This window comes from Candidatus Amarolinea aalborgensis (genome assembly GCF_900491745.1).
In the GTDB taxonomy this organism is placed as follows: Bacteria; Chloroflexota; Anaerolineae; order SSC4; family Amarolineaceae; genus Amarolinea; species Amarolinea aalborgensis.
The window spans coordinates 1-57,671 of record NZ_UETR01000020.1 but is presented as its reverse complement, the minus strand read 5'-3'; the positions used below and the strand labels follow the sequence as shown (position 1 = coordinate 57,671).

The following is a 57,671-nucleotide window of genomic DNA, read 5'->3' as shown; positions in this document are numbered from 1 at the left end:
GCTCTGTCCACACCGCTGCGGCGCGGCGCGCACGACCGGCCGCGGGGTGTGCCGCGTGGACACTCGCACCTTCATCGCCAGCGAGATGCTGCACCTGGGCGAGGAGGAGGCGATCCGGCCGGCCCATGCGGTGTTCTTCTCTGGCTGTACGGCGACGTGTACGTTTTGCACCGCGGCGCGGTTTGCTTTTCGGCCGCAGTATGGCGTAGAGGCAACGCCAGGCCAACTGGCTGCTGCTGTACGCCGACGGACGGCACAAGGGGCGCGTACGCTCGAATTCGTGGGCGGGGACCCGCTGCCGCACCTGCCCTTTGTGCTGGCAACGCTGGCGCTGCTGGGCGACGAGGCGCCGCCGGTGGTCTGGAATTCGAATTTCTACCATACGCCGGAGGCGTTGGCGCTGCTGGATGGGGTCATCGCGCTGTATCTGCCGGACCTGAAGTTCGGCAACGACCGCTGCGGCGTTGAGTTGGGCGGCATGCCTGACTATTGGGCCGTCGTGACAGGCGCGATCGCCTGGGCTGCGGCCCGCAGCCGGGTGATGGTTCGCCATCTGTTGATGCCAGGGCATTTCGACTGCTGCACCGAGCCGGCGCTGCGCTGGCTTGCGGACGTCGTCCCCCAGGTGACGGTCAGTCTGTTGACGCAGTACTTCCCGCCAGCCCACGCGCGCGGCCCCTTGGCGGCGCTGCTGAGCAACGCTGAAATCGAGCAGGCGCGGGACCTGGCGCAGAGATTGAACCTGACGCTGGCTGCTTGAAGACGCACGAGCTGGGCGGGTTCGTTGAGATGAATAGGTAACGAGTTTACGAACGGAGGTTATGATGTCCAAGTTCGTCAAAGTACGCACAGAGTTGCGCGACCTTACGATGATCAAGCGCGCGCTGGATGACCTGGAACTGAAGTACCAGGAAAATGCCGACTATCGCCATGGCTGGTCAGGCGCCAGCCATGCGGCCGAGATCGTGGTCAAGGCGGGGTTGTTCACCAGTTTTGGCTTGCGCCGCAATGATGAAGGGGTGTATGAAATCTTGGGCGACAGCATGGGGCTGTCGAGCCAACAAGACATCTTGCAGCAGTTGAACCAGCGCTATGCCTATCACAAGGTGCTGAACGAAGTGGGCAAGGCGGGCTTCAGCCTGGTTGAGGAAGCCACCGATCGCAATAAGGCCATTCGCCTCGTGGTGCGACGCTGGGCTTAAGGGCTGAGGCCAGGCCGCAGCTTTGGATTGCGGATGAGGGAACAACGTATGCCAAAGAAACAAGAAATTGCGATCACAATCCTGCCCGATGGACGGATTGAGTACACCATCCAGGGGATCAAAGGCGCGCAGTGCGAAAGCATTTCCCAACTACTGGAAATCCTGGGACGGGTAGATCAGGAGAAGAAAACCGGTGAGTACTACGAATCTGACCGCGCGCCCGGCATTGTCATTCAGCACTGAGACTGAAATCTACCTCACGGCCGATGGTCAGGTCATTGTGGCGGACCTACCCCTGGAGTTAGCCGACTTGATGCTGATGCTTGGAGAGGTGCAGCCCTGCGAGATCCTCAACGCTGCAACTTCGCCGGCGCTTGAGACACAAGGACATGAGTAACTGGTCGCCCGCAGGCGGAAGAAGGTAAGAGTTATGGCCAAAGAGAGCGAAAAGACGAACGACCTGGTGGTAGGTGTGGACTTGGGCGGCACCAAGATTTTGGCGGCTGTCGTGACCGCCGACGGCAAGATTTTGGGTCAGGCCAAGCGCAAGACAAAACCCGAAACGGGAACCGAGAGCGTCATCGAGCGCATCGTGAAGACGGTTGACGATGCGCTGGGCGTCGCCAAAGTGCTGCGCAGTGAGGTCCGCGCCGTGGGCATTGGCGCCCCAGGGCCGATTGACCCCGATACCGGCACGGTGCTGATGGCGCCCAACCTGAATGGGTGGGAGAATGTGCCGTTAGCCAAGACGCTGAGCGATCAACTCGGCGTACCAGTGTTCCTGGACAACGATGTCAACGTGGGCACCTTGGGAGAATTTGTCTATGGCGCTGGCCGTGGGGCCAAGGATGTCATTGGCGTCTTCGTCGGTACAGGCATCGGCGGCGGCCTCATCATCGGCGGTCAACTGCGCAGCGGCGCGCGCCACGCCGCGGGCGAAATCGGCCACATGATTGTGCTGGCGGAGGGGCCATATTGCGGCTGCGGCAACCGCGGCTGCATCGAGGCTCTGGCCAGCCGCACCGCGATCGTGAACAGTCTGCGCGCGGCTGTGCAGTCAGGCCGCAAAACCACACTGACGGAGGCGTTGGCTGGCGGCGGCGTCGAGCGGTTGAGCAGTGGTGTGTTGGCGCAGGCATGGAAAAGCAACGACACCTTGACTGTTGAGGTGCTGACGCGGGTGCAATACTACCTCGGTTTGCATCTTGCCGGTCTGGTCAATTTTCTCGATCCTGAGCTGATTGTCCTGGGCGGCGGCGTGATTGAGGCCCTGGGCGAGGACTTCCTGCAGCCCATTCGCCGGGTGGCCTATCAACATTTCACGCAGCGTCGCGATGCCAGCCAGGTCAAGATCGTTCTTTCGCAGCTCGGCGACAATGCCGGCATCCTGGGCGCGGCCGTTGCTGCCCGCTTACATCTTCCAAGCAAGGGTTGAGACCGCAAGCAAGCGGCCGCGACTTGGAGGCATACGTGCGTCGTTTTTCAATCTTGTTGGTATTTGTCCTGTTGGCTCTGGCGGCTTTGGCCTGCGGGCCGCTGCGCCTGCCCAGCCTGCCGCGCCTGGTCACTTCAACCCCGGCGCCTACGTCTACACCCGTGGTCATTGTGGTGACGGCGACCCCCGATCCACTGGCAGCTGCGGCCGGGGCCGACCTGGGCGAAGAGCGTATTATCAGTGTGTATGAGCACGCCAGCCCGGCTGTGGTCAATATCACCAGTCGCGTCATCGTGCAATCGTTCTTTTTTGGCGCCTATCCGGAAGAAGGCAGCGGCTCCGGTTTCGTATGGGACACTCAGGGGCACATTGTCACCAATTACCATGTGGTGCAAAATGCCGATTCGTTGGCCGTTAATTTTGGGGACGACAACGCCGTGAACGCGAAGGTAGTCGGCGCCGACCCGCGCAACGACCTGGCGGTCATCCAGGTGGATACGCTGCCGGCTGGCGTTGAGCCGTTGGTGACTGGCGACTCCAGCACGTTGCGCGTGGGGCAGACCGCGATCGCCATTGGCAACCCGTTTGGTCAATTTGAACGCACCCTGACGACGGGTGTGGTGAGCGCGCTGAATCGCACCATCGAGACCGACAACCAGGTTCTGCGGGGCGCCATCCAAACCGACGCTTCGATCAATCGCGGCAATTCAGGGGGTCCCTTGCTCGACAGCCTGGGCCGCCTGATTGGCGTGAACTCGGCCATTTTTAGCCCAAGCGGCACCAGCGCCGGCGTTGGTTTTGCCATCCCGGTCAACACGGTCAAGAAAGTGGTTCCTGTGCTGATCGAACGCGGCAGTTATCCTCACCCGTGGCTGGGCGCGATCGGTTATGACATCACCCCACGCCTGGCCCAGCAGCTCACGTTGCCCGTGACAGAGGGCCTGCTGGTGGCGCAGCTGTATGATGCAAGCCCGGCGCTGAAAGCCGGTATTCAGGGCGCTAAGCGTGAGGTTGTGATTGGCAATCGCCGCATGTACGTTGGCGGCGACATCATCACGGCGATTGATGAGCAACCGCTGCGCACCTGGAAAGACCTCGATGCCTACCTGGAAGGCAAAACCGACGTGGGCCAAGAGGTCGTCTTGCACCTGCTGCGTGACGGCAAAGAACAGACACTCACGCTGACGTTAGCGGAAGAGCCGGCCAACTTGCCTTGATGAGCATCACGGCGCAGGCCGGCGCGTTGGTAAGTCACGCTACGGCGCTGCTTGACGCGCCGTGCGATACTGATATTGATGATTTTGTTACGATTGAGGATTTTGGCAGTCCAAAGCATGAGAAAGTGAACGATTTGGCGGAGGAAATTCAATAGACATGGTTCCCAAAGTGTTCCGCAATGGATTAGTCTATTTGCTCCTGTTAACGGCGCTGGCTGCGTTTGTCTTCACGTCCTTCTCGCGCACGCGACCCAATGTGCCCGAGATTGCAATCGCCGATCTGGCGCGTGAAGTAACCGCGGGTGGGGTGCAGCGCATCGCCGTGAAGGGCAATGAACTGCAAATTACGTATAAACCAGAGTACAAGTCAACCAGTGCTATCTCGCGCAAAGAAGATGGCGTCGGCCTGGGCGATACGTTGAAGGATCTGGGTGTACCCGAAGACAAACGGCAGGCTGTTGCCGTGGAAGTGGTGGCGCCAAGCCGTTGGGAAAACTGGGGCGCCATTCTGGGCACCTTGCTGCCCCTGGTCTTGGTAGGCGCATTCTTCTTCTTTCTGATGCGCCAGGCGCAAGGCGCAGGCAATCAGGCCTTTGCTTTTGGCAAGAGTCGCGCGCGCATGTTCACCGGCGACAAACCGACCGTGACGTTTGCCGATGTGGCCGGCTGCGAAGAGGCGAAAGAAGAGCTGCAGGAAGTGGTGGAGTTCCTCAAAGAGCCGCAGAAATTCGCCGCGCTTGGCGCACGCATCCCCAAGGGCGTGCTCCTGATCGGCGCCCCGGGCACCGGCAAGACGCTGATGGCCAAGGCCGTGTCGGGAGAGGCAGGCGTGCCCTTCTTCTCCATCTCTGGCTCTGAGTTCGTTGAGATGTTCGTCGGCGTCGGCGCCAGCCGCGTGCGTGATCTATTCGAACAGGCGAAGCGCAACAGTCCCTGCATCGTTTTCATTGATGAAATTGACGCGGTCGGCCGCCATCGCGGCGCAGGCCTGGGCGGCAGCCACGACGAACGGGAGCAGACGCTCAACCAACTGCTGGTCGAGATGGATGGCTTCGATACCGACACGAATGTCATCATTATTGCGGCGACCAACCGGCCAGACATTCTGGACCCGGCGCTGCTGCGTCCCGGTCGCTTCGACCGCCAGGTGGTCATGGATCGTCCAGATATGAAGGGACGCAAGGCAATCTTGGAAGTGCACATCAAGGGCAAGCCCCTGCTGCCCGATGTGAATCTGGAGACGCTGGCCCGACAAACGCCCGGTTTTGCTGGGGCCGATTTGGAAAACATGGTCAATGAAGGCGCGATCTTGGCTGCACGTCGCAACAAACGCGGCATCGGCATGTCTGAGTTCCAGGAAGCGATCGAGCGGGTGATCGCAGGGCCAGAGCGCCGCAGCCGCCTGATTTCAGCGCACGAGAAGGAAGTCATTGCCTTCCATGAAGCGGGACACGCCGTGGTGATGCACATGCTGCCCAACTGCGACCCCGTGCACAAGATCAGCGTTATTTCCCGCGGCATGGCCCTGGGTTACACGATGCCGCTGCCGAAAGAAGACCGGGTTCTCTATTCGCGTGATAAATACCGCGACGAACTGGCCGGTTTGCTCGGAGGACGCGTGGCCGAGGAGATCATCTTCGGCGATGTAACCACCGGCGCCAGTAACGACTTGGAGCGCGTCACCAAGCTCGCCCGCCAGATGGTGACCCAATTCGGGATGAGCGACGCGATGGGGCCGCTGCAGTTTGGACAGCGCGAGGAGATGATTTTCCTGGGGCGCGAAATCAGCGAGCAGCGCAACTACAGTGAGCAAGTGGCGCGTGAGATTGACAAGGAAGTGCGTCGCTTTATTGACGAGGCCTACGAACGCACACACGCGATTCTGTCTACCTACAAGGACAAGCTCACGGCCGTGGCGCACCGGCTCATGGAAGTTGAGACTCTCGACATGACCGAGTTTGCCGCCATGTTGACGCCCGCGCCCGCCGCCGCGTGATCAAGGCGCGGTGAGGCCGCCAAGAAAGACAGTTCGTTTCTCTTCCCCCGCAAGCGGCAGGGTCGCAGACCCCCGTGAGCGGTTGAGTGCTAAGTCCTGCAAAGAAAGAAGGCCCTGGTTGCTGCGGCGACCGGGGCTTTTTGTTACTCCTTTGGTTCGGCCAGAAGCGCAGCCACCAACGCCGACAGGCCGCGCTGATGGCTGTGCGCTTCACAAGCCTGCACTGTTTCTGGCGCCAGCCTGTTCGTCAGCTCTGACAACAGGCTGGCTGCCCTGGTCCTTGTCGCAGGGGTGCTGGCTCGATGGTGTAGGGGAAACGTCACCCACTCCACGGCCTGTTCCAGCGCGCCGCGCTGCAAAGCCAGGTTTGCCAGGCCAGTCAGGATCGAAAGAATGTGAGGCATTGCCCGAATTTCAAGGCCAAGTCGCAGCGCCGTCTGCATGAAGGCGTGGGCTCGATCGAATTCTTGCTGCGCACAGGCGACCTCGCCCAGCCCAGACAACGCCAGCACCATCACAGCCCGTTGCCCAATCTGGCGCGCAACCGAGAGACTTTCACGATAGAAGGTTGCCGCAGCAGCATAGTCCCCCGACGATACCGCCAATGAGCCTAACTGATCAAGAGCGGTTGTGAGCTCATGCAGGTTGCCCAGCTCACGACTAACCAGCAGACTCTCGTTGAGGCGTTGACGCGCAGTGACAAAATCGCCCTGATCCGCGTGGAGACGACCGAGCGCGACCAGCGCCGCGGCAACGCCTTGCAAATCGCCAGCCTCTTGCCGGATTTTCAGGCAACGCCGCAGCATGTCCTCGGCCTTTATGTCGTCGCCTTCGACGTGCGCGGCAACGCCCCGATGATACAGGGCGGCGGCCACACAAGACTGATCGCCGAGGGTTGGGGCAAGGGCCAGGCTTTCATCCAGCAGATGAACGGCGGCCGCCAAATCGCCGCTGGCGCCCACCACCTGGCCGAGGTTAGCCAGGGCGAATGCAGCCTCACGTTTGTTGTTCGCCTGGCGGGCCACCTTCAGCCCAGATTCCAGCAGCGTCTGGGCGCGAGCATAGTGGGCGAGATGCCCCGCAAGAATTCCTAAGCGGATTTGCAGCCGACCCACGAGAAGGGCCACATCAGGTTGGGGCGCGGTTGCGGCGCTGCTGCTCCAGGCCTGAATGGCCTCTTCCAGCAGTTCACTGCCGCGTACAAACCAACCCCGCATTTCAAAAAAGCGAAATAGGCTCTCAAGGGCCTGGTCCACCATCTTGTGACGACGCCCTGCAACGGCCCAGCGCCACATGGCGCGTACATTGTCTAGTTCAGCGCTGATGTCGTCCACCGCCTGCTTTTGATGCGCTCCGTGGAGCAGTGGTTCTTGTTTGACCATGAAGCGCGCCACATAGCTGGCATATCGTTCGCGCATCATGTCTCGTTCGTCCACGGCTTCGTTGAACTTATCTTGGGCGTAGTAACGAATCAACTGATGCATCGCGTAGCGCTCGCGCCCCGTGATGTGAAGCAGCGATTTGGCGACGAGGCCTGTGAGCACAGCCGGCGTCGCGCCGGCCACGTACAAGGCGGCCGCTTCGCTCATCGTGCCGTCGAAAACGGCCAAACGGCGTAAGACGCGCTGTTCTTCAGGGGTGAGTAGTTTCCAGGCGTGGTCAAACACCGCGCGCAGGCTGCGGTGACGGATGGGGACATCGCGCATGGCGGTGTGCAGAAAATCAAGGCTGCGCTCGATGCGGTCGGCAATCTCGGCGCAGGAAAAATCGCGCGCCCAGGCCGCGGCCAGCTCAATGCCTAACGGAATCCCGTGCACGAGCCGGCAGATGCGCACGATCGGCGCTTTCAGTTGATCGGTGAGGGCAAAATCCGCACGAATCTGAGATGCCCGCGCCACGAACAGGCGCACCGCATCCGAATCCAGGGTGGAGCCATTCAAGTGACCGCTCGGAATGGACATCCCGCCCACGTCGAAAATCCATTCCGCTTGCAACTGCAAGCGCGCTTGCGAGGTGACGATCATGCGCAGCTCTGGCGCGGCGTGCAGCATTTCGATGACGAAACTGCCTGCATCCATCAGATGTTCGAAATTGTCGAGGATAAGAAGCATCTGCTTGTCGCTCAGGTAGTTGAGGAGTTGGGTTTCGGGGGCTTCGCGGCCGTAAAAGGCGAGCTGCAGCACATCGGCCAGGGCCATCGTCAGGTGTGCTGGCGACTGAAGCGTGGACAAGGAGGCGACAAAGACCCCATCTCGATAGTGCGAGGCTTGTTGGGATGCCAGCTCGATCGCCAGGCGCGTCTTGCCGACGCCGCCGGGCCCGACGAGGGTCAGCAAGCGGCAAGCCGGCTCTCGCATGCGCTCGCTCAGCAGGGCCAATTCATGCGCGCGGCCGACGAATGGTGTGAGCTGGGTGGGCACGGCGCGCCCACGCTGGATCAGCGATGGGATTGTGGAGATGGGCCACAAAGGGCCGGCCCCTGGTCGCTGACTGGAAGATTCCTCGGCGCGTATACGTTCATACAAGGCCACGGTGTCTCTGCTGGGAGCCACACCGAGTTCATCTTGAAGGACTTGGCGGCATCTTTCGAAGTGCGCCAGGGCCGCGTCGCGCTGTCCATTGCGGGCCAGTGTGTACATGATGTGACGGTGCGCTTCTTCGCGCCACGCCTCCATGCTCAGCTCACGCCAGGCCAGGGCAAGCGAGCGCTCATACTGCCCCTGTCGCTCATAGTGCACAGCCAACGCATGCAGCGCGCCCAGCATGCGCCGGTCATAATGGCGGCGCTTCTTTTCCATCCACTCCTCGAACGCGCTGCTGTCATCAAGAAAGAAGCCTTCGAGGAACTCGCCGCGATAGAGATCAACCGCTTGCTGCAAGCGGTCTACGCAGGTCGTGCATGTTTCAAGGCTCAGGTGGTCGTGATTACTACAGGCGTCAAGGAGCGAATCAAATAGGCGCACGTCGAGCCAGACCTGGCTGGAATCGGGGAATTGCACCGTCTCGCGCGTGACATCGAGCAAAGGCGTCGTGTGTGCATCTCCCTGCAGTAAACGGCGCAGATTGGACAGCGCCTGGCGCAGGCTGTGACGCGCGGCATCTTCCGGTCGTTCGGGCCATAACAAGCCGGCCAGCGCGTCGCGGCGCTGCGGCGCCTGCGCTTCCAAAGCGAGATAAGCCAGGAGCGCGCGCAATTTGTCATAGTCAAAGCGAACGAGAGGTTCTTGGTTGAGCTTGACCTCGAACGGTCCTAATAGGTGAAGTGCAAGATGAGGCATGGCATTAAAAAGGTTTAATCAAGACAGGCGCATTTTGCGGGTGTTTTATCGCATCTGAGCGCAGGTTTTGACGTTCTCTTGACGATGATTTGATACACTATTGTTACACGGCGGCAAACATAGTCTTGCACTGCAGATACTCTCCGTTAATCCAGTCCCCTGATTGGTTTTCTTCGGTGAAAAGTCCCCGTTTGATTGCGCAGCAACAAAGTATAACGCGCCTAACGTCTGGCGCATGTAGTTCATGTGACAGTTGCTTCTTGTGGAAAAACTCACTTGAAGCCAGCTGGGGTTATTCTTGCGTCTGCGATGCGCTTGGATTTGTCAAGAAATGGTCACTAGCCTGCGTCTGTGACCAGTCGCTCAAGGTAGATGATCGAAAACTACTAAGGAGATTCACACATGTCGAAGAAGATTTTGGTCGGTTTGTCTGAATGGGGTTATTGGGGTGAAGAGCTGGTTGGCCCTTACGATGTGCTGGCCGCACGCGGGTATCAGATGGACTTCATGACGGCAAAAGGCAGGAAGCCGCCTGCGTTGCCGCCCAGCATGGAAGTAGGGTATCTGGATCCGCCGCTGGATAAGGTCGTGACCGACGAGCACTACGCCACCAGGACGCGAGAGATTCACCAGTCGGACCTGTTGAACAACCCCATCAACCTGTCCGCGTGGTTTCCGCAGATGCCCTACTTCAACAGCCCCAACTTCGGGCACGCGCTCGAGGCGTACTACAACAAGCGCGCCGAATGTTGGAAAGACCTAGAGAAGTACGATGCGCTGCTGCTGCCGGGCGGCAGCGGCCCCATGGTGGACATGGTGAACAACGAACGCCTGCACGATGTGATCCTGGGGTTCCTCTCCCTGGGCAAGCTCATTGCCGTCGAGTGCTACTGCGTGACCTGCCTGGCCTTTGCCCGCGATTGGACTGACCGTAAGAGCATCATCTGGGGCAAGCACGTCACCGGCCATGCCCGCGAATACGACTATAAGGACTCGACCGGCTTTGCCCAGATGTACGACTTCAACGGCAAGCCCATGAATAAGTCTGCCAATTTCGGCCCACCCTTCTATCCGCTGGAGTACATCCTGCGCGATGCGGTTGGTCCGGATGGTCAGTACCACGGCGGCGTCGGCCACACCCTCTCTACGATCCTGGATTATCCTTTCCTGACCGGCCGCTCCACGCAGGACTCGCGCCTCGTTGGCGAGCTGATGATCGAGGTGTTAGAAAACGGCCTGCGCCGCTACGGCTGGTAAGCTGTCGCGCGCACTCTAAATCCTGCAAGGGATGGCCGCCGGACCCTGTATAGACTGAACGATCAGTTTTCTCAGGTCAGGTTTCGGCGGCTATTGCTTGCCTTTTCTAAGCACAATTCAGCGTTCAGCATCCCGCAGCGCAGGGCCACGCGTTAGCCAGCGACTTGCGATTGGGCGGCGCTGACACGTTTTATGAGGCAATGTATGACACAAAAGACAGGTCGCTTCGCCATCATCGAGCAGTTCCTGGCCGATGGGATGAACTTCATGTTTGGCAACCCAGGCACCGTGGAACAAGGCTTCCTCGATGCCCTGGCTGAATATCCAGCGATGAAGTATATCTTGACCTTGCAGGAGAGCGTCGCCGTGACCATGGCCGATGGCTACGCACGTGCGACGCAAAAGCCGACCCTGGTTCAGCTGCACAGCACACCAGGGGTTGGCAATGCCATTGGCGCCCTTTACCAGGCTAAACGGGGACATTCTCCCCTGGTCGTCATCGGCGGGGATGCCGGCATCCGGTATCAAAATCTCGATGCGCAGATGGCTGGCGATTTGGTGGCAATGGCTGAACCAGTTACGAAATGGGCCACGATGGTGGTTGACCCCTCCTCGCTGCTGCGCGTGCTCCGCCGCGCCATCAAAATTGCGGCGACGCCGCCCATGGGGCCAGTGTATGTCTGTATTCCGCAAGACATCATTGATGCGCCAGTGGTCGAGGATGTGGTGCCGACGTTCATCCCCTCCACGCGCTCAGCGCCCGATCCGGACTTGCTCAAGCAGGCCGCCGCGCAGTTGGCGGCAGCCGCCAAACCCATGATCTTCGTGGGCGATGGGGTAGCCTACTCTGGCGCGCAGGACGAGCTGACGCGCGTGGCTGAACTGCTTGGCGCCGAGGTGTGGGAGGCGGATGCCGGCGAGGTCAACATTGACTACCGCCATCCCCTGCACCAGGGCATGACCGGGCATATGTTTGGCTATGCCAGCCAGCCGATCATGGCTAAAGGCGACGCCAACCTGATTGTGGGCACCTACGTGCTGCCGGAAGTCTTTCCTGAACTAGGTGGCATTTTTGCCCCCGGCGCGGCCGTCATTCACATAGACCTGAACGCGTATGAAATTGCCAAGAGTCACCCGGTGACGCTGGGCATGGTGGCCGACCCCAAGCGCAGTCTCGCCATGCTGGCCGATATCTTGGCGGCGACGATGACGGCCGAGCAGAAGGCCCAAGCAGGCGCACGCACTGCCGTGATTGCCCAGGCCAAGGCCGCCAAAGAAGCCGCCAACCTGGCCCATGACCACGAGACGCGTGACAAGGTGCCGTTGACGATGGCGCGCTTTATGGCCGAGCTGGCGCCGCATCTGCCGGCCGACGCCATCATTTTTGATGAAGCGCTGACCAGTTCACCGGCCGTCGTGCGTTATTTCCCACCCTCGCGCACGGGTCAATACTTCCTGACGCGCGGCGGTTCCCTGGGCGTCGGCATTCCGGGCGCGCTAGGCGCAAAGCTCGCCAATCCTGACAAAACCGTCATCGGCTTCACTGGCGACGGCGGCTCGATGTATACGATCCAGGCCCTGTGGTCGGCGGCGCGGCACAACATCAATGCCAAGTTCATTATCTGCAACAACGGCTCGTACCGCTTATTGCAGCTGAACATTGCAGCCTACTGGAAAGAACGGGACATTCCCGCGCACGATTTCCCGCTGAGCTTCGACCTTTCCCATCCGCCGCTCGGTTTCGTAGACATGGCGCGCGGTATGGGCGTGGCCGGGGTGCGCGTGGAAAAGCCGTGGGAGATCGGCCCGGCCATAGCACAAATGCTGGCGCATCCCGGGCCTTTCCTGATTGACCTGGTGCTCGAAGGGGACACACACCCGGAGCGCGTGGGCAATACGTGTGGACAGTAAATCAAAAAGGAGATAAACAATTCGTTATGAGTACACCTTTGCAGCTAGATGAAATTAGGCGCTTTGTGGCCGCGTGGTACCGTGCGCTTGACAACCATGATCCCATCGAAGATGTCTATCCGCTGTTGAGCGAATCGGACTTGAACATTCAGTTCCCGGACGGCGACATTCATGACTACGCCTCGTTCAAGACATGGTACGACCGGGTAACCAACCTGTTCTTCGACGAGAATCACTATGTCCAGACCGTGGAAGCCCAGATCAATGGCGACGAGGCGGTGGTGGATATCGTGGTTGGTTGGCAGGCCAGCTGGTGGGAAGCGCCGGCCGCGAAGAGCAAACGCGTCTCCATGGATGCCACCCAACGCTGGACTGTGCGCCGGTCAGACAAGAACCGCTTCGGTCTGCAAATTGTGACCTATAACGCCACGGTGAAGCCGTTCGCGTACGCGCCAGGGTTTGCACGACTCTAGCCAGGCCCGCACCCATCCTGGCGGTTCGTGGACCGCCAGGATGAGCCTTGCCCGGTTCGTTGTTCATGATCTCTGTGAACGAGCTGTAAATGAGAGGAACCGAATCCATGCACGTGTCAATGACCATTAACCAGAAGCCCCACGAAGGAGATGTGGAGCCGCGAATGCTCCTCGTTGATTTTCTGCGCGACGACCTCGGGCTGACCGGGACGAAGATAGGCTGTGATACCGGCCAGTGCGGTAGTTGCACCATCATGCTCAACGGCGTTTCGGTGAAGAGCTGCACGATGCTTGCTGTGCAGGCTGAAGGCGCCGACATCAACACGATCGAAGGCGCTGCGCATGGCGGCACACTGACCACTCTGCAGGAGGGTTTCTGGGAGCGCCATGGCCTGCAATGTGGTTTCTGCACGCCAGGCATGGTCATGTCATTGACCGACCTGCTGCAGCATAATCCGCGCCCAACCGAAGCAGAAATCCGGCGCGGCCTGGAAGGCAATCTTTGCCGCTGCACCGGCTACCAGAATGTGATCAAAGCTGTGCAGTACGCGGTTGAGAAGTCGAACAGCCTGGTGCACATGATTATTGACACGCCCGGCAAGGCTTTCTATGAGCGCCAGGTGCGTTACCTCATCGGCGGCAACCCAGACGCTTTGGTCGAAGACAACTACCATGAGGACGCCGTCGTCGCCTCGTTCGACTGGACTGTGCGCGGCCATGCCGCCCTCAAAGAACACTTCCGCAACTACATGCGCTGGGTGCAGATCAAAGAAGTGGTCACGACTGATAAATTTACAGAGACCGAGACCTCGGTCTCGTTTGAGGCCACCGTACGCACCAATCGCGGCATTACGCGCATCTACGATGTCTTCATGTTGAAGGACGGTAAGGTCAGCTATCATTTCACCGGCGTCAAGTAGCGTTGCCCGGAAAACGAATCAAGCGGCAGAAGAGCAGTCAGTACGGAAGGCGGTAAAAGATACGATGCCCGGTTCATTTCAGCTATCAGTACAGCGCGGCCAGATGGTCGGCGAGTGCTTCGAGATTGAACAGGCCACAGTCATCATTGGGCGTGACCCGGCTTGTGATTTTGTGGTGGCCGACCCCCTCGTCTCGCGTCGGCATGCCCAGGTGACCAAGGCGAACGATACGTACACGATTCAGGATTTGGGCAGCACAAATCGCACCTTTGTCAATGGTGTTCAAGTGACGGCGCCGGTGGTTCTGAAACAAGGTGATTTGATTGACTTGGGCAAAAACGTGACCTTGTGCTTTGAACCAACCGATGGGGCCAATGTCACCCTGCTGGCCATTGATAAGGCCAGGAAAGCAGCTCATGTGGCCGAAATCACCAATGATGCCTATTTCCAGGATTTGCAAAAGATGGCCAGGCAGATTCGGCGCGGTAAGGGATCGAGCTGACGGGCGAAAGGGGATACACGACAATGAGTGATTCGTATCGGCTGGTTGTGCAAGAAGGCATTGCGGCCGGCAAGGTCTTTGAATTGAAGGACGACGTGGTTACCATCGGACGCGACCTGGCGAACGACATTGTGCTGATTGATACCGAAGTGTCACGTCGCCATGCGCGTCTGGCGCGCGCAGAGGATGGTTACACGATCGAAGATTTGAACAGCACCAACGGCACCAGCGTGAATCAGACCCGCGTCATCGGCATGGTTCACTTAAGCCCCGGCGACGCCATCTCCTTGGGCAAAACGGTCAAGATGGGCTACGAGAATGTTGCCGCGGTGGATGAGCATGCCACGGTGATCATTCAGACGGGCACTACTATGCTTTGGGAGTCGGGCATTCGGTCGCAAGAGGCGAAAGCAGCCGCTGCCGCGCAGGCCTCCCCCGCGGAACATACACCCGCGCCGATGCCCGCGATGCGGGAAACCGCGCCCGCGGTCGCGCCCGTCACCGCCCCGGCCAGGACAGGCGGCAGCAATGGCGCCAATGCGCCGGCAGCCAAGCCGGCCGACGCCGAAAAGGCCGCGCCGCGCACCGGCAAGACTTTGGGCGCACGCCTCAAACGCAAGGAAGATCCGGAGATGCTGCGCGGCGAAGCCAAATTCACTGCGGACCTCACGTTGCCCGGCATGCTCCATATGGCCATTCTGCGCAGCGAGTATGCGCATGCGCGCATCAAGAGTATTGACACCAGCGCCGCGCTGAAGATGCCCGGCGTGGTGCGCGTGTTGACCGGGGCTGACATCGAGAACAAGATGATGCCCCTCCCCTGCGTCTGGATTCCGGGCGGGGTGGAGAGCCATTTCCCCTCCCATCCCTTTGGCGTGCCCGGCGCCGGTAATGTTCTCGCCACCGATCGTGTGCGCTACACCGGCGATCCGGTGGCGGCTGTGGTGGCCGAAACACGCTACCAGGCGTATGATGCGCTGTCTGCCATCAAGGTGGACTACCACCCATTGCCAGTCGTGGTGGATGCTGAAGAAGCGTTGAAACCGGGCGCACCGCAACTGCATGACGAAGTGGCGAACAACCTGAACGCCTACATTCCATATGGCAACAAAGAGGCGGCTGAGCGCGCCATCGCTGAAGCGGAAGTCAAGGTTTCCCTTTCCATTCGCAACCAGCGCACCATCAACAGCCCCATTGAACCACGCGCCGCGATCGGCGAATACGATCCGGGGACCGGCGAATTCACGCTGCGCGCCTCGACGCAGTCGCCGCACGATCATCGTCTTTTGTTGGCGCTGATGATTCTGGGTGTGCCGTTCAACAAGGTGCGCGTCATTGCGCCGCAGATCGGCGGCAGCTTTGGTACCAAGGGCTATGTCTACGCGGATATGCCGCTGGTGCTCTACCTGGCGCGTGAACTGGGACGCCCCATCAAATGGGTTGATACGCGCAGCGGACTGATGCGCTCCACGGTGCAGGGCCGCGATCAGAAGATGTACGCCACGCTGGCCGGCACGCGTGATGGCAAGATCACAGGGCTGCGCTGCACCAGCTATGCCAACCTGGGCGCCTATCCGTCCACGATTGGCCCGGGCGTGGCTACGGCCATGGTTGGGCGCAATGTGACCAGCGTCTACGATATTCCCAATCCGTTCTGTGAAGTGTACGCCGTGTTCACCAACGTCGTTTCGCTCGGCGCGCAGCGTGGATCAGGCCGCGCAGAGACGACTTTCATGATCGAACGCCTGATTGACCGCTTTGCCCAGGAAATTGGCATGGATCCGGCCGAGGTGCGGCGCAAGAATCTCATCCAGGCCGATCAGCTGCCTTTCGACAACCGCATGGGCTGGATGTACGATTCGGGCGACTATCCCACGTCGCTGGAAAAGGTGCTGACGATGGCCAATTATGCGGACACGGCCGCGCGGCGCCAGGACGCCCGGCAGCGCGGCAAGCGCTACGGCATTGGCATGGCGCCTTTCATTGCGGTCAGCGGCGTCGGCCCCTCGTCCCGCATGGCAAAGGAAGGCATGTTGGGCGGAACCTGGGAAAGTGCAAACATCAAGGTGCACCCCACCGGCGAGGTGAGCGTCATCATCGGCTCCAAACCGCACGGGCAGGCGCATGAAACCACCTTTGCCCAGATCGTGGGCGAAGTGCTCGGCATTGACATCAGCCAGATCGAAATCCTGCATTCTGACACCAAGCGCGCCCCGTTCGGGCAGGGCAGTTACGGCAGCCGCTCCTTCAGCGTTGGCGGCGCGGCCACCATGAAGGCAGCCAAGGAGATCAGAGACAAGGTCATCAAGATGGCCGCGCATATGTTCAAGGTGCCCGAAGCCGAGGTTGTCTACGAGGACGGCAAGGCCTATCCCAAGGGCAACCCGGAGAAGAAGCAGACGCTGCAGGAAATTGCGCTGGCGTTGTGGTACGGTTGGGACATGCCGCCAGGTATGGATCCGAACCTGGAGGTTACCACCTTCCTTGATCCGCCCGGCTTCAACTTCCCCTATGGCGCGCAGGTGGCCGAGGTGGAAATTGACGAGCAGACCGGTCAGGTAGAGGTGACGCGCTTCTTCAGTGTGCATGACGTGGGTACGATGGGCAACGCCATGGTTCTCGACGGCCAGGTGCATGGCGGGATCACGCACGGCCTGGGACAGGCGCTGTTTGAGCAGGCCGTGTACACCAATGACGGCCAGTTGTTGACGTCGAACCTGACAGAATACCCGCTGCCGCGCGCAACGCAGCTGCCGAACTTCGAGGTTGGCAGCATGGTGACGCCAACGCCGCACACCGATTTGGGCGCCAAGGGCGCCGGCGAGATCGGCACCGTCGGCGCCGCTGCGGCCGTGGGCAATGCTGTGTGCAATGCCCTGGCCGACCTGGGGATTCAACATCTGGAAATGCCGTTCACACCGGAGAAAGTCTGGCGTGCGATGCGTGACGCCCAGGCCGCCGGCAGTCAGCGACGGGCATGAGCATTCCGCATCAAGGTCTAAAGACTGGGGAGAACGGCGTCGGACGCCCACTCTTACCCGTTGCAGCAGGAGCATAAACGTATGATTCCAGCTTCTTTTGATTACGCAGCTCCCTCCAACCTGGAGGAGGTCATCGCCTTACTGCAGGCGCACCGCGGCGCCAGGGTCCTCGCCGGTGGGCATGATTTGTTGACCCAGATGAAATTACGCCATGCAGCGCCGCCAATGCTGATTGACCTGCGTGCGGTGCGCGGCTTGCGCGGGATCACAACCGTCAGCAACCCCGATACCCTGCAGATTGGGGCCATGACCACATGCACCGATATGGCGCTGCATCCTGAGGTTCGTGCGCACGCCACGGCCCTGGCCGAGGCAGCGGACAGTATCGGCGACATGCAGGTGCGCAACGCTTCGACCATCGGCGGCAACCTGGCTTATGGCGATCCAGCCGCGGATTTGCCGGCCGCGCTGTTGGCGCTCGATGCGGCTATCTTGACTCAGGGCGCGCATGGGCCACGTAACATTCCGGCCGATCAGTTCTTTGTCGGTTCGTTCCGCACCGTTCTCGATAGCGATGAAGTGATCACCGCGGTGCACATTCCACTGCAGAAGATCGGGCACCGCAGCGCGTACGAGAAGTTCAAGAACCCCGCCAACGGCTATCCGATCGTGGGTGTGGCCGCCAGCCTGGTGCTGCGGGAAGGCGGCTCGATTGTGAGCTGCCGGCTGGGCGTTACCGGCAGCGAGGCGCATCCTCAGCGCTTGTATCAAGCCGAAGACGCGCTCAAAGGCAAGAGAGCCAGCGCGGCCGCGTTCGCAGCGGCGGTCAGCCAGGGCGTAGCCAGCTTGAAGGGCCGCACTGATCTGTACGCGTCGGGCGAGTATCGTGTTCACCTAGCGACGATCCTGGCCGAGCGCGCGTTGGCGCGCGCCCAGGCCGGTTGAACCGGAGCGTAATTCGCCAATTTCGTGACTGAAAACGATTCACACGTTCTTACATTTGATCAAAGGAGAAAGTATCATGTCTGATGCCGTTACGATTGGTCGCCGTTTCTTTGAGGAGTTGCTTGGCAAGGGCGACGCCAGCGTCGCTGATGAAATTCTTGCTGACGACGTGGTGATGTACCACCCCAGCAGCCCGACGCCGGTTACGCCGCGGGCGGCTGTGCAGGGTTTCCTGGGTGCGTTCCGCGCGGGATTCCCTGACATGCGCATGACGGTGGAAGATGCGTTTGGCTCTGGTGAGAAGGCTGCGGTGCGCTGGCATATGCAGGGCACGCACACCGAGAACCTGTTTGGCATTCCGCCCACGGGTAAGGCCGTCAGCGTCAAGGGCATCAGCGTCGTGCGCGTGGTCGGCGGCAAGATCGTCGAAGACTGGGTGAGCGAGGACACCATGGGCTTGATGCAGCAGTTGGGCATCATCCCGCCGATGGGGTGAACCACCCGCTGCGAGTCGCCGTTGTTTGGGCGCTGGTCACGGGATTGGCGCCCAGGCGAACCGTTCCAAGGAGTTATTGATACATGGCAACAGAAAAATACGATTATATCATTGTAGGCGCTGGGGCGAGCGGGTGCGTCATTGCCAATCGGCTGAGCGCCAATCCGGCCCTGAAGGTCTTGATCCTGGAAGCTGGCGCCGTGGATACTCATCCTGGCATCCACGAATTGGGCGGGTTTGTTCCGCTGTGGGGATCCGATTATGATTGGAAGTTCGCCACCGAGACGCAAAAGGGCATGGGCGGGCGCCAAATCATCATCAACCAGGGTCGTGTGATTGGCGGCGGCACCTCGATCAACGCCATGATGTACGTGCGTGGCAATCGCCGCAACTACGATCAGTGGAACGCGATGGGCGCGGACGGCTGGAGCTTCGAGGACGTGCTGCCCTATTACAAACGCATCGAGGATTACGAGGGCGGCGCATCTGAGTACCACGGCGTGGGCGGTCCGCTCAAGATTCGTGACTGCCCTGACCCGGCCATGCGCTCGGAACCCTTCCAGGTCGGCGCGACCGAACTGGGCTATGATGGCCCGAACTGGGACAACAACGGCGCGCGCCAGGAGAACGGGGCTGGTTACTTGCAGTTCCATGTGGACGAGCAGGGCAATCGCGCCAGCGCGGCCACCGCGTACCTGGCGCCTGCCATGAAGCGGCCCAACCTGACGGTGCGGACCGAAGCCGAAGTGACGCGCGTCCTCTTCAGCGGCACGCGCGCCACCGGCGTGGAGTATGTGAGCCAGGGGCAAACGGTGCAGGTGGAAGCGGAACGCGAGGTCATTCTGAGCGCCGGCGCTTTCCTATCGCCCAAGCTGCTGCTGCTCTCTGGCATCGGCCCGGCCGATCATCTACAATCGCTTGGCCTGGATGTGCTGGTTGATCTGCCCGGCGTCGGGCAGAATCTGCAGGATCACGTGCAGCTGCCGGTGGTTTTTCGATCGCTGGTTGATCTGCCTCAGCCCGACCTGCTGACCGGCAATGTGTTGTTTGTGCGCACGCGCGCGGGAATGGAAGCCGCGCCGCCCGATCTGCAGATGAACTACACCCCGGCGGTGCCCAAGGCGCTGGCGCCGGTGATGAACTTTGGCGGCCCGGCCAGCATCTTCCTGCCCATCCTGGTGCAGCCGTACAGCATTGGTGAGGTGCGACTGCGTTCGGCCAATCCGCTCGATGCGCCATCCATCAACCCCAACTATCTGCAGCAAGATGCAGACGTGCAGGTGCTGGTGGCTGCGGTCAAGCTGGCGCGCGAGATCGCCAACACGAAGGCCTTTGCCGGCTTGAACGGCGGCGAGATCGTGCCTGGCCCGGACGCTGACCTGGAGGCTTTCATTCGGGCCCAAAGCTCGACCCTGTGGCACCCGGCCGGCACCTGCAAGATTGGCTACGATGCACGCGCCGTCGTTGACCCTTCGCTGCGCGTCTACGGTGTGCAGGGCCTGCGCGTGGCCGATGCCTCGGTCATGCCCACAGTGACGAGCGGCAACACGGTGGCGGCTTGTTTCTTGATCGGCGAAAAAGCGGCCGACATGATCCTGAGCGCCTGAGCAACGCGCCAGCCATTGGTATGGCCGTCAGCCACGATTTTTGGAGGTAACCTTTTATGAAGAACGTGCCGGACACCGCTCTGGGCCGTATGTATCGCGAACATATTCAACTGATCCTGGACAAGAACATTGACGCCTTGCTCGATCAGTATACCGATGACTGCCTGCTCATCAGCAGTTTCATGAAAACACCGCTCTACTATCGGGGCAAAGAGCAGCTGCGTGAGCACATGCAGGGCATCCTGGGCATCGAGGGTCTGGAGAGCGATATCGCGTTCTGGGCCGAGACCGAGAATCCGCAAACGCTGATGATCGTCGAAGCGATCCAGATGACTGCGGGCGGTCAGAAAGCTGAAATGCGTTTCGCTGATAGCTGGGTGCTGCGCGATGGCAAGATCATGATCCATTTTGCCGGCATGACACAGTATCCGGATGGTTCAGTCGCCTGACGTCAGGCTGCGGTGTAAAGGTCAGACTTCCGAAGTCTGAGAGACTTCGGAAGTCTAGAAAGAGGTAAACATGGGTTTACAGGGCAAGAAAGTCGGCGTCTTGATCGAAGGCGACTTTTACGAAAAAGAAATTTTCTATTATGAGCATCGTTTTCCTGAAGATGGGATAGAACTGCATTTTCTCAGTCGTTTGTGGGGCCAGCCATCGCTCACCTTCCTCGGTCATGAGTACCGAGCGCCCTTTGTCTGCTTCGAGAGCTTCGAGAATATGAGCGATGACGAACTGCGCAGCTACGATGCCATCATCGTGCCTTCCGGCATGGTGTCGGATCGCTTGCGCTACACGGAAGATGTCAGCAAGCTGCCGCCGGCCACGGTCTTCATTCAACGCGCCTTTGCCGAAAAGAGCATTATCAAGGGCATCATCTGTCACGGCATGTGGCTGGTGGCGCCTGTGCCGGAGCTGGTGCGTGGGCGACCCGTGGTGGTGCATAATAACCTGCATGGCGATGCGGTAAACATGGGCGCCATCTATACCGACCAGGACGTGGTGGTGGATGGCGATCTGGTGACGGGGCGCACGGGCGGCCATTGCCACCTGTTTGCTCGCCAGATCATTGATATGCTGGCTGCGCGCTAACGCTTCGTTGCGCGCAGACACGTGAAAAAGGGAGAACACGATGTTCCATCACATGGCTATTGCCTGTCAAGACATGGCCGCCATTGAGCGATTCTACAGCCGCTACTTTGGCTTTACGCGCGGGCGCGTCCTTCCCGTCGGCGACACGCAGATCATTTTTCTGAAGGCGGGCGACGCCTATTTGGAGCTGTTCCAGGCCAAAGAAACGTCACCCCTGCCCCCCAATGAAAAGGACGGGCCGTGGTTTCCAACCTGGCGCCACATCGCGTTCAAGGTAGAGGATGTGGATGCCAAGCTGGCCGAGATGGGCGACGCCGCTCGGATTACGTTGGGGCCTTTCGACTTCGACGCCTTCATTCCGGGTTGGCGCACCGTCTGGGTGGCCGACCCAGAAGGCAACATTGTCGAAATTACACAGGGGTACGTTGACGACCCAAATCCGGCGCCGTTCCCAGGCTAGGGACTGGCCTAGCGTCGCCGCGGCGACGAGCAGGGCGCTTGTACGGTAGATCGAGAGTAACCAGAGACGATGGCCGATACACAGATTAACAACACAGAGCACGAAGCGCCGCGCAAACACGTGACCAAACATCACAGTGCGCCTGGCAACGAGCGCATTGGCTCCTTCAGCGACGGCGTTTTCTCGATCGCCATCACGCTGCTCGTGCTCGAAGTCAAGGTGCCAGACCATGTCACCGGCGGCCTGATCTCGGCGGTGCCAGAAGTCTTACCGAAGTTTCTGGCTCATGTCGTTAGTTTCGCTGTCTTGGGCATCTACTGGGTGGGGCATCACAATATGTTCCTGCATATCAGGCGCCACGACCGCTGGCTTCTGTGGATGAACATACTCTTTCTGATGTTTGTTGCTTCCATGCCGTTTGCGGCCGCTCTGATCATTCGCTACCCCGACGATCAACTGGCCCTTGTTTTTTATGCCTTGATGTTGATTGGCGCTGGTGCATCTCTCAACCTGACCTGGCGTTACGCGACAGAACGCCGGCGGTTGGTGCCAGCCGAATTGGATGGCGACTTGATTGCGTTTGTCAACCGACGTCAACTGATGGCGCCGATTGTCTACCTGGTCGCCCTTTTGGTTTCGTTTCTCAACCTGAACGCGGCCAAGCTGTTGTTTATTCTGGTTCCCGTGCTATACATTGTTCCTAGCCCTTTGGATCAGTTTCATCACAAACAACTGGCCGATACTGAATAACGTGGCATCAACGACCACAACCAAACGCACGCTCACCGTAGGTTAGCGCCTACGGCCAGACAGCGCCATACACAGCAAATTGAATCACAGGAGAGTGACAGATGGATAAGTTGAAGTTTACCTTCTCGGACACCATTGCCGGCTATGTGACCCAGTACGACCGCACGCTGGATACCTACACGGTGCGCACCAGCGGCGGCGTCACCTACGACATCAAGCTGAAGAGCAACACCTACGCCTTGCTCACGCGCAACTTGGGCGATCCCTACCAGGATTGCACAGGACAGATGCGCGACATGCTGGTAGCCGACCGCCATGTTTTCACTTATGGCATTTTCTATCCCCAAGGCGACGGCTATGTCATCGAAGCTCAGTTTCTTGTCTTCCCCGGCCGTCGGGTGGGTGAATTCGTTTTCGAGCGCCAGGACTGGTGGGTGCATCAGATTGGGGAGCTAGGCAAGTTCTACGCGCGCGCCCAGTTTGGCGATGCGCCGATTGACTACAAGGACTACCGCACGAACATCACCTTGACCGGCGAAAAGGCAGCTGACCGCTATCGCCAGGAAACAGATACGATCTCCCGCCTGGTCTACGGTTTTGCCACGGCCTACATGCTGACCGGCAATGATCGCTTCCTGGAAGGCGCGGAGCGCGGCACGGAATACCTGCGCGACCATATGCGCTTTTACGACCGTGATGAGAACATCGTCTACTGGTATCACGGCATTGACGTGGAAGGACGCCGCGAGAAGAAGGTCTTTGCATCGGAATTCGGCGACGACTTCGACGCCATCCCCGCGTACGAGCAGATCTACGCGCTGGCTGGCCCCATCCAGACCTATCGCGTGTCGGGTGATCCGCGCATCCTGCGTGACGCCGAGTTGACCGTTGACCTGTTCGATCGCTTCTTCCTGGACCGTGAGAAGGGCGGCTATTTCTCCCATCTTGATCCGATCACGCTGGATGCGCGCAGCGAGGCGCTCGGCCCCAACCGCGGTAAGAAGAACTGGAACTCGGTGGGCGATCATGCGCCGGCCTATCTGATCAACCTGTGGCTGGCAACGGGCGAAGAGCGCTACGGCAAGATGCTCGAATACACTTTCGACACCATCACAGCTCACTTCCCGGACTACGATCACAGCCCCTTTGTGCAGGAAAAGTTCTACGAAGATTGGTCGCACGACTCCACGCACATGTGGCAGCAGAACCGCGGCGTTGTTGGGCACAACCTCAAGATCGCCTGGAACTTGCTGCGCATGTACGGCTCAGCGCCCAAGCCAGAGTATGAAGCCTTTGCTCGCAAAATTGCGGCCATCATGCCGTCCGTCGGCGGCGATCAGCAGCGCGGCGGTTGGTATGACGTGATGGAACGCAACCGGGCGCCTGGCGAAGACCTGCACCGCTTTGCTTTCCATGATCGCAAGGCCTGGTGGCAGCAGGAGCAGGGCATTCTGGCCTACTTGATTCTGCACGGCGTGCTGGGCGACGAGGAGTATCTGCGCATTGCTCGTGAATCATCGGCCTTCTACAACGCCTTCTTCCTTGACCATGACGATGGCGCGGTCTACTTCAATGTGTTGGCCAGTGGTGTGCCATACCTCATGGGCACCGAGCGCCTCAAGGGCAGCCATTCGATGAGCGGCTATCACTCCTTTGAGCTGTGCTACCTGGCCCAGGTCTATACCAACCTGCTCATCACCAAGCAGCCGCTGACGCTGTACTTCAAGCCGCTGCCTGGCGGCTTCAAGGACAACATCCTGCGCGTCTCGCCCGACATCCTGCCCCCCAACAGCATCACCATCAGCGAAGTGTGGATTGATGACGAGCCGTACAGCGATTTCGATGCCCAGGGGCTGACCGTCAAGCTGCCAGAATCGAAGGATCGCCTGCGCGTGCGCGTCATCGTGCAGCCCACGAAGTAACCGGCAGGAGCCAGGCGCGCGGCGCTGGGGGCGATGCTTCTTTTTCCCACGAAGATCATCGCCCCTGAGCGCCGCCTGGCTCGAAAGCCCGGCGGCGCAATCCGCCAGATTGCGCCGCCGGGAGGCTTAGGAAAGGAACAATTTTCATGGAAATAAACGTTCAGACCGAGAAGTCTATCCAAATTATTGACATAAATGGTGAAGTGGACGGCAATACCGCGCCCCAGGTGCAGGCGCAGATCATGAAGGCGGCCGAATCAAATCCGCGCCTCGTCCTGGATATGAGTCACGTGCCCTACATGTCAAGCGCTGGTTTGCGAATGCTGCTGGCAACCTACCGCAACGTGGTGGGTCATGGCGGTCATGTCGTCTTGGTGGGGCTGGTGGAGGAAATCAAAGATACCATGGAGATGACTGGCTTCCTCGACTTCTTTGCCCACTTCGATACATTGGCCGAAGGCCTCGCCGCTCTTGCGTAGCCGTTTACAAGGAGTTATCTATGGATCGAGTTGATGCATACCCAACGCACGAACACCAGGGCTACAAGCTGCGCACCGGCAAGGCTTTCCCCTTTGGGGCCACGCTTGTGCCAGGCGGAGTCAATTTCTCTGTTTTTTCCAGCCATGCCACCAATTGCACCCTGGTGCTGTTTGAAAAAGGGGCTTCCCGGCCGCTGGTTGAAATTCCATTTTTTGATGAGTTCCGCATTGGCAACGTCTATGCGATGATCGTGTTTGGCCTTGATTACGAAAGCATCGAGTATGGCTATCGCATGGAGGGGCCATTCGATCCGCCCAATGGACATTGGTTCGATAAGTCCAAGATTTTGCTCGATCCCTACGCCAAGGCGATTGGCGGTCGTGATGTGTGGGGCACGCCCCCGAATTGGGACGACATCTACCGCTATCGCGGCCGCCTGGTTTTTGACGACTTCGACTGGGACAATGACCGCCCGCTTGAGATTCCAACCGAGAACCTGGTGATCTACGAGATGCACGTGCGCGGATTCACCCGCCACCCCTCCTCCGGGGCGAAGTTTCCTGGCACGTTCGCGGGCATCCGCCAGAAGATTCCTTATCTCAAGGAATTGGGCGTGAACTGCGTTGAATTCCTGCCCATTTATGAGTTCGATGAGTTCGAAGGCAGCAGTGCAGATCCTCAGACCGGCGAACTGCGCGTAGGTAACTACTGGGGTTACAGCACCGTCGGCTTCTTTGCGCCCAAGTCCGCCTATGCGGCTACCGGTAAGATGGGCATGCAAGTTGATGAGTTCAAGGCGCTGGTTAAAGAGTTTCATCGTCATGGCATCGAGGTGATGCTGGATGTGGTCTTCAATCATACAGCCGAGGGCAACGAAAACGGGCCTTCCATTTCGTTCCGCGGCATTGACAACAAGACCTATTACATGCTCACCCCTGAAGGCTATTACTTCAACTTTACAGGCACCGGCAACACGCTCAACTGCAACAACCCGGTCGTACGCAACATGGTGCTGGACTGCCTGCGCTACTGGGCGGCCGAGTATCACATTGATGGCTTCCGTTTCGACCTGGCGGCCGTGCTCGGACGTGCGCCTTCGGGCGCGCCGTTGTCCAACCCACCGCTTTTGGAAACCCTGGCCTATGACCCCATTCTGGCGAAGTGCAAGCTGATTGCGGAAGCCTGGGATGCGGGCGGGCTTTACCAGGTTGGCTCGTTTCCTGCCTATGGACGCTGGGCCGAATGGAACGGCAAGTTCCGCGACGATGTGCGCAAGTTCGTCAAGGGCGAGGCAGGATTGGTCGGCGCCATCTCGCAGCGCGTACAAGGCTCGCCTGACCTGTATCTCTCCCGCGGCCCCACGGCCTCGGTCAACTTCATCACCGCGCACGATGGCTTCACCTTGAACGACTTGGTGTCTTACAACGAAAAGCACAATTGGGCCAACGGTGAAGAGAATCGAGACGGCGCCAATGACAATGATAGTTGGAACTGCGGATGGGAAGGCCCAACGGACGATGAAGGAATCAACAACCTGCGCCGCCGTCAGATGAAGAATTTTGCCGCCATTCTGATGATGAGCCAGGGTGTGCCCATGATCCTCATGGGCGACGAAGTGGCCCGCACGCAGAACGGCAACAACAACACGTATCGCCAGGATAACGAAACCAACTGGTTCGATTGGAACCTGGTGCAGCAGAACAGCGCGCAGCTGCGCTTTTTCAGTCAGATGATTGCGTTTCGGCATGCGCACCCCATTCTGCGGAATCGCTGGCATCTGCGCAACCAGGATTACCTGGGCACCGGTTATGCCGATATCACGTGGCATGGCACGCAGGCCTGGAATGCGGATTGGTCCGACAGCAACCGCACCCTGGCCTTCATGCTGAACGGCCGTTATGCGCAGGGCGGCCAAGCTGCGGATGACTTTATCTACGTGGCGCTGAACATGCACTGGGATGCTCATCACTTCGAGCTGCCTCGACTGCCTGATGGCATGCACTGGCATGTGTTTGCCAACACGGGCGTTGAGTCGCCGGCCGATGTGTGGGAGCCAGGCCATGAGCCGCGGCTGGATGACCAGACTGGCATCCTGGTGGGAGCACGCTCGGTTGTGATCATCGTGGGCCGCTAACGACCAAGAATTTTCATGAACCCGGGTTCACGGAAAACCGGGCGCCTGTCCGACGTTGAACTGCGATCAAAGATCATAGTTCATAGACGAAACGATAAGAATGGAGAAGAACAATGGCTTTTACAGTTTCAAGCAGCATGAACAACGGTATTGCCCAGGTTGCCCTGGTGGGTGAGCTTGATGGCAGCGTGGCTGGTCGGTTCAAGGACGCGGTTGAGGAAGCAGCCGCCTGGAATCCGCGGCGCCTGGTCCTGCTTTTGCAGGAGTTGACGTATATGTCCAGCGCGGGCCTACGAGTTCTAGTGTTTGCCCGTCAGAAAATGGGGGCGCACGTTGATCTCTACCTGGTAGCGCCCCAGGAATCGGTGCAGGAGACTATCGAAATGACCGGTTTCGATCAAAGCTGCATCATTGTGGATACTTATGATGCGGATGTGATCGAGGCCTTCTAGCCGATTACTTGAGAACCCGGGTTTCGAAAGAAGCCCGGGTTTCTCCCCTGATCTTCGAGATTGGTCAGGCCCAATGCTTGCGCCTGACTAACCAGCAGACTAGGTGATTGGGATCGCGGACGTGGGGGCTGAATTCGTTTGTCCTCTCGTCCGGCGATCAACTTCGTCTTTGCGCAGGAGAAATTCCATGCAGCCTTTGAAAGTGCCGGGGGCCCTCCCTTCCCTGAAGCTGATTCGAGATTATGTGACCGAGGCATGCACGCTGGCCAACATAGACAAACGTGTGGGCTACCGATTGCGTCTCGCGGTAGACGAAATTGCCACGAACATCATCAACTACGGCTATGAGCGATCCCAGATGTCAGGTGATATCGAAGTCAGCGCCCATGTACATGACGACTCGTTAACCATTATCCTGGAAGACACGGCGGTGCCCTTCGATCCGTTGCTGCACCCAACACCAGACAACCTGGATTCGCCGTTGGAACGTCGAGACATTGGCGGTCTTGGCGTCTACCTGGCCATCCAAGGCACCGACAAGTTTCTATACGAGCGCATTGATGATCGTAATCGCAATATCTTTGTCGTCAAGCGCGCGGCGCCGACGTCGTCAGACGCGGCTGCGTCCGCGTCATAGCGGGCAGCGAGAGAAATGCCAAAAGGAGACGCTTACGCGTGCTAATCCAATCTGCACGAGTGTTAGTCATTGATGATAGTCCGCTGCGACGCGCCACGTTGGCGCGCCGTTTGGAGGCGCTTGGCTATGGCGCGCTGCTGGCCGAATCAGGGCAGCACGGACTGGCCTTAGCCAAAGCCGAGAAGCCAGAGCTGATGCTTCTGCAGATCAATCTGCCAGACGTGACCAGCGCGTATGTCATCAAACAGCTCAAGGTGGACGAGGAGCTGAGCAGCATTATTGTACTCATGCTGACGTCCGGGCAAACGACCGAGGGCGTGGAAGCTTGTCTGGCCCTGGGCGCAGACGACTATCTGCCGGAGCCGTTCTCACCGTCGCTGCTGAAGGTGCAGCTAACCGATTACCTGGGGGTGCGTCAGCGCCGCATCGAAGAGCGTGAGCGACTCAAGCGTGAGAAGGTGCTCAATGATGTGGCGATCGCGCGGCGCTTCCAGAGCGATTTCTTGCCCAAGGAAGTGCCGCAGCCCAAGGGCTGGCAGTTGGCTGCCTGCTTGCATCCGGCGCGCGAAGTCGCGGGCGACTGGTATGACATTTTTACCCTGACCCAGGGACGGCGCATCGGCATTGTCATTGCCGATGTGTGCGACAAGGGCGTGGGCGCGGCGCTGTTCATGGCGCTCAGCCGCAGCCTGACGCGCGCCTTTGCACAGCAGAATTACAGCCTGAACCTGGTAGATTCACTCTTGAGCGACGGCCCGGCCCCGGTCAGCGCGCGCCCAGGCCGCCGCGGCTTACCTGCGATCGGCGCCACAGCCTTGAAAAACGCGGTGCTCCTGACCAATAACTACATCATGGAGAATCACTCCGATCTCAACATGTTTGCCACCATGTTCTTCGCGGTGCTCGATCCAATGACCGGTGGGTTGGTCTATATCAACGGCGGCCATAATCCGCCGTATATCGTGGGCGCAGATGGCGCCCTGAAAGCGGTGCTCAAGCCAACCGGAATGGCGGTTGGGATGATGGCGCAGACCGATTTTCGGACGGGGGAAGCGCAGCTTGAACCTGGCGACACCCTGGTCATGTACACCGATGGCGTGCCCGACGCGCGTGACCCGGCCGGGGCGCAATACACGGATAGGCGCTTGCGCGAGCTGTTAACGACGCCAGCCGCTTCCGCGACCAGCCTGCTTGAGCGCATAGACAACACGCTGCGCAACCACATTGCCGATGCTGTTCAATTCGATGACATCACCATCGTGATCGTGCGCCGCATGCTGCCGATGGAGGAGGGCAGAGCCGGCTGATGACCTCGAACCTGCGCAACCCCCATCGCCGTGGCGAACGGCCGTCGCACGTCTCGAACGTCATGTGCACGCGCGCCAGAACCCGTTGTTGACGATCGGGTGGGGTGTGCTACAATAATACACACTTCCAGCATGCTTGAAACCAGGCTTCGCGATAGCTGCTGCGCCTACGGTAGGCGCTGTTGGTCTGGTTATGCTGCAAGAAAATAAAAATCCGAACTGAGAAGGCGGGTCGTTATGATTATCTCTGTTCACTCTTTCCGAGGCGGCACTGGCAAGTCGAATACAACGGCCAATCTGAGCGCGGTGCTGGCGATGAGTGGCAAGCGCGTCGGCGTCGTTGACACCGATATCCACTCTCCTGGCATCCATGTTTTGTTTGGTCTCCAAGAAGGCGACGTCGTGCATTCGCTCAATGATTACCTGTGGGGCAACTGCAATATCGAAGACGCAGCCATTGACGTCAGTTCCCGCTTAGGCAAAAAAATCGCCGGGCAGATCTTCTTGATCCCCTCCAGCATGAAGGCCAGCGATATTGCCCGCGTGCTGCGTGAAGGTTATGATGTCGGTTTGCTCAATGATGGCTACCAGCGTTTGATGGAAGAGTTGAAGCTAGACGTTCTGATGATTGACACCCATCCCGGCCTCAACGAAGAAACGCTGCTCTCGATCGCCATTTCTGACGCGTTGGTGCTCATCATGCGCCCAGACTCGCAGGACTACCAGGGCACCGCGGTCACAGTCGAAGTGGCGAAGAAACTCGATGTGCCGCACATGCTGTTGGTTGTCAATAAGGCGCCGCCCATTTGGAATCCGAACGATGTCAAAGCGCGCGTCGAACGCACCTTCAATTGCCCGGTGGCCGCCGTCCTCCCCCACTCGGACGAGATGATGACACTGGCCAGCGAGGGCATCTTCGTCATCCGCTACCCCAATCATCCCATGACGGCCCTCTATCAGCAAATTGCGGGCATGTTGGACGTTTGACCGATTGCTCGACCTGGCGTCCTGCAATTCCTGAGCGCTGGCTAGCCAATCTGCACCTTGCGGGGAGCCTGGCCAGCGTTTTTTATATACGATTCTTGATCTCCGGTCTCTGATCTCAAATCTCTGATCTCGTATGTAAGGTTGAGTTTAGGATTTATTTGCCGTGATCGTTGTCCTGGGCAGATTGCTGAATATCCGACCGCACGAATGGCCGCGGCTGCTCATCCTCTACCTGATGTCGTTCATTGTCTTGACTGGCATCAACTGGGGTGAGACGATCGTCGAGGCTGATTTTCTGCGCCAAATTGGGGTTCAATACTTACCTTGGGCGTTCATTATCAACGCCATCTGCTCCATCCTCGCGATTTTCATCTATTCAGCTTTTGCCGATCGCGTGAGCAATGACCGGATTATGATCGCGCTCCTGGCGATCAGCGTCATCGGCATTGTGATCGGACTGGCGCTGCTCGCCGCCGGCGCTGTCTTGATCGCCTTTCCCCTTTTTTATCTCATTCTCAACGTACCCCTGCTCGATATCTACAACGTGCATTGGGCCACCTATGTGAGCAGCTTCTACGACACGCGCGCGGCCAAGCGCGTCGTGCCCGTTCTGGGCACCTCCGCGCGCTTGGCAGGCATCGTGGCTGGTCTCACCATTCCGCTGCTGAATCAACATTTCGCACCCACCGGCATCATTAGCCTGTGGATGGCCGCCCTGGTTGTCATGGCGTTGTTGACTTGGTTGATGCCGCGCTTACTGCATGAGAACGCGGCGTTGACTGCCGGCCACCCCGCCGCCAATCACGACGCGGGCATGACCATGCAGCCGCGGCCATCGGCGGCTGAGAACCTGCGCGAGGGCAGCGCGTACATTCGTCGGTCGGTCTTCCTGCGTTGGATGGCCGTTTCCACTCTGTTGTTCACCGTGCTGCTGGCGCTCATCAACTTTCGCACCAGCAGCATTCTCTTGGCTGAACTGAAAACGACCACGGCCATGGCCGATTTCATCGGGATGGTGAGCGGCATCGCCAATTTACTTGCTCTGCCCATTCAGTTGTTCCTTGTGGGCCGCATCATCGGTTGGTTTGGCCTGGGCAACGCCAATTTGATCTTCCCCACCGGCACCCTGCTGATCAGCGGCAGCTTAATCTTCTTCCCGCGCCTGGGCTCTGCAGCCCTTGGCTACTTCAACCGTACGACCTTTCGCACGGCGTTTCGCAATTCCACCGAAAACCTACTTTACAACGCCGTGCCGCTGCGGGTCAAGGGGCGCGCCCGTGCCTTCATCAGCGGGTTGATTGTCCCCATCGGCGCTATTCTGGGCGGCGTGATCCTATTGCTCACGCCGCTGCTTCGCGCCACGGGCGCGTCAGACTGGGCTTTGCCGGCCGCCATGGCCCTATTAGCCATCGCGTTTATTGTCGTCGCGGTCGTCATTCGGCGCCAATATAGCCAGGCGATGCTCACCTTGCTCGAGCAGGAAGACTACGCCAGCCTCTTGCTGCAGCATGCAGGCACTTTGACCAGCGCGGACCCACCCACGCTGGCGCGGCTGCGTAGCAAATTGGCCTCTACGACAGACCCTACGCTGACCCTTTTCCTGACACAGCTCTTGATCGAGATTGGCGGCGTCAATGCGGTGCCGACGGTGAGTGATACGATTCGCCAGGCTTCTGACCCCACGCAGCGCGCCGCCCTGCTCAACCTGTTGACGGCGGCTGATTTGCATCACGAGAGCGCGCGCCAGCTTTTCACCGAGTGCCTGGCCGACGCCAGTGGTCAAGTCCGCCAGGCTGCGCTGGCTGGTCTGGAAAACATGTTTGGCGCTCATCATAGCCAATATCTCAGTCTCGCCAGCACCCTGCTCAGCGACGCAGATCTCGACGTGCGCGGCCAGGCGCTGCCCGCGGTCATGGCCTCTGCTGATCCCAATCTGCGCGCGGCGGCCAGCGCTATTCTCGAGGAGATGCTCAGCAGCGCCGACAGCAGCCAGCGCGCGCGGGGCATGCAGGTCATGGGACAATTGGCCGCGATCTCCTGGCTGCCCGCAGTCATACGCGGCTTGGACGATCCGGTGGATGATGTGCGCTTGCAGGCCATACTGGCCATGGAAACGATGCTTCCACAACCGCTGACGGATGCGATCGCGCGCCAGCTCTTTGCGTCCCTTGAGGCGCATGCTCACGACGTCGTCGAACAGGTGCGACAGGTTGCGCTGACCATGTTGGGGCGACAATACACTGACGCCAGCACGCGCGCGAAGGCGTGCTCGGTTCTCATGCTTGGTCTGCACGATGAAAGCGCCAGCGTCCAACAGGCGGCGGTCGAAGCGCTAGTCCAAATGGGCGAGACCGCCTTATCTGCGCTGCAGCCGCTGTTCAGCGCCAGCAACTCGCGTCAGCGCAAGTTGGCGATCATCGTCGCGACGCGAGTGACGCCCCAGGCATGGGCGCCAACCCTGATGGCAGAGATCAACGACAGCCTGGCGCAGGCCGGCCGCCTCTACGGCTGCTGGTACGCCATGACCTCGGCATCGGCCCAGCACGCGGGCCTGCAGACCAACGGCATGGCTCTGCTGCAGGCGGCTGTGCGTGAACAAACCGACGAACGCCTGCATGAGATTTTTGAGCTTCTGGCTGCTCAGCACCACACGCAGGGTATCGGCGTGGTGGAAACGTCCCTCCGTGCCGAAAATGAGCATACCCGCGCCAACGCCGCCGAAGCGCTTGAGTCCCTGACGACTCCGGCTGTGGCTTCGCTTGTGGCTGCCCTGTGCGACCCTACCGCGGCTGCGGATCGGGTCATGAGCCTGATCGAGTCCAGCCAGGATTCTGCACCGCCCACGGCAGCCCAGGCCATCCGCGCCATACGTGATCGCTCGCAGCCGGACTACGACCCGTGGCTGGAGGCTTTGGCCTCTTTTGTCATGAGTCACCTTTCACCCCCCGCTGCTGCTCTGTTGGGCGACGCAGACTCAAACCTTGAGCAAACCAAACTCGCGGCCGCTGTCAGGCCGCAGGAGGCCACTATGCTCTCGCTGATCGAACGGATTATTTTTCTTAAAGAGGCGCCATTCTTTCGTGAGATGACGATCAATCAGTTGAAAGTCCTGGCGCCAGCGTGTGAAGAACAACGTTATCGCAAAGACGATGTCATCTTCCAGCAGGGCGAACCGGGAGGCGTTCTGGTCGTGATTGTCAATGGACAAGTGGGCATCGAACAAACCCGGCGTCGCGGCTCGTCCGTGCGCCTGGCAACGCTGGGCGCTCACGCTTACTTTGGCGAGATCACCTTGTTCGATAACAGTCCTCACACGGCGTCGGCCATTGCTCTGCAGGACACGCTTGTGCTGCGCCTGCGGCGTGAACCGCTCATCGCCCTCATGCGCCGGCATCCTGACCTGGCCCTCGTGGTCATCAACGTCTTGAGCAGCCGCTTGCGCGAAACGAACGATCGGGTTGGCGATCTGACGCGCAGCCGGCCGCGGGAATTGCATAAGCTCTATGATCAATTTAGCCAGTGACCGGCGGCCGCCCCTTGATCGCTCCCGTGCATCCTGGGTTAAGTCGCCCATGGCGCCTATCATGCATCCCTTGATTTTTTCTGTCACCGTATCCTCGGTAACCGGGGAGTGCGCGCTGGAGCCTGATCCCACGGCATCGTTTGCGCCTGCGGCCTGGCAGCAGCTGGCCGCATCGGTGGCGAGCGAAAAAGGCCTGACTCCCTTTTCAGCGGCTGTTCTCTATCGGCGGTGGCAGCAAGGACTCGCAGCCGTCGCCGTGGACAACGGTTCTATCATCGGTCATATCAGCTGCATGCCGATCTTTCACCAGCCCACGCGCAGCCGGGCGGCGCGCGCGCTGCACGGCGGCCAACCCATGGGCGCGTCGGTGTGGCCCATGATTGATATGTTCGAATTGCTTACCGGCTGGACGCACCCTGACTGGCGTAAACGCAGCATCAGCCTGCAGCTTCGCCAGCAGCTCCTGGCGCAAGTTCGCTCCGAATCCTTGCCGCGCCAGCGCTTCTTTGTCAGCGTTACGGTAGGGCGGGGTGGATCGCCCGTCCTGGCGCGCCTCGGATGGCACACCATCGCCTGGGACGCCATCCCTTATGTCGGCAGCTTGATCGCGCAGAACGCCGATGGCAAATCGCGCCCTGGTTGGCATGTCATCAACCATGCTCCCTACAATGGATCAGACGTTGCCGCCCTGATGGATACCACCCACAACTGGGATCGCCACTGCTTCTTGTGGGTCTCGCAGCCTGCCCTCGCCCATCAACTGAACGACCGACTGCAAGCCGCAGTGGGTCGCGATTTAGAGAGCTGGCGCCGCGCCTGGCGTGAGGCTGCATTGCCAACTCTGATTCAAGCCGGCTATCTCCCGGTTCTCTTTGGATAATCATCATGTTCAAAACCAGTCTCACCCTGCGTTTCTGCTTTGTGATCGGTGTATTGCTGTGGGGGCTGACAGCATGCGCTGGCGGGGCGTTGCCCCCGGCCCCCACGTTGGCGCCAACCCCCAGCCCGGCCCCGCGCACAGGGCGCGGGGTTGGCGGCGTGCTGCGCATGCTCTTTTGGCAGGCGCCCACCATCCTCAATCCACACCTGGCGTCGAGCCAGAAAGACTGGGCGCCAGCGCGTATTACCTATGAACCGTTGGCCAGCTTCGACAAGGACGGCAATCTCGTACCGATCCTCGCGGCTGAGATCCCTTCTCTAGGAAACGGCGGCGTTGCCCCCGATGGCAAATCGGTCATTTGGAAACTGCGCCCCGACGTCAAGTGGTCGGATGGCGTGCCCTTCACCGCGGCTGACGTCAAGTTTACCTTTGATTTCATCGCCAATCACGAAGTCAACGGCGCGACTACATTTACCAACTACCAGGGCATCAAAAGCGTCAACGCCGAAGATGATCTCACCGTGCGGATTGATTTCCAGGATGTCAATCCGGCCTGGGCGGTGCCATTTGTGGGCGTGCAAGGAATGATCATCCCGCGCCATGTCTTTGAACCCTACAACGGCGCCAATGCCGCCAGCGCCCCGGCCAACCTGCTGCCGATCGGCACCGGGCCCTATCGAGTCGTTCGCTTCAAGCCGGAAGAAGTGCTGTTTTTGGGCAACACCCTGGTCGAAACCAACAAGATTATTTATGAACCCAACCCGTACTTTCGTGAACCGGACAAACCGTACTTCAGCCGGATCGAGCTGAAGGGCGGCGGCACCGTCAACGAGGCTGCGCGCGCGGTCTTGCAGGCCGGCGATGTGGATTACGCAGCCAATTTGCAGATCAACTTCCAGGAGGAGCCTGATTTAGCGAGCGGCAGCAAAGGCCAGATCCTGGCGCCGTTTGGGGCCTTCGTGGAACGCATTTTGCTCAACCGCACCGACCCCAATCGGGAAACCGACGATGGCGAGCGGTCGAGCATTCAATTTCCCCATCCTTTCTTCAGCGACCTGCGGGTGCGCCAGGCCTTTGCCCACGCCATTGACCGCGAGGCGATTGCCAAGCTGTATGGGCCAACCGGTCAGCCAACCACCAACGTGCTGGTGTCTCCGCCCACCTTTGCGTCGCCGAATACCGAGAGTCTGTACCCGTTTGACCTGGCCAAAGCGGCGAGCCTTCTGGATGAGGCGGGCTGGACAGACACCAACAACGATGGGATTCGTGACAATGGCAAGATACGCAAAGCGGGCGACCCCTTGGTCACTATGCGCGTCCTTTTGCAGACTTCGGCCAGCCCCATTCGCCAGCAAACCCAGGAGATTATCAAGCGCACGCTCAGTAGTATCCAGGTGGATGTTCAGCTCACGTTCTTTGATTCGATCACCTTCTTCAGCAGCGACCCAACGATCACCAATACGCGCCATCACTTCTACGCTGATATGGAGATGTACAGCACCGGCAATCGCAGCCCTGATCCAGGAAGCTACATGCGCAACTGGATTTGCAGTGAAATTGCACAGAAGGCCAACAGTTGGAAGGGGCTAAATAAGGAGCGTTGGTGCAGCCCCGCCTATGACACGTTGTACCAGGCATCTACCGCCGAGATTGATCCGGCGCAGCGGAGTCAGTTGTTCATCGAAATGAATGATCAGTTGATTGATGATGTGGTTGTGATCCCCCTGGTGCGTCAGGCTGACATTTCCGGGGTGAGCAACACGCTGGTCGGCGTTGACCTCAGCCCCTGGGACGCAGACCTGTGGAATATCAAAGACTGGAAGCGGGGTACGCCATGACCGATTTACCCACCACAGCCCCCATGGCTCATGTCTCAGAAAGCGACGCGTCCGGCGACCGGGAGAATTTGGCTTACCGCATCGGCGCGCCGCTGCTCAACCGCATGGCGATCGGCCGGAAATTAAGCCTCGGCTTTGGAATTCTCGTGCTGCTGACAATCCTCGGCGCCATTTGGAATTATGTGTCCAGCACCGCGGCCATGGCCGGCATTAACGTTGCCGACGAGGTGCGCGTGCCTACGGCGCTGACAGCCATCCGCGCTGAAGCCAATCTCCTGCGCGTGCAAGCGGATGTGCGCGGCTACCTGGCGTTGAGCAGCGACGAGTATCTACAAGATCAGCAGCGTGATGCACGGGCCTTACAGAACGACCTCAACGAATTGACCGTCCTGTCTGCGCAGCTGTCGCCAGAAGACCAGCAGCGCCTGAAACGGGTGCGTGAACTCTATGACCAGTTGGCCGCCGATCTGCCCACGCTTTTTGAACTGCATGATGATCAATTGGAGCGCGAACCGGCTTACGCGATTGTGGCCACCAAGGGCTTACGCCTGGGCGGGCAGGTGCTGATTGACGTGGGCAAGCTGATTGACGAGCAGGGGCGGCGAGCCGCCATCGAGTTCGGAGATCAGACCGAAGGCATTGCCCAACTGGCCGAGATGGCGCGCTTTCAAGGATCATTCAGCGCCATGTTGTCAGGCCTGCGTGGTTACACCACGACGCGCAACCGCTCCTTCCGGGGCGAGTACGAAGCCAACCGCGACCTCAACCAACAAGCCTGGGATCAACTCCAGGCGATCCGTCCGCGGCTCAATGCGAAACAGCGCGATCTGGTGGATGCCATCGCCGCCAATCGCACGGCTTTTCTGCTCTTGCCCAATGACATCTTTCCCATCCTGGAGAGCGACCGTTGGCGTCAGGACCTCTATCTGTTTCGCACCGATGTCTTGCCGCGCTCTATTGAGATGATTAGCCTGCTGGATCAACTGACCACTAATCAGCAAAACGCGCTGCGCACTGACTTGCATCGTGGCCGCCAGGACTTGGTGCAAGCCAACCGCATTGTCTTGGCGGGCGGCGGGGTGGCTCTCCTCCTGGGCATCGCGCTGGCCACGATCTTCCGTGAGAACATTGCTGGCCCCGTGCGGCGCCTGACAAGGGTGGCTGAACGGGTGCGCGGCGGAGACCTGCATGCGCAGGCGCGCGTGCGCTCGCGTGATGAAATTGGCCGACTCGGCGAGACTTTCAACAGTATGACGACCAAGCTGAGCCAAACGCTCAGCCAGGTGCGCAGCGAGAAGAAACGCGCCGACGACCTCCTGCACGTGGTGATCCCCATCGGCGTGTCGTTGGCGTCTGAGAAAGATTTCAATCATTTGTTGGAGACCATGCTGGTGGAGGCCAAGACTTTTTGTCGCGCGGATGCTGGCACACTCTATCTACGCACAGAAACCAACCAGCTCAAACCTATGATTGTGCGCAACGATACGCTCAATTTTGCTATGGGGGGCACCTCCTCTGTCCCTGTGACCCTACCCACGATCCCGCTTTACGACGCAGAAACAAACGCGCCCAATCACAGCAATATCTCGTCTTACGTGGCCCTGGAAGGCCGAAGCGTCAATATCTCCGACGTGGCTGCCGCGTCGAAATTCGATTTCTCTGGCCCACGCGTGTTTGAAGCTCAAACCGGCTATCGCTCGCATTCGCTGTTGACGATGCCTTTGAAGACGGCCGATGATCATGTGCTCGGTGTGATGCAGTTGATCAACGCCAAGGACGCGCAGACCGGCGCTGTGACGGCGTTTGATGAAGCCCTGCAGCCGTTGATGGAATCGTTCTCATCATTGGCTGTGGCTGCGCTTGAAGCCTACGTGCGCGAGCAAGGCTTGCGTCAGGAAATTCAACAGCTGCGGATCGAGATTGATGAAACGCGGCGCCAGCATGAAGTCAGCGCCATCGTGGACACCGACTTCTTTCAAGCGCTGCAATCCAAGGCTCGGACCATGCGTAAGCGCATGGCCCCTGCTGAATAGGTGCAGCTCTCCGGCGGTCGTTGGATGACGGCCGCGTGGCCGAGCAGCCGTGACGTGTCCCCTGATGTGCGGTAAAAATGCCTGGTGCATGAAAGGGTGGGTAGATGAATGGCAAGCTTCAATGAATTGATGGACCAACTGCACGCGGTTGGCGCCTTTCCTGGCATCACGCCGGTTGATATCCTTGCTCTGCCTGATCCAGTTGACTCGGCCGTGCAGAGAATTCTTCGGCGAGGCCCGATGAGCGCGGGCGAAATGGCCTCTCTCCTTGATCTATCCGAGAGTGAAGCCAAGCAAATTGCCGATCTCCTGGTTGAAAAAGGCTATCTATTGACGGAAGAACGCCGCAGTGATGGTAGTTTGGTGTACAAGGTGTACTTTGCACGGATGCGAGGTCGCAGCATTCCGCTCGATCTATGAGGTGTGAACCCACAATGACTTTACCCAAAGACCGCACCACTGTCCTCAGCGCGGTCAGCATCTTTTCCGAAACGCCGCGCGAATCCCTGGGGCTTATTACGCCTTTGCTCGAAGAAATCACCGTGGCCGCCGGCGAGACGGTGATCGAGCGGGGTGAGATGGACGATGCCATGTACATTATCGAAAGCGGGCGCATGATCGTGCATGACGGCGAACGGGAACTCAACAACCTGGGGCCGGGCGACGTCTTCGGCGAGATGGCGGTGCTCGACCCAGAACCGCGCAGCGCCTCGGTGACAGCCCTGGAGGCGAGCGTACTTTTGTGCCTCAGACGAGACGCGCTGCACAATTTGATGATGCAGCAGCCGAAAATCGCCCGCGGCGTCATTCGTATGTTGTCTGATCGTTTGCGTCGCATGGTCTACGACATGTCGGTTGAATTTGCTTATATGCAGCAGTTTGCCCGCCTCACCGCGGCCGCCGTGGCGATTGAGAGTGAGATTTACGTGCCTGAAAGCCTCGACGACGTCGCCGCACGCCCAGATGAGTTGGGGCAGTTGGGGCGCGTCTTCCAGCAAACGATCCGTGAATTGGCCCGCCGCGACCAACAACTGCGCGAGCAGGTGGCGCGCCTGCAGATTGAGATCAACGAGGTCAAGAAGTCGCACCAGGTGTCCGAACTGACGGAGACGGCGTACTTTCGCAATTTGCAGCAGCAAGCGCAGCGCCTGCGCCGGCGCCGAAAACCGCTGGCCCGCGCGCCGGCCGTGGATGCCCAACCTCAACCCGCGCTCCAGCAGCCAGCACTGCCGGCGCAGCCTGATCTGGCCCGCGCACGCCAATACGTTGTCAAGCGTTTAAGCACGGAGTTGGCGCCGCAGTACATCTATCATTCCCTGCACCACACCCTGGATGATGTGGCGCCGGCCGCAGAGCGTTTGGCAGCGCTCTCTGGCATCGAAGGCGAGGATCTGCTGTTGCTGATGACAGCCGCGTATTTTCACGACATCGGCTTTGTGGTCAATCGCGCCAACCATGAGGTGATTGGGGCCGATATTGCGCGCACGGTTTTACCGGGTATGGGCTACCAGCCCGAACAAATTGATGCGATCTGCGGTATGATCATGGCGACGCGACTTCCCCAAAGCCCGCGCACCACCCTGGAAAAAATCTTGGCCGACGCGGATCTCGATCTGTTGGGGCGCGCCGATTTCTTCGAACGCAACGCCGCCCTGCGCGCCGAATTGGCGGCCTTCGGCGCTGCGCCGAACGACTACGAGTGGCACCTATCTCAGCTGCAGTTTGCGCGCCATCATGACTACCAAACTCCCGCTGCGCTCGCGCTGCGCCAGGCTGGAAAGGCAGCCAATATCGCCGCCCTCGAACGCTTGGTCGAGGCCAGCCAGCCCCCATCTCTCCCACAGCACACAGAGTCACAAAAAAGCCATGGCTGAACCAATTCACGTCAACCACGAGGTATTGTCTCAAGATGACATGATGGCAGTTCTGCGGACGACCACCATCTTCATGGAGACGCCGGACGCGGCCCTGAGAGAGGTGGCTGATCTGCTGCGCCCACAAAGCCTGGCCGCCGGTGAGCAGCTTTTTGCCCGCGGCGACCCTGGAGATTGCATGTACATTCTGGTGAAGGGTCGCGTCCGCGTGCATGATGGCGAGCGCGTGTTGAACGACCTGTGGGCCGGTTCCGTCGTGGGTGAAATGGCGATCCTGGACGATGCCGGGCGCGTGGCTTCGGTCACGGCGGTCGAGCCAACGCAGTTACTGCGGCTGGACGAGGCGCCCTTCCAGGCCTTGATGGATGTGCAGCCTGAGATCGGTTTTGCCATCATCAAGGTGCTGTGTCAATATCTGCGCGCGCGCCTCCGAGACATGGCGCAGGATTTTGTCTATTTGCAGCACATCGGCCGCATGACAACGGCCGCGGCCGCCTTGGAGGACGGCAGCTATGATCCGTCTTCCATTGCTGACCTGACCGAACGCTATGACCCACTTGGGCAGTTGGCGCGGGCGTTTCAGCATATGGCGAACGAAGTCCTTGCGCGTGAGATCAGCCTGCGCGAACAGGTGCAGGCTCTGACCATCGAAATTGACCAGGCCAAAAAGGAGCGGCAGGTCGCGGAGATCACCGAAACCGATTATTTTCGCGCGCTGCAAGCGAAAGTGGGTCGGCTGCGCGGCCGCCGCGGGCCGTAGACAAACAGCGGCGTCATCTCGCTCATAGTTGATCCAGCGCCTCGTTGATCGCCTCTGCCTGTGACAGCGCCCGTCCTTGCGCCCATGCGCGCGCGTGCGCCGGGCTGTCAATGGGGCCGAGCGCCGACGCCAGCAATCTGTCCAACCGCGCTTGTTCCGCGCCCGAAAGCGGCACGCCGATGGCGGCGCGCAGCGCCGCGGCCGCGCCGATCAAGCGCAAAGCCGGGGTCGGCTTGCCCTCGAGGGCGAGCAAACAGCCGATATCCTCCAGCAGATAGGCCAAGGCCCATTTGTCCTCAAATCCTCGATAGATCAGCAGACTCTCACGGTACAAGGCATGCGCACGGTCATCATCGCGCTGACTGCGCGCGGCGTTGCCCAGATTGTTCAAGAAATTGGCAATCGTCCAGCGGTCGCCCACCTGCCGCATGAGCGCCAGCGCCTCTTCGAAACAGGGCAGGGCCTCTCCATAGTTGCCCAGGTCAAGCAGGACGTTGCCCAGGTTGTTGAGCGAAACCCCAATGGCCCAGCGGTCGCCAAAGCTGCGGCGGATCGTCAAGCTCTCTTCGTGCAGGCGTCGCGCCTCTGGCAGGTTTCCCTGGCGTCGCGCCACAATCGCCAGGTTGCTGAGCAGACTGGCGACGCGCGGCTGGTCGCCCACTTCACGCCGCAGGGTCAGGCTTTGCAGGTAATGGGCCTGCGCGCTGGCATAGTCGCCCTGCTGATCGGCCAGAGTGCCCAAGTAGTGCAGCACCTGACCTAAGCCTTCTTTGTCTGCCAGGGCCTCGAAGCCGCGCTGCGCCGTGGTTAGCCATTGCCACGCTTCCACAAAGCGGGCTTGCTTGCGGCAGTTTTCACCCAGACGCACTTGACACCACGCCGCTGTCAGTGAATCCTGCAAGTCAGCGGCCAGTCCCAACGCCTCCGTGTAGAGCTCGTTGGCTTCACGCCAGTTGCCCACCAATTCGAAGACCTGGCCCAGGCTGAGCAAAACGCCCATTCTTTCTGTGCGACTAAGCATAGGTAAAACGCGCTGGTAATAGTCAATCGCGGCGCTGTTGGCGTAGCGCGCCTGCGCGGCCTGGCCTGCTTTCAGGAAATACTCGCGTTGTTTTGTGATGTTGTTGCTGCGCGCATAATGAAAAGCCAGGAGATCCAGATACGAATCGAGCGACTCGTAGTAGGTCTCCTCCACGAATTGCCCCAATTGGCCGTGAAGGGTGGCGCGGGTGGCGTAGGGCAGGCTTTCATAGGCAACCTCCTGCGTGACAAGGTGCTTGAAGAAATAGACGGTATCTGGCTCTGTGCGCTCCAGCGCCATCAAATCCAGGCTTGCCAGGGTTTCCAGATCCCGCTGCACGCGGTCATGCTCGCCGAGGCTGGGATGAACACCGCGCAGGAGATGCGAACCAAACAGGCGGCCGATGACGCTGGCGGCCTTGAGCGTGATTTGCTGACTTTCGCTGAGCTGATCAATGCGACTCAGAATGAGGCTGTGCAGACTGACTGGCAGATCGAGCTGCGCAATGGCCTGGGTGTCATCCAACGCGATCCCGCGCGCCTGGATGTAGTTCAGCAGCTCCTCGATATAGAACGGATTACCGTCGGCGCGTTCCAGGATACGCTCGACCAAAGCGGCTGGCAAATGATCAGCCGAAATGGGCGCAACGCCTTCGGTTTGCGCCCGCTGGCCGATTTTCAGCGCGATCAATTGGGCTGCTTCCGCGGGCGAGAATTCGCCCAGGGTAATCTGCGTGATGCCCGGCAAGCGGCTGAGTTTCGGCGCTTGTTCCTGAGCCACCGTGGGGGGGCGAAAGGTCATTACCAATAGAATCGGCAGATCAACCAGCGTTTGCCCAAGCGCCTCAAGCAGGTCTTGCGAGAGTGCGTCAATCCAATGCGCATCTTCCAGGATGATCAACAACGGCGTCGTGGCAGCCAATGCGCGCAAGCAGTCCACCAGCAGCGCCTCAAGCGACGTTTTGCGCAGCTTGGCATCAAACGTGCGCGTCAGATCGTTGTCCGGGATGGAAAGATTGAGCAGGAGACCCAGCAACGGCAAGCGAGGAACCAGGGTCGGGTCAATCTGGCGTAGCGATGTTTCTAGCCGCTCAATCTGGCGCGTGGTCACGTTGGTTGCAGAGCCAGTCGTTTCATGGGTATCATCTCCCGCTGTCTCTTCCAACGCATCGCTGTCCACGCTTAACAAGCCGCGCCAGATGTTCTGCCAAACCAGGTAACTGCTGTTGGTGCCGTAGGATTCGCACTCGCCAGCAAAACTGGAAAACCCACGGTCGCCGGCCACGCGAATCACCTCGGCCACCAGGCGCGATTTGCCCATGCCCGCTTCACCCATGATGGTGATGATCTGGCCCTGCCCGGCGCGCGCCGCGGCCAGTCGTGACTCGATCAGGGCGAGTTCGCTCTTTCGCCCCACCATTGGCAGCGCGTACCCGGTTTCATGCACGCCCAAGGCCGACTTACGCCGCCGCCCAATCAGGCTGGCGATGGCGATAGGCAACGACTTGCCTTTGACCCGGATGGCCGGCAAATCCTCCCAGGCAAAGCCAGCCCCTGCGGTCAGCTGCACGGCATCGGTGACCAGAATTTGCCCAGGTTTGGCGGCCTGCATCAAACGCGCGGCCACATTCGCCGCGTCGCCCATCACGCCGTAGGTACGGCGCGTGACGCCGCCGTAAGCGCCTGTGCGCATACGGCCGCGCGCGATGCCAATCTGCACCGGGGTCAGATAGTCCAATGACGCCGCCAGGGCGCGCAGTTCCAGCGCCGCCGACAGCGCCCTGGCCGCGTCATCTTCATGCGCATGCGGCGCGCCAAAGGCGGCGAACAGGTAGCTGCCCTTGTCGCCAACCACGATTTGCAGCAGCGTGGCCGCGTAGCGCGCCAACAACCGCTGCACTTCGCAGATGAATTGATCGAGCTTGCTGCCTACCGATTCGTCGTCATCGTAATCGAGGCCGCCAAAACGCAGAAACAGCGACACCGCTGGCCGCAGTTCGGCGAGAAATTCACCGCCGCCGGTGCGCAGGCGCTCGTACACAGCGGGCAGGAGCCACGGCCGCACCTGCGGCTCGCTGAGTGCATCGGCAGGCAGGGGAGGCCACGGACGCGGCTCGACAACCTGCTGGATGCTGGCGACAACTCCCAGGCGAGCCGGTGATTCCTCAGTTTGCGCATCGGAATGATCCCGTGCGCGCCAGGCTCCGAAGATCACGGCGTCGCCCACAGCCGCGACGGCCGTGGCATCGAGGAGCACCTCCCCTTTGTCTGCGTGGTGTTCAGCCTCTGCCAGACGGTCAAGGGTGGCGCCAGACAAGACATCAACTACCTGTACGGCGTGGTCGCCCACCACAAAGCGGCGCACCGGGCCAACCGCCACCGTGGCCTTGACGGCCAGGGAAATCGTCCCCGCACTGGGCAAGGGCACCGACTGCAAGGGCCGCATGGCTTCTTGCATCGCCAACGCGCACGCGGTGGCGCGTAAGCCGTTGTCGCCGTCAAACCAACACGTAATCGCATCGCCGCTGAAGCCAATGACGCTGCCGCCATAGCAATCGAGTTCAGCAATCAACGTGTCGTAGACCTGGTTCAAGTAGCGCGTGAGCTCCTCGGCGCCAAGCTGAGGGCCGAGGCTCTGCGCCAGGGCTTCGGTCAAGGGCGTAAAGCCAGAGATGTCAACGAACAACGCCGCGCCGGTTGTCTGTTCCGGCAACGTGACGCCTGCCGCGATGGCCTGGCGCCGATCCATGGGAATATAAACAGCCTGAAGCTCGATCGGTGTCTGCATTCACAAATTCCAATCCACTACGCTATCTGTAGGTTACAGCCCCGGTGTGACGAGCATGCGTTACCCGCATCACGTCACACCGGGGCGATGACCTATTGGCGCCGTTGTACGCGCTGACGCCGAAGCACGCCGCCACACAGCGCCGCCAACAGCACGGCGACCAGCAACGCCAACCGGCCTGATAGACTGGTATCTGCGGTCAAGTCTCCCAACCGGATGGCGGTTGGCACGGAAGAAATGACGATCGTGGGGCCGGTCGTACGCGCCGAAGCAAAGTAGCCGCCAACGACTTGGGTGGTCACCTGGTACGTTCCTCCGGGTGGGGCCGTGATGGTAATGACGGCTGAGCCGTCGGCATGGACCGGCGCCAGGTAGAAGGTCTGCGGGGCGTCGAGCATCGTCAGGTCGAACCTGACAACGGCCCGCGTCAAATCGCCGGGCGACCCATCATCCGCCTGCGTCACGGCGGCGGCCAGGGTCAACGGTTGGCCGGCCGCGCCGATCAGCGCGCCTGTGTAGACCACGGTGGCATCTTCGGCGTTCATGGTCAGCGTGGTTGCGGCCGTGGCGGCGTTGTAGCGTAGATCTTCCAGGCTGATGACCTCGCCGTTGCCCAACGGAACATCGCCCACAAAGTAAGCGCTCAGTGCATAGGCGCCTGCTCGCAGCGGCAGACTGCCCGTGGCCGCGCGACCGTTGTAGTCGGTGATGACCGCTTCAGCCTGCAGCTGACGGGTCGCCGTGAAGGGCGTATGCGCTCGCAGCGGCTCATCCTCTGGCAGGAAAAAGACCGTCCGGGCCAGCAGGCGGCGGCCGCTGGCGTCGCGCAATGTAGCCTGCAGGTTGATGGGATCGCTGTATTGACCAAAAGCCACTGTGGGTGTAAAGACCAGCGACGTGTCCTGCTTGAGGATGGTAAAAGGTGCGCTGTCCGAGGCTGGGGCGTCGGTCAGCGTGCCAGGGAATGTCACCCGCACCTGGCTTTCACCGGGCAAACCGAACAGCGATAGGTTAACCGTCGCCCGGCCGTTAGCATCGGTTATTCCTTGACGGACTTGCGTACCCAGGCTGAAACTCAGCGGCGCCAGGGCCAGCGGCGCACCTCCGCTGGTCAACTCAGCGGTGAAGGGTAATTCTGTACCGTAGGGGCCGCTGCCAGGCGGATTCACCAACGTCACTGTCGTGGAAACTGGATAGGTGGGCGGCGCCGCGCCCGGATCGCTGCCAGGGGCCAGGTAGGAACCGGTATTTGTCACTAAGGATACCAACCCTACGCCATTGACCGCTTGCACCACCGCGCGAATGTTCGATACGTCCTGGTAGGGTACGACCAGCGTGCCTTCCCAGAGCGTAGAATCGGTCGGGTTCTGCGTCAGATCGAGCGACTGCCATTGACCGAACAGCGGGCCATCTATGGCCGTGTAGGTGACCCACACGGCCTGAATGCCGGCGGCGGGGTCGCCAATGACCGTCACCTGATAATCAATTGTACCATCGGACGGCGTGCTTATAACGCGCACGATTGTCGGCGGCGCGGCCAGGGCGGGAATGTTGCCGGCGGCTGTGCGCCGCGCGGTCGTCCCCTGTGGACTGCTGGCTGCGGGATCAGCCGCATCAGGCGCCGCAGGCGTGGGGTAGACGTTGATGTTGGCGCTGTAGAACAGGCGGAAGTCCATGCCGTCGTAGCGACGTAAGGTCGCCGTCGGTGAGGTCGGCGTGGTGGAACGGACCTGCGCGGGCAGCACCAGGAGCGATGTCTCCCCGTCGCTGCCATTGGCCAGCACGTCGAAATAGTTGGCGTGCCAGGGGTTGACCGGGTAGAAAGAACCGCTGAAGAATGGAATGTGGACGCCTCGCACCTCGGTGGCGGCAGCGCCGGTCAACGGCAGGATGTCGTTCAGATCCGTGTAGCGGCCGCCGCGGAACCCAACGCCGCGCAGCATCTGCCCGCTGACGTGCACATTGCGCGACTCCAGCGGTAAGACCGGTTCACCGGGATAGACAACGACGCCAGCGCCGCCCGTAAGATAAGTGGCCGTGACCGTTTGGCTGGTGGAGTTCGTGTTGAGAATCTCCGTTTCCAGGCTCAAGGTGGGTGTGATCGTGACGTCCGCAAAGCGCAGGTCCAGGGTCAGACCTGGATCGGTCGTATAGACGCTCGTGGCGCCGATGATCGAGGGCGGCGAGGGCGGTGTGCCGCGGCCGAAAGGCAAGTCCACGCTGAGCATGGGCAGGCCGAACAGGGTGGAGATCAGAAGCGATTTCTGATCAATGCCGCGCAGCGTGGGCGTGTTCGCCAGGTAGGCCTGTTTGGCAGCGACCAGGGCTTTGCCCACCGGCACCGGCCCGGTGCCCGCCAGCAGCGCCCGACTGAAGTTGGCGTAGATCTGCTCGCTGTATTTGAGAAAATCGGTGTCGCCGTACTGATAGCCGGTGCCGCCAATGAACGTGACTCCCTTACGTGCAAACGCCTGCGCCCAGTCTGGCTGCGGCGAGATGCCAGTAATTCCATGTACGTTGACCAGGTTGTAGCCTGAATGACAGCCGGTGCTGAAAAGGATGGTGTTCTGCAGATCAACCGTGGACGACGCCACTTCATTCGCCAACATGCGTGTGCTGAAGTCGGCGGCCAGCGCGCTGCCCGCGCTGAAATGACCGGCCAGGAAGATGAGGTCGTGCCGACTGCTGAGCAGGTTCGCGCGCAAATCGGCGGCCGTCCACGCGGCCGGATCGGCCGGCGACTGGCCTGGGGGGGCGATCAACGCGTCCGCGGCAGCCCCAATTCCGGCCTCGAACGCGGCTTGCACCGCCTCGGCGTTGTCAGTCAAGAAGTCATAGCCGGTGACCAGAGCGCTCGTCGGTGTGTTCACGACGCCAGCGGCCGTTGTCAAGTAGGCGTCCACCATGCCGATGATCTCGGCCGGGGTCTCCACCAGGCGCCCGACGGCCAGGTCAGGCACTGGGAAAGTGGTTATTTTCTGATCTAGTTCGATGGCTGCGCCGTAATCGTCCTGGCTAAGGACATAGCCCAGGCGTAGGCTGGCCTGCGAAGCCGAGCTGTCACGCACCGGAGGCACGTAATTGCGCTCGCTCGCCAGCAGCGCTTGATCGGGGTGGCGGAAGAAGGGAATGACATCATCGCTGCCAATGAGCACGATGTATTCGAGCGGATTGACCAGGCGATAGCGATCCACAACTGTCTTGATAGCATCGGCCACCAGGTTCTTGGCCGTCGGACAGGCTGGATAAGCATCAGCCTGCGCGTTGGCGGCCGCCACGCGCGCATCGGCGCTGACGTCAATGATCTCAGCGTTCACCTCTGGCCGGCCGGCCAACGTCAGCAGCTTGCTGCCGAGGGTTGGCGTCAGCGGGTCGGTGACGGCCAGGCGCGCGTGGTCGGTCAAGATCAAGGTATGAAAACCGCCAGCCGTCGCGGCCAGGCTAGACGACGGCAGATCCGATGTCACCCCGTCACACACGTCAGACTGCAGCAGAACTTCCAGGTGAAAGGCCTGGGCGGGACTGAAAGCGCCATTGCGCCCACGCACGCGAATGTAGAAGTCCTCGCTCTTGTCCCACGTGTTGATCGTAATACCCTCGCTGGCCGTGCCCTCGAAGCCGGCTGCGGCCAGCACACTGCGCAGTTGCGCGCTGGCGTACGCATTCGCGTCCGGGCTGTAGACGTCCGGGCTGTAGACATCGGGGCTGTAGACGTCTGGGCTGTAGACATCTGGGCTGTAGACGTCTGGGCTGTAGACATCGGGGCTGAACGCGTCCGGGGCAAATTCGGCCCCTAGTTGCGCCAGGTCAGTCAAGGAGTGCGGCGGATTCAGCGATTGGTAGACCTGGGCGATGTCCTTGAAGAGAGTCAAGTCGTAGTTGGCGGGTAGATTGGTCAGCTTCACCGTCAGTTTACTCTGGGGCGTTACGCTGATCTTGTACCAGCGCGATTGTCCCGGCCGGCTGAGATACTGATCTATCTCGCCGTGCAGGACCGAGGCGTCAGGAGCCGTCGGCATACTGAGCGGGAGCCGGTAAGCCAGGGGCCAGGTGACGTTATTGGGGCCGACCGCCTGGCAAGGTCCAAATTCAGACGTATTGCCATCGCCGTCATTGGCGGTGGCCGTGAGAAAGTGATTCAGCGGCAGGCTGGAAGGAATTGTGAGTGAAAAAGGTGCGCTGCCACGAAGGTCAGTGGTAACGGTGATCGTGGTCAACGGCGTTGCGCCTTCGCCATAGGTGCTGGGGTCACAGACGCTATTATCGAAAAATTCAAGGGTGAAGGTCTGTTCAGGAGTGGAATCGAGGCGGCCACTGAGCAGCGTTGTCACGCCATTCGGTACGGCGCTGAATACCAGAGGATAATTCTGATTACCATTGGCGCCCTTGCCGCCGTCATAGTCGCCAACATCGTTCAGTGTCGGCCCATCGCCGTTCAGGTCAATCCCCAGGCTGCCGTTCAATTCGATCTGATTGCCAAGAAAAGTATCTCGATAGCTCCACAATACCGTGATGCCGTCACCGCCGTTGAAAGCAATGCGGTTGCCCTCCCCCGGGGACGTACCGCCAATCAGATTATTATTGGAACCTTCGAAGTAGACACCGCTGCCAACATTGCCTACGGGAGAATTGCCCCCCGCATCGGTGCCAATCTTGTTACCTTGCACGGTCATGTAGTCGGCCCCGTACTTCAACGAGATGCCATGCCCGCCATTTCCCGAGATGACATTGCCCGCGCCAGGCGCTGGGCCGCCGATTATCGTCAAAAACGAACCGTAAAAGCCGCCCTTGATCTCGATGCCGTCGCTCTGGTTGCCCAGAGGCGAGGCGCCGTATACATTGGTGCCAACGAAGTTTCCTTGCACGAGATTTTGCAGCTCGCTGGGCCTGCGAGGAGCAAGGCCGCCGGACGGCTGGTTGCCTGGGGAGTCATTCACAGCGAAGGAAATTCCGTTAGCCAGATTACCGGCGACCAGGTTACGGCTGTCCGGCGTAACGCCGCCAATTAGGTTGTTGCTCGACCCAACGAGCACCCCGTTCTCTCCATTGCCTAACGCTTCCTGCCCGCTGGCGTCTGTCCCAATCAAGTTACAGTGCAGGGTGTTTTGCCAACCACGCAACTCAAGCCCATTTCGAGAAAAGCGATTGATCACCAGCCCTGTGACGGTGTTTCCACTCATCAGCGTCAAGCCGTTCATATTGGGCGCAGCGCTGCCGTCTAGCTCGATCAGCAACGTGGGGGGCCAGGCGTCGCAGTCGGCGCCGGGCTGGGTCAGGCCATCAATGATGACCGGATCGCTAACCATTGGAAGTTCCGAGAGCGGCGAAATGGTGTGCAGGCCCGGCCCCGGAATGGCGAAACTAATCTGATCAGCGCCTGATTCGTTTGGTGTTTGGTTGGCCGCGTCAATGGCTTCACGTAGCGTGCACTGCACGACGCCGCACACTCCATCGCCTTCATCAGAGGTGCTGTTGACGACAAAAATAGAGCCAGCCTGAGGAGAGTCCTGGTATTCCACGGCGCCAATATCACAGCTAAGGCCCGCGAAACGCGCCAGCCCGCGTTGATCAAGCTCAGGACAACTGTCATTTGTCCCTGCGTCTACCACGGGGCTGCCGGTGTTGGGTGCATGGGTCAAGGTCGGTCCGCCGTTGTCCTGCAAAGGAGTCAACTCAGGATCAAGGGGAACGTCACTGTTGCCAACCTGGTTGCCATTCACCCCCTGTATGAACACGCTTTCACAACCGGTGTTGTCGCCGACTAGATTGTGCGAGATGACGCTCCATGTACCGCCATCGTCGCTGCAATCAGGTTGGCGCGTATCAGGTGATGGGTCGAGGTTGCCGGCAATGATCGTGTTAGTCAGCGCGAACGAGCTGCCCAGGTTGAAAATGCCTCCGCCATTGCCCACGTCCTCCCCCGTCGCATCCGCTTGATTAGCGACCATCGTGACATTGATCAGGTCATTCGAAGCGCCGGTAGCAGCGAAAAGGCCCCCACCGTCGCCATAGCTCGCATTGCCGCTGACCGTGCTGTTGATCATGTGCAGTTCGCCAGCATTGGCAATTCCGCCGCCATTGACGAAAGCCAGATTACCGCTCAGCGTACTGCCCTCAATGACCATGATGCCCCCAGCTGCATTCGATATCCCCCCACCGTTGCTGCCCGCTTGATTGGCTTGCACGGTCGAATCAAGGAGATGAACATGCCCGGCGACATTGTAAATGGCTCCCCCGTCTTGATAACTAGAGGTATTGGAAAGGAGGCTGCTGGCCGTGATGGTGACCTGGCTGCTGCCAACAAACAGCCCACCGACGCCGCAGTCTGACACATTATTCTGAAGAATCACATGCTGCAGATCGAGCTGACCGCTGAGCGAGGCGATACCGCCGGCCGCGCCGGCAAAACCGCCGTTGGCGCCCAACGCCTGAAAACCGCACGATGTGCCGTTGTTCTGTACAATCACATCTTGCAGGGTCAAATGGCCATGGTTGTGCCGCAGCCCGGCGCCGTCGCTAAGGTAGAGGTAACCGTACTGTATTTGCAGGCCAGCGATGGTCACGTCGCTCGTTGACCAAATATCGAACACGCGGTCACTGTAATCCGCATCTACAATCACCCCAGCAGAGCCAGCGCCGCTGATCACCAGCGCGTCTGTGATGTCCAAATCGCCGGTGGCAGCGGCATCTTCATCCGTACCGACGAGGCTTAGACCGTAGTAGCCTGCTGGCAACACGATCGTATCTTGGCCCGGCCAGGCATTACTCTCCTGGATCGCAGCCCGCAAACTGCAATCTTCCATGCCCGTGTGCGATTCGCACACGCCATCGCCTGGATTCGCATCCTCAAAATCATCCGTCAAATTCACCACGAGGGTTAGAGTCAGCGGCGTCGTGGTCAGAACAGGCTTACTGGCGATTGCCGAATAGCTTTTTGTTTCGGCCTCAACGGAAATTGAAGCCGAGGCCACCTTTGACGAATAGAACAGCGTCGTCATCAAACAAGCGGCTAACAGCCATGCCAGGTAGATCGGTTTTTTGGCACTTGTAAACCCTGTAGTCATAAACTCTTCTCCAGGCTGTGGTCAAAGGATGTTCGCAGGAAAAACGTCAATTGCTCAGGTTAAAGGGTGGACGATGCAGGCAATTACGATAGAGAATAACCAAAAGCGTCATAGCATCATAGCGCATCTAGGGATCTTTCTCAGTAGGCTGCATCATCTTTTATCGTCTTGCTGCACACCTGAGAAGAAACAGCTTCATGACTGCAAAAGGTCTGATGCGCGCGGCGCGTGCAAAAAAGAAAAAGCCGCCAGGGGGATAACCTGGCGGCCTTGAGGGGTTACCTGGACGGTATGATTACTTGATCTCTACCACAGCGCCTTCGGCCTCGATGACCTGCTTGGCGTTGCCCGCGACTTCCTTTGTCACCGCGGCCAGCACCGTCGCCGGCGCTGACTCGACCAGGTCCTTGGCTTCCTTCAGGCCCAGGTTGGTGACCTGGCGGACGGCCTTGATGACGTTAATCTTCTTGGCGCCAACGTCCTTGAGAATGACATCGAACTCGGTCTGCTCTTCGACTGGCGCCGCGGCTTCAGCCACGGGCGCCGCAGCGCCGGCAACGGCAGCGCCAACGGCCATCGGCGCAGCGGCGCTGACGCCCCAGCGCTCCTGGAGAATTTTGGACAGTTCGGCGGCTTCTTTCAAGGTCAAAGCATCCAGCTCTTCGACCAGCTTTTGCAGTTTTTCAGACATGATAAGGTTATCTCCTCGTGCGTTTCAAAAGATCGTTGTAGTTTACTTCACAGCGAGCGGTTGCCAAAGCAGCCGCATCAAGCAGCCTCTTCTTCTGCTGCCTTTTCTGAACGTGCGTGCAGAACCGTGATGATTTCACGCAACGGCGCCTGCAAGACACCCACCAGGTTGGTTGCCGGGCCTTGCACTGCGCCCAGCAGCTGCGCCAACAACTGCTCCCGGGTTGGCAGGTCAACCAAACGTTTGACCTCATCCGCCCCAAACACGTCATCGGGCAGCAGTGCGCCCACAAGTTCCAGCTTCTTCTGATCCTTCATCGCATCCAGCAAGAGCTTGGTGGACGTTTGAATGGGGCCAGTGAAGTAACAGACGCCCACGGTGCCGACGAACATATCTTCCGGCGTGGGGAACTGGCTGTTTCTCAGCGCGATCTTGAACAGTGTGTTCTTGGTCACCTGGAACATAGCATCAGCGTCGCGCAGCTTCTTACGCAGCGCGGTGATTTCAGCGACAGTTAAGCCGTTGTTGCGAAGCACAATCACGGCCTGACTTTTTTGTAGTCGCTCCGCGTACTGATCAATGAACTTCTGCTTTTCGTCTCGAGTCAGCGGCAATCGAGTCACCCCCTCTCACTTACAAAATCATGATGACGGCCAGCAAAGCAACATGGTTCGCCCTGGCCTGATGGCGGCAACAAAAACGCCTTCGTGCCGAGAGACACGAAGGCGCATGGGTCAAGACCCTCTGCGGTGAACAGAGAGTGCAAGATTTACTCATGACAGCTTCGCCTCAGCAGGGTTTACGTTGTGCTTGGCTGGCAAGCAGACAACAACCTGCGATCATCGGCGTTATGCGACAGCTAAGGTATTTTGTTAAGCTGTTGGTTTCAAGGCAGAGGCCAAATTGGCATCCATCCGGATGCCGGGGCCCATGGTGGTGGTCAACGTGGCGCGGCGCACATAGGTGCCTTTGGCGGCCGCCGGTTTGGCGCGCACGATGGCATCCATGATAGCCGTCAAGTTTTCCAACAACTGTTCATACGTAAAGCTGGCCTTACCGACCGGCATGTGGATGTTGGAAGTCTTGTCCACACGAAATTCAACGCGACCCTGCCGCGCTTCTCTGATGACCCGTGGAAGGTCTTCGGGCTGCACAATCGAGCCTGTCTTGGGGCTGGGCATCAAGCCACGCGGGCCGAGAACTTTACCCAGGCGTCCAACCTTTCCCATGACTTGCGGCGTCGCCAGAACCAGGTCGAAGTCAAGCCAACCATCTTGAATCTTCTTGATCATATCATCGGAGCCAACAAAGTCAGCGCCGGCTTCGGTTGCCAGGCGGGCGCCGTCGCCTTCCGCAAAGGCAAGAATGCGCACCTGTTTACCGGTGCCTGCAGGCATGACCACAACACCGCGCACTTGTTGATCCGCGTGACGCGGGTCAACACCCATGCGCATATGAATTTCAACGGTGGAATCGAACTTCGTGAAAGCCGTTTCCTTGGCTAGATTGATCGCGTCCTGCGGCGTGTAATACTGATTGCGATCCACTTTGGCCGCTGCGGCAATGTACTTTTTCCCGTGCTTAGGCATTCTACAACTCCTGTGGTTTTATCGAAGAAAGCTTCTTCTCCCACTCGCCAAAATTAATTACTCGACGACCGTAATGCCCATGCTGGCCGCAGTGCCTTCAACCATCTTCATGGCAGCCGCGAGATCATTGGCGTTCAGGTCTTTCATCTTGGTTTCCGCAATTTCGCGCAGTTGGGCGCGTGTGATTTTGCCACTGACTTTGCTGTTCGGCGTGGCTGAACCTTTGGTCACATTGGCCGCCTTCTTCAGGAGGTCGGCTGCCGGCGGCGTCTTGGTGACAAACGTGAATGAATTGTCCTGGAAGACAGTAATTTCCACCGGAATGATCGTGCCTGTCTGGGCAGCCGTGCGCGCGTTATACTCCTTGCAGAAGGCCATCAGGTTGACACCATGCTGACCAAGCGCCGGGCCAACCGGCGGAGCCGGATTCGCCTTGCCGGCGTTTAGCTGGAGTTTGACGATTGCTTTGATTTTTTTCGCCATCTGACTTCCTTTCCAACACCCATCTCTCAAAACAAAGGTGCGGCGCCCATGTCATTAGGCCGCACCTCGTTCCTGTATGACGTTTACGTCGCTTAGTTTGCGTATCTGTGAAGCTTAAACTTTTTCCAACTGCAAGAAGTCAACTTCAACCGGTGTTTCCCGGCCGAAGAACGAGACCATGACGCGAGCTTTGCCCTTTTCTGGTGAAATCTCATCCACGGCGCCCATGAAGTCAGCGAATGGGCCGCCAACCAGGCGCACTTTTTGCCCGATCTTGAAGCTGATCTTGATCTTGGGCGCCACGTCTTCGATGCGGCGCATGATTTTGTCAACTTCTTCCTGGCTCAGAGGCGTCGGTTTGTTGCCCATGCCGACAAAGCCGGTGACGCCGGGCGTATTACGCACGACATACCACGAGTCTTCGTCCATGATCATGTCAACCAGGATGTAACCGGGAAATACGCGGCGCTCGATGGTGCGACGCTTACCGTCCTTCAGTTCGACTTCTTCTTCGGTTGGCACAATGACCTGGTAAATGCGGTCGCCGCCTACGTCGTGCATCGAGGCCGCGCGATGTTCAAGGTTCTTTTTGACCTTGTTTTCATAGCCAGAATAGCTGTGAATAACATACCAGTGGCGTTCGGCCGCCGGTTCTGTCTCCTCAACTTCGGCCGCCGATTCGATCTCACCCTCGTCTGTCACCACCGCGGGTGGGGTAATCGGCTCATCATCTAGGTTCAGTTCGTCGAACATCGCATTGTTCATAACATCAGCGCCGATCGAATCAACCACCCACCAACAGACGGAAGAATTGAGCGAACAAAAAGTCTACGGCTCCCAGGATCATAGCCATCGTGAAAGTAACAACCAGCACGACAACGGTCAGGTTGGTTGCTTCTTCACGCGTGGGCCAGGTCACCTTGCGTAACTCGGCCCGCGTATCCTTGAAGTATTTGATAATCGGATTTTCTTTTGCGTTGACCGTCACAGATTTATTCACGAGCCTTCTCACATCCCTGCGATATCACGGGCCTCTTACATATTAAGACACCAGACTCCGTCATACTACAGAACAGAGGTGGTGTCTCGATGCACCGAGCAAGAACCACACATTCAGGCAGGCCAGGCAGGATTTGAACCCGCAACCCTCGCTTTTGGAGAGCGATGCTCTACCTATTGAGCTACTGGCCTTCACAAACAAACCAAAAATAGACCGGGGCGGCTGAAAAACCGTGAACTCTTCGTCAGAAACACGGTTTTTCAGCGTTCTTTAGCGCGTCTCGCGATGAGGCGTATGCTTATGACAACGGGAGCAGTATTTTGCCAACTCCATACGTCCCTGGTCATTGCGCCGATTCTTTTCCGAAACGTAGTTACGCTCTTTGCACTCCGTGCAGGCCAGCGTAATGACAGTACGTACCGCTTTTTTCGCCATGATGTTCTATCCCATCTATCGGCAGACGCCTGCCAGGCATCCACCGCTGAACTTACTAATTCATCATCTTGGTGATGACGCCGGCGCCGACGGTGCGGCCACCCTCGCGGATGGCAAACCGGGAACCGACTTCCAACGCCACGGGTACAATCAGATGCACCTTCAGGTTCACATTGTCGCCCGGCATGACCATTTCCACGCCTTCCGGCAGGTCACACGAACCCGTCACGTCCATTGTCCGAATGTAGAACTGCGGCCGATACCCGTTGAAGAACGGCGTGTGGCGTCCACCCTCTTCCTTCTTCAACACGTACACCTCGCCCATGAATTCCATGTGCGGCTTGATGGACCCCGGCTTGGCCAACACCTGTCCGCGCTCCACGTCTGTGCGCGTGATGCCCCGCAGCAAACAACCTACGTTGTCGCCCGCTTCGCCCCGCTCCAGAATCTTCTTGAACATCTCGACTCCGGTCACAATCGTCTTGCGCGTCTCGCGCAGGCCCACGATCTCGATTTCTTCGCCGACCTTGACCGTGCCCCGCTCGATGCGTCCCGTCACCACCGTCCCGCGACCCTTGATCGCAAAAACGTCTTCCACCGGCATCAGGAACGGCTTGTCTATCTCGCGCACCGGCGTCGGGATGTACTCATCCACCACCCGCATCAAATCCCAAATGCACTTGTACTCCGGCGCATTCGGATCCTTCGAGGTGCACTCCAGAACCTGCAATGCACTCCCGCGCACGATCGGTATGTCGTCGCCGGGAAAATTGTAGCTGCTCAACAACTCTCGCAACTCCAACTCCACCAACTCCAACAACTCCTCGTCTTCCATCATGTCGCACTTGTTCAGAAACACCACCATCGCCGGCACTTCCACCTGACGCGCCAGCAAAATGTGCTCCCGCGTCTGCGGCATCGGCCCATCCGGCGCAGCGACCACCAGGATCGCCCCGTCCATCTGCGCCGCACCCGTGATCATGTTCTTGATGTAGTCCGCATGTCCCGGACAGTCCACGTGCGCATAGTGCCGCTTCTCCGTCTGGTATTCCACGTGCGCAATCGCAATCGTGATGCCGCGCGCCTTCTCTTCCGGCGCATTGTCAATCGAATCGAACGCACGATAGTCCGCCCAACCCTTGAGCGCCAACACCTTCGTGATCGCCGCCGTCAAACTCGTCTTCCCGTGGTCAATGTGGCCAATCGTCCCCACGTTCACGTGCGGCTTCGTTCGCTGAAATATCGCTTTTGCCAT

Annotated in this window: 45 protein-coding genes, 1 tRNA gene and 1 pseudogene (1 of these 47 running past the window's edge); 35 read left to right on the top strand and 12 right to left on the bottom strand. The window is 59.5% G+C overall.

Annotated features, from left to right (window positions below; translation table 11 throughout):
- The 8 genes from ACPQ6D_RS18260 to ftsH form a co-directional block, all read left to right on the top strand.
- On the top strand, positions 1-760 hold the 3' portion of the coding sequence (locus ACPQ6D_RS18260) for a radical SAM protein (RefSeq protein ID WP_423225784.1). Its footprint begins 80 nt before the window's first position; only the last 760 of its 840 coding nucleotides appear in the window; its start codon lies off the left edge, out of view; its stop codon occupies positions 758-760.
- A 61-nt stretch (positions 761-821) separates the two neighbouring features.
- On the top strand, positions 822-1,202 hold the full coding sequence (locus ACPQ6D_RS18255; RefSeq protein WP_423225783.1) for a DUF1257 domain-containing protein: 381 nt from the start codon (positions 822-824) through the stop codon (positions 1,200-1,202).
- Positions 1,203-1,250: 48 nt separating this feature from the next.
- Positions 1,251-1,445 (top strand): DUF2997 domain-containing protein, encoded by a 195-nt coding sequence (locus ACPQ6D_RS18250; protein ID WP_343406739.1) that lies wholly within the window; start codon positions 1,251-1,253, stop codon positions 1,443-1,445.
- A complete protein-coding gene (locus ACPQ6D_RS18245) occupies positions 1,396-1,599 on the top strand; it encodes a hypothetical protein (protein ID WP_423225782.1) in 204 nt (67 codons plus the stop codon). The genes ACPQ6D_RS18250 and ACPQ6D_RS18245 overlap by 50 nt, the downstream gene beginning before the upstream one ends.
- 33 nt (positions 1,600-1,632) lie before the next feature.
- Positions 1,633-2,637 (top strand): ROK family protein, encoded by a 1,005-nt coding sequence (locus ACPQ6D_RS18240; RefSeq protein ID WP_423225781.1) that lies wholly within the window; start codon positions 1,633-1,635, stop codon positions 2,635-2,637.
- Between the two features lie 35 nt (positions 2,638-2,672).
- Positions 2,673-3,854, top strand: a complete 1,182-nt coding sequence (locus ACPQ6D_RS18235; protein WP_423225780.1) for a S1C family serine protease — start codon at positions 2,673-2,675, stop codon at positions 3,852-3,854.
- A complete protein-coding gene (locus tag ACPQ6D_RS18230; protein ID WP_423225779.1) occupies positions 3,851-4,009 on the top strand; it encodes a hypothetical protein in 159 nt (52 codons plus the stop codon). The genes ACPQ6D_RS18235 and ACPQ6D_RS18230 overlap by 4 nt, the downstream gene beginning before the upstream one ends.
- Before the next feature lie 2 nt (positions 4,010-4,011).
- Positions 4,012-5,850 carry an ATP-dependent zinc metalloprotease FtsH gene (gene ftsH / locus ACPQ6D_RS18225; protein WP_423225778.1) on the top strand — a complete coding sequence of 613 codons (1,839 nt, stop codon included), beginning with the start codon at positions 4,012-4,014 and terminating at the stop codon, positions 5,848-5,850.
- A 143-nt stretch (positions 5,851-5,993) separates the two neighbouring features.
- Here ftsH and ACPQ6D_RS18220 read toward each other — a convergent pair whose 3' ends face one another.
- Positions 5,994-9,128, bottom strand: a complete 3,135-nt coding sequence (locus tag ACPQ6D_RS18220) for an AfsR/SARP family transcriptional regulator (RefSeq protein ID WP_423225777.1) — start codon at positions 9,126-9,128, stop codon at positions 5,994-5,996.
- A gap of 402 nt (positions 9,129-9,530) precedes the next feature.
- On the opposite strand from ACPQ6D_RS18220, the gene ACPQ6D_RS18215 reads away from it, so the two are divergent.
- From ACPQ6D_RS18215 to ACPQ6D_RS18085, 27 genes and pseudogenes are all read left to right on the top strand, one after another.
- Positions 9,531-10,385, top strand: coding sequence for a type 1 glutamine amidotransferase domain-containing protein (locus ACPQ6D_RS18215; RefSeq protein ID WP_423225776.1), 855 nt, complete (start codon positions 9,531-9,533; stop codon positions 10,383-10,385).
- A gap of 204 nt (positions 10,386-10,589) precedes the next feature.
- Positions 10,590-12,296, top strand: coding sequence for a thiamine pyrophosphate-binding protein (locus tag ACPQ6D_RS18210; protein WP_423225775.1), 1,707 nt, complete (start codon positions 10,590-10,592; stop codon positions 12,294-12,296).
- 26 nt (positions 12,297-12,322) lie between these two features.
- Positions 12,323-12,769 carry a hypothetical protein gene (locus ACPQ6D_RS18205; protein ID WP_423225774.1) on the top strand — a complete coding sequence of 149 codons (447 nt, stop codon included), beginning with the start codon at positions 12,323-12,325 and terminating at the stop codon, positions 12,767-12,769.
- A gap of 107 nt (positions 12,770-12,876) precedes the next feature.
- Positions 12,877-13,329, top strand: a pseudogene (locus ACPQ6D_RS18200) ((2Fe-2S)-binding protein); the annotation flags it as partial.
- Between the two features lie 424 nt (positions 13,330-13,753).
- A complete protein-coding gene (locus ACPQ6D_RS18195) occupies positions 13,754-14,191 on the top strand; it encodes an FHA domain-containing protein (protein ID WP_423225773.1) in 438 nt (145 codons plus the stop codon).
- A gap of 23 nt (positions 14,192-14,214) precedes the next feature.
- The gene (locus ACPQ6D_RS18190) at positions 14,215-17,172 is read left to right on the top strand and encodes a molybdopterin cofactor-binding domain-containing protein (RefSeq protein WP_423225772.1); all 2,958 of its coding nucleotides are present in this window, start codon (positions 14,215-14,217) and stop codon (positions 17,170-17,172) included.
- A gap of 81 nt (positions 17,173-17,253) precedes the next feature.
- Positions 17,254-18,117 carry an FAD binding domain-containing protein gene (locus ACPQ6D_RS18185; protein ID WP_423225771.1) on the top strand — a complete coding sequence of 288 codons (864 nt, stop codon included), beginning with the start codon at positions 17,254-17,256 and terminating at the stop codon, positions 18,115-18,117.
- A 76-nt stretch (positions 18,118-18,193) separates the two neighbouring features.
- On the top strand, positions 18,194-18,613 hold the full coding sequence (locus tag ACPQ6D_RS18180; RefSeq protein WP_423225770.1) for an ester cyclase: 420 nt from the start codon (positions 18,194-18,196) through the stop codon (positions 18,611-18,613).
- An 83-nt stretch (positions 18,614-18,696) separates the two neighbouring features.
- Positions 18,697-20,220 carry a GMC family oxidoreductase gene (locus ACPQ6D_RS18175; protein WP_423225769.1) on the top strand — a complete coding sequence of 508 codons (1,524 nt, stop codon included), beginning with the start codon at positions 18,697-18,699 and terminating at the stop codon, positions 20,218-20,220.
- A 56-nt stretch (positions 20,221-20,276) separates the two neighbouring features.
- Positions 20,277-20,669 (top strand): nuclear transport factor 2 family protein, encoded by a 393-nt coding sequence (locus tag ACPQ6D_RS18170; RefSeq protein WP_423225768.1) that lies wholly within the window; start codon positions 20,277-20,279, stop codon positions 20,667-20,669.
- Positions 20,670-20,739: 70 nt separating this feature from the next.
- The gene (locus tag ACPQ6D_RS18165) at positions 20,740-21,309 is read left to right on the top strand and encodes a DJ-1/PfpI family protein (protein WP_423225767.1); all 570 of its coding nucleotides are present in this window, start codon (positions 20,740-20,742) and stop codon (positions 21,307-21,309) included.
- Between the two features lie 40 nt (positions 21,310-21,349).
- Positions 21,350-21,769, top strand: coding sequence for a VOC family protein (locus ACPQ6D_RS18160; RefSeq protein WP_423225766.1), 420 nt, complete (start codon positions 21,350-21,352; stop codon positions 21,767-21,769).
- Between the two features lie 69 nt (positions 21,770-21,838).
- Positions 21,839-22,519, top strand: coding sequence for a TMEM175 family protein (locus ACPQ6D_RS18155; protein ID WP_423225765.1), 681 nt, complete (start codon positions 21,839-21,841; stop codon positions 22,517-22,519).
- A gap of 101 nt (positions 22,520-22,620) precedes the next feature.
- On the top strand, positions 22,621-24,441 hold the full coding sequence (locus ACPQ6D_RS18150) for an AGE family epimerase/isomerase (protein ID WP_423225764.1): 1,821 nt from the start codon (positions 22,621-22,623) through the stop codon (positions 24,439-24,441).
- A 146-nt stretch (positions 24,442-24,587) separates the two neighbouring features.
- Complete coding sequence (locus tag ACPQ6D_RS18145; RefSeq protein WP_423225763.1) at positions 24,588-24,920, top strand: STAS domain-containing protein; 333 nt, start codon at positions 24,588-24,590, stop codon at positions 24,918-24,920.
- Between the two features lie 20 nt (positions 24,921-24,940).
- Positions 24,941-27,055 (top strand): glycogen debranching protein GlgX, encoded by a 2,115-nt coding sequence (gene glgX / locus ACPQ6D_RS18140; RefSeq protein ID WP_423225762.1) that lies wholly within the window; start codon positions 24,941-24,943, stop codon positions 27,053-27,055.
- A 113-nt stretch (positions 27,056-27,168) separates the two neighbouring features.
- Positions 27,169-27,507 (top strand): STAS domain-containing protein, encoded by a 339-nt coding sequence (locus ACPQ6D_RS18135; RefSeq protein ID WP_423225761.1) that lies wholly within the window; start codon positions 27,169-27,171, stop codon positions 27,505-27,507.
- A 187-nt stretch (positions 27,508-27,694) separates the two neighbouring features.
- A complete protein-coding gene (locus ACPQ6D_RS18130; RefSeq protein ID WP_423225760.1) occupies positions 27,695-28,144 on the top strand; it encodes an ATP-binding protein in 450 nt (149 codons plus the stop codon).
- A 38-nt stretch (positions 28,145-28,182) separates the two neighbouring features.
- Complete coding sequence (locus tag ACPQ6D_RS18125; RefSeq protein WP_423225759.1) at positions 28,183-29,451, top strand: PP2C family protein-serine/threonine phosphatase; 1,269 nt, start codon at positions 28,183-28,185, stop codon at positions 29,449-29,451.
- 237 nt (positions 29,452-29,688) lie between these two features.
- The gene (locus ACPQ6D_RS18120) at positions 29,689-30,438 is read left to right on the top strand and encodes a MinD/ParA family ATP-binding protein (protein ID WP_423225758.1); all 750 of its coding nucleotides are present in this window, start codon (positions 29,689-29,691) and stop codon (positions 30,436-30,438) included.
- 163 nt (positions 30,439-30,601) lie between these two features.
- Positions 30,602-33,961: a cyclic nucleotide-binding domain-containing protein gene (locus ACPQ6D_RS18115; protein ID WP_423225757.1), complete on the top strand. Its 3,360-nt coding sequence runs from the start codon at positions 30,602-30,604 to the stop codon at positions 33,959-33,961.
- 61 nt (positions 33,962-34,022) lie between these two features.
- Positions 34,023-34,841 (top strand): hypothetical protein, encoded by an 819-nt coding sequence (locus ACPQ6D_RS18110; protein WP_423225756.1) that lies wholly within the window; start codon positions 34,023-34,025, stop codon positions 34,839-34,841.
- 5 nt (positions 34,842-34,846) lie between these two features.
- On the top strand, positions 34,847-36,679 hold the full coding sequence (locus tag ACPQ6D_RS18105) for a peptide ABC transporter substrate-binding protein (RefSeq protein WP_423225755.1): 1,833 nt from the start codon (positions 34,847-34,849) through the stop codon (positions 36,677-36,679).
- Positions 36,676-38,712, top strand: coding sequence for a HAMP domain-containing protein (locus tag ACPQ6D_RS18100; RefSeq protein ID WP_423225754.1), 2,037 nt, complete (start codon positions 36,676-36,678; stop codon positions 38,710-38,712). The genes ACPQ6D_RS18105 and ACPQ6D_RS18100 overlap by 4 nt, the downstream gene beginning before the upstream one ends.
- A gap of 108 nt (positions 38,713-38,820) precedes the next feature.
- Positions 38,821-39,132 (top strand): winged helix-turn-helix domain-containing protein, encoded by a 312-nt coding sequence (locus tag ACPQ6D_RS18095; RefSeq protein WP_423225753.1) that lies wholly within the window; start codon positions 38,821-38,823, stop codon positions 39,130-39,132.
- A gap of 14 nt (positions 39,133-39,146) precedes the next feature.
- The gene (locus ACPQ6D_RS18090; RefSeq protein ID WP_423225752.1) at positions 39,147-40,586 is read left to right on the top strand and encodes a cyclic nucleotide-binding domain-containing protein; all 1,440 of its coding nucleotides are present in this window, start codon (positions 39,147-39,149) and stop codon (positions 40,584-40,586) included.
- Entirely contained in the window at positions 40,579-41,346 is a 768-nt protein-coding gene (locus tag ACPQ6D_RS18085) for a cyclic nucleotide-binding domain-containing protein (protein WP_423225751.1), read from the top strand. The genes ACPQ6D_RS18090 and ACPQ6D_RS18085 overlap by 8 nt, the downstream gene beginning before the upstream one ends.
- A 22-nt stretch (positions 41,347-41,368) precedes the next feature.
- Here the strand turns inward: ACPQ6D_RS18085 and ACPQ6D_RS18080 are convergent, their stop codons facing one another.
- The 11 genes from ACPQ6D_RS18080 to tuf all read right to left on the bottom strand — a co-directional run bounded on the left by ACPQ6D_RS18080 (position 41,369) and on the right by tuf (position 57,671).
- Positions 41,369-45,154, bottom strand: coding sequence for a tetratricopeptide repeat protein (locus ACPQ6D_RS18080; protein WP_423225750.1), 3,786 nt, complete (start codon positions 45,152-45,154; stop codon positions 41,369-41,371).
- A gap of 92 nt (positions 45,155-45,246) precedes the next feature.
- A complete protein-coding gene (locus ACPQ6D_RS18075; protein ID WP_423225749.1) occupies positions 45,247-52,218 on the bottom strand; it encodes a choice-of-anchor Q domain-containing protein in 6,972 nt (2,323 codons plus the stop codon).
- 295 nt (positions 52,219-52,513) lie between these two features.
- The gene (gene rplL / locus ACPQ6D_RS18070; protein WP_423225748.1) at positions 52,514-52,909 is read right to left on the bottom strand and encodes a 50S ribosomal protein L7/L12; all 396 of its coding nucleotides are present in this window, start codon (positions 52,907-52,909) and stop codon (positions 52,514-52,516) included.
- A gap of 77 nt (positions 52,910-52,986) precedes the next feature.
- Complete coding sequence (rplJ, locus tag ACPQ6D_RS18065; protein WP_423225747.1) at positions 52,987-53,532, bottom strand: 50S ribosomal protein L10; 546 nt, start codon at positions 53,530-53,532, stop codon at positions 52,987-52,989.
- A gap of 249 nt (positions 53,533-53,781) precedes the next feature.
- Entirely contained in the window at positions 53,782-54,498 is a 717-nt protein-coding gene (rplA, locus tag ACPQ6D_RS18060; RefSeq protein ID WP_423225746.1) for a 50S ribosomal protein L1, read from the bottom strand.
- A gap of 57 nt (positions 54,499-54,555) precedes the next feature.
- Positions 54,556-54,981: a 50S ribosomal protein L11 gene (gene rplK / locus ACPQ6D_RS18055; protein WP_423225745.1), complete on the bottom strand. Its 426-nt coding sequence runs from the start codon at positions 54,979-54,981 to the stop codon at positions 54,556-54,558.
- Positions 54,982-55,095: 114 nt separating this feature from the next.
- A complete protein-coding gene (nusG, locus tag ACPQ6D_RS18050; protein WP_423225744.1) occupies positions 55,096-55,734 on the bottom strand; it encodes a transcription termination/antitermination protein NusG in 639 nt (212 codons plus the stop codon).
- A 31-nt stretch (positions 55,735-55,765) separates the two neighbouring features.
- Positions 55,766-55,981 carry a preprotein translocase subunit SecE gene (gene secE, locus ACPQ6D_RS18045; RefSeq protein WP_423225743.1) on the bottom strand — a complete coding sequence of 72 codons (216 nt, stop codon included), beginning with the start codon at positions 55,979-55,981 and terminating at the stop codon, positions 55,766-55,768.
- A gap of 118 nt (positions 55,982-56,099) precedes the next feature.
- A tRNA-Trp gene (locus ACPQ6D_RS18040) sits at positions 56,100-56,172 on the bottom strand.
- 79 nt (positions 56,173-56,251) lie between these two features.
- Positions 56,252-56,416 carry a 50S ribosomal protein L33 gene (gene rpmG, locus ACPQ6D_RS18035; RefSeq protein WP_343406780.1) on the bottom strand — a complete coding sequence of 55 codons (165 nt, stop codon included), beginning with the start codon at positions 56,414-56,416 and terminating at the stop codon, positions 56,252-56,254.
- Between the two features lie 55 nt (positions 56,417-56,471).
- Entirely contained in the window at positions 56,472-57,671 is a 1,200-nt protein-coding gene (gene tuf / locus ACPQ6D_RS18030) for an elongation factor Tu (RefSeq protein ID WP_423222575.1), read from the bottom strand.

Excerpts from the sequence above, each read along its gene's own strand:
- ACPQ6D_RS18160 (WP_423225766.1), top strand. The coding sequence starts at position 21,350 with ATGTTCCATCACATGGCTATTGCCTGTCAAGACATGGCCGCCATTGAG.
- ACPQ6D_RS18135 (WP_423225761.1), top strand. The coding sequence starts at position 27,169 with ATGGCTTTTACAGTTTCAAGCAGCATGAACAACGGTATTGCCCAGGTT.
- ACPQ6D_RS18210 (WP_423225775.1), top strand. The coding sequence starts at position 10,590 with ATGACACAAAAGACAGGTCGCTTCGCCATCATCGAGCAGTTCCTGGCC.
- ACPQ6D_RS18190 (WP_423225772.1), top strand. The coding sequence starts at position 14,215 with ATGAGTGATTCGTATCGGCTGGTTGTGCAAGAAGGCATTGCGGCCGGC.
- ACPQ6D_RS18090 (WP_423225752.1), top strand. The coding sequence starts at position 39,147 with ATGACTTTACCCAAAGACCGCACCACTGTCCTCAGCGCGGTCAGCATC.
- ACPQ6D_RS18255 (WP_423225783.1), top strand. The coding sequence starts at position 822 with ATGATGTCCAAGTTCGTCAAAGTACGCACAGAGTTGCGCGACCTTACG.
- ACPQ6D_RS18170 (WP_423225768.1), top strand. The coding sequence starts at position 20,277 with ATGAAGAACGTGCCGGACACCGCTCTGGGCCGTATGTATCGCGAACAT.
- ACPQ6D_RS18220 (WP_423225777.1), bottom strand. The coding sequence starts at position 9,128 with ATGCCTCATCTTGCACTTCACCTATTAGGACCGTTCGAGGTCAAGCTC.
- ACPQ6D_RS18240 (WP_423225781.1), top strand. The coding sequence starts at position 1,633 with ATGGCCAAAGAGAGCGAAAAGACGAACGACCTGGTGGTAGGTGTGGAC.
- nusG (WP_423225744.1), bottom strand. The coding sequence starts at position 55,734 with ATGTTCGACGAACTGAACCTAGATGATGAGCCGATTACCCCACCCGCG.
- ACPQ6D_RS18130 (WP_423225760.1), top strand. The coding sequence starts at position 27,695 with ATGCAGCCTTTGAAAGTGCCGGGGGCCCTCCCTTCCCTGAAGCTGATT.
- ACPQ6D_RS18080 (WP_423225750.1), bottom strand. The coding sequence starts at position 45,154 with ATGCAGACACCGATCGAGCTTCAGGCTGTTTATATTCCCATGGATCGG.
- tuf (WP_423222575.1), bottom strand. The coding sequence starts at position 57,671 with ATGGCAAAAGCGATATTTCAGCGAACGAAGCCGCACGTGAACGTGGGG.
- ACPQ6D_RS18085 (WP_423225751.1), top strand. The coding sequence starts at position 40,579 with ATGGCTGAACCAATTCACGTCAACCACGAGGTATTGTCTCAAGATGAC.
- rplK (WP_423225745.1), bottom strand. The coding sequence starts at position 54,981 with ATGGCGAAAAAAATCAAAGCAATCGTCAAACTCCAGCTAAACGCCGGC.
- ACPQ6D_RS18205 (WP_423225774.1), top strand. The coding sequence starts at position 12,323 with ATGAGTACACCTTTGCAGCTAGATGAAATTAGGCGCTTTGTGGCCGCG.
- rplA (WP_423225746.1), bottom strand. The coding sequence starts at position 54,498 with ATGCCTAAGCACGGGAAAAAGTACATTGCCGCAGCGGCCAAAGTGGAT.
- ACPQ6D_RS18100 (WP_423225754.1), top strand. The coding sequence starts at position 36,676 with ATGACCGATTTACCCACCACAGCCCCCATGGCTCATGTCTCAGAAAGC.
- ACPQ6D_RS18250 (WP_343406739.1), top strand. The coding sequence starts at position 1,251 with ATGCCAAAGAAACAAGAAATTGCGATCACAATCCTGCCCGATGGACGG.
- ACPQ6D_RS18105 (WP_423225755.1), top strand. The coding sequence starts at position 34,847 with ATGTTCAAAACCAGTCTCACCCTGCGTTTCTGCTTTGTGATCGGTGTA.
- ftsH (WP_423225778.1), top strand. The coding sequence starts at position 4,012 with ATGGTTCCCAAAGTGTTCCGCAATGGATTAGTCTATTTGCTCCTGTTA.
- ACPQ6D_RS18120 (WP_423225758.1), top strand. The coding sequence starts at position 29,689 with ATGATTATCTCTGTTCACTCTTTCCGAGGCGGCACTGGCAAGTCGAAT.
- ACPQ6D_RS18215 (WP_423225776.1), top strand. The coding sequence starts at position 9,531 with ATGTCGAAGAAGATTTTGGTCGGTTTGTCTGAATGGGGTTATTGGGGT.
- glgX (WP_423225762.1), top strand. The coding sequence starts at position 24,941 with ATGGATCGAGTTGATGCATACCCAACGCACGAACACCAGGGCTACAAG.
- ACPQ6D_RS18175 (WP_423225769.1), top strand. The coding sequence starts at position 18,697 with ATGGCAACAGAAAAATACGATTATATCATTGTAGGCGCTGGGGCGAGC.
- ACPQ6D_RS18095 (WP_423225753.1), top strand. The coding sequence starts at position 38,821 with ATGGCAAGCTTCAATGAATTGATGGACCAACTGCACGCGGTTGGCGCC.
- ACPQ6D_RS18150 (WP_423225764.1), top strand. The coding sequence starts at position 22,621 with ATGGATAAGTTGAAGTTTACCTTCTCGGACACCATTGCCGGCTATGTG.
- ACPQ6D_RS18195 (WP_423225773.1), top strand. The coding sequence starts at position 13,754 with ATGCCCGGTTCATTTCAGCTATCAGTACAGCGCGGCCAGATGGTCGGC.
- ACPQ6D_RS18185 (WP_423225771.1), top strand. The coding sequence starts at position 17,254 with ATGATTCCAGCTTCTTTTGATTACGCAGCTCCCTCCAACCTGGAGGAG.
- ACPQ6D_RS18075 (WP_423225749.1), bottom strand. The coding sequence starts at position 52,218 with ATGACTACAGGGTTTACAAGTGCCAAAAAACCGATCTACCTGGCATGG.
- ACPQ6D_RS18110 (WP_423225756.1), top strand. The coding sequence starts at position 34,023 with ATGCATCCCTTGATTTTTTCTGTCACCGTATCCTCGGTAACCGGGGAG.
- ACPQ6D_RS18145 (WP_423225763.1), top strand. The coding sequence starts at position 24,588 with ATGGAAATAAACGTTCAGACCGAGAAGTCTATCCAAATTATTGACATA.
- rplL (WP_423225748.1), bottom strand. The coding sequence starts at position 52,909 with ATGTCTGAAAAACTGCAAAAGCTGGTCGAAGAGCTGGATGCTTTGACC.
- ACPQ6D_RS18155 (WP_423225765.1), top strand. The coding sequence starts at position 21,839 with ATGGCCGATACACAGATTAACAACACAGAGCACGAAGCGCCGCGCAAA.
- rpmG (WP_343406780.1), bottom strand. The coding sequence starts at position 56,416 with ATGGCGAAAAAAGCGGTACGTACTGTCATTACGCTGGCCTGCACGGAG.
- ACPQ6D_RS18165 (WP_423225767.1), top strand. The coding sequence starts at position 20,740 with ATGGGTTTACAGGGCAAGAAAGTCGGCGTCTTGATCGAAGGCGACTTT.
- ACPQ6D_RS18180 (WP_423225770.1), top strand. The coding sequence starts at position 18,194 with ATGTCTGATGCCGTTACGATTGGTCGCCGTTTCTTTGAGGAGTTGCTT.